The 57,671-nt window shown below is 57.3% G+C and carries 44 protein-coding genes and 4 pseudogenes (1 of these 48 cut by a window edge); 27 read left to right on the top strand and 21 right to left on the bottom strand.

Going from position 1 to position 57,671, the window contains the following annotated elements:
• Positions 1–828 precede the first annotated feature (828 nt).
• From I6F31_RS06180 to I6F31_RS06140, 8 genes and pseudogenes are all read left to right on the top strand, one after another.
• Positions 829–3,561 carry an AAA family ATPase gene (locus I6F31_RS06180; RefSeq protein ID WP_225185096.1) on the top strand — a complete coding sequence of 911 codons (2,733 nt, stop codon included), beginning with the start codon at positions 829–831 and terminating at the stop codon, positions 3,559–3,561.
• Positions 3,554–3,985, top strand: a complete 432-nt coding sequence (locus I6F31_RS06175) for a hypothetical protein (RefSeq protein ID WP_225185095.1) — start codon at positions 3,554–3,556, stop codon at positions 3,983–3,985. The genes I6F31_RS06180 and I6F31_RS06175 overlap by 8 nt, the downstream gene beginning before the upstream one ends.
• A gap of 1,043 nt (positions 3,986–5,028) precedes the next feature.
• Positions 5,029–5,598 (top strand): hypothetical protein, encoded by a 570-nt coding sequence (locus tag I6F31_RS06170; RefSeq protein ID WP_225185094.1) that lies wholly within the window; start codon positions 5,029–5,031, stop codon positions 5,596–5,598.
• A gap of 1,957 nt (positions 5,599–7,555) precedes the next feature.
• On the top strand, positions 7,556–8,452 hold the full coding sequence (locus I6F31_RS06160) for a TauD/TfdA family dioxygenase (protein WP_225185093.1): 897 nt from the start codon (positions 7,556–7,558) through the stop codon (positions 8,450–8,452).
• A gap of 829 nt (positions 8,453–9,281) precedes the next feature.
• Complete coding sequence (locus I6F31_RS06155; protein WP_225185092.1) at positions 9,282–10,139, top strand: MaoC/PaaZ C-terminal domain-containing protein; 858 nt, start codon at positions 9,282–9,284, stop codon at positions 10,137–10,139.
• 994 nt (positions 10,140–11,133) lie between these two features.
• On the top strand, positions 11,134–11,994 hold the full coding sequence (locus I6F31_RS06150; protein ID WP_225185091.1) for an acyl-CoA thioesterase II: 861 nt from the start codon (positions 11,134–11,136) through the stop codon (positions 11,992–11,994).
• A gap of 195 nt (positions 11,995–12,189) precedes the next feature.
• Positions 12,190–12,315, top strand: a pseudogene (locus I6F31_RS06145) (IS3 family transposase); the annotation flags it as partial.
• Positions 12,316–13,141: 826 nt separating this feature from the next.
• Entirely contained in the window at positions 13,142–14,305 is a 1,164-nt protein-coding gene (locus tag I6F31_RS06140; RefSeq protein WP_225185090.1) for a M20 aminoacylase family protein, read from the top strand.
• 823 nt (positions 14,306–15,128) lie between these two features.
• Here I6F31_RS06140 and I6F31_RS06135 read toward each other — a convergent pair.
• Together I6F31_RS06135 and I6F31_RS06130 are read right to left on the bottom strand one after the other, a co-directional pair.
• Entirely contained in the window at positions 15,129–16,154 is a 1,026-nt protein-coding gene (locus I6F31_RS06135; RefSeq protein ID WP_225185089.1) for a cupin-like domain-containing protein, read from the bottom strand.
• 51 nt (positions 16,155–16,205) lie between these two features.
• Positions 16,206–17,105: a LysR substrate-binding domain-containing protein gene (locus tag I6F31_RS06130; RefSeq protein WP_225185088.1), complete on the bottom strand. Its 900-nt coding sequence runs from the start codon at positions 17,103–17,105 to the stop codon at positions 16,206–16,208.
• A gap of 1,453 nt (positions 17,106–18,558) precedes the next feature.
• Here I6F31_RS06130 and I6F31_RS06125 point away from each other — a divergent pair.
• The gene (locus I6F31_RS06125; RefSeq protein ID WP_225185087.1) at positions 18,559–19,263 is read left to right on the top strand and encodes a hypothetical protein; all 705 of its coding nucleotides are present in this window, start codon (positions 18,559–18,561) and stop codon (positions 19,261–19,263) included.
• Positions 19,264–20,844: 1,581 nt separating this feature from the next.
• Here the strand turns inward: I6F31_RS06125 and I6F31_RS06120 are convergent.
• Both I6F31_RS06120 and I6F31_RS06115 read right to left on the bottom strand, forming a co-directional pair.
• Positions 20,845–21,783 (bottom strand): cyclase family protein, encoded by a 939-nt coding sequence (locus I6F31_RS06120; RefSeq protein WP_225185086.1) that lies wholly within the window; start codon positions 21,781–21,783, stop codon positions 20,845–20,847.
• A gap of 907 nt (positions 21,784–22,690) precedes the next feature.
• Positions 22,691–23,431, bottom strand: a complete 741-nt coding sequence (locus I6F31_RS06115; protein ID WP_225185085.1) for a class II aldolase/adducin family protein — start codon at positions 23,429–23,431, stop codon at positions 22,691–22,693.
• A gap of 1,193 nt (positions 23,432–24,624) precedes the next feature.
• Between I6F31_RS06115 and I6F31_RS06110 the strand changes: the two genes are divergently transcribed.
• On the top strand, positions 24,625–25,659 hold the full coding sequence (locus I6F31_RS06110; protein WP_225185084.1) for an alpha/beta hydrolase: 1,035 nt from the start codon (positions 24,625–24,627) through the stop codon (positions 25,657–25,659).
• Here the strand turns inward: I6F31_RS06110 and I6F31_RS06105 are convergent.
• Positions 25,654–26,136, bottom strand: a complete 483-nt coding sequence (locus tag I6F31_RS06105) for a MarR family transcriptional regulator (protein WP_225185083.1) — start codon at positions 26,134–26,136, stop codon at positions 25,654–25,656. The two genes, I6F31_RS06110 and I6F31_RS06105, sit on opposite strands and share 6 nt — an antisense overlap.
• 192 nt (positions 26,137–26,328) lie before the next feature.
• On the opposite strand from I6F31_RS06105, the gene I6F31_RS36485 reads away from it, so the two are divergent.
• The 3 genes from I6F31_RS36485 to I6F31_RS06095 all read left to right on the top strand — a co-directional run bounded on the left by I6F31_RS36485 (position 26,329) and on the right by I6F31_RS06095 (position 29,457).
• Positions 26,329–26,454 (top strand): hypothetical protein, encoded by a 126-nt coding sequence (locus I6F31_RS36485; protein ID WP_276573192.1) that lies wholly within the window; start codon positions 26,329–26,331, stop codon positions 26,452–26,454.
• A 162-nt stretch (positions 26,455–26,616) separates the two neighbouring features.
• Positions 26,617–28,134 carry a porin gene (locus I6F31_RS06100; RefSeq protein WP_225185082.1) on the top strand — a complete coding sequence of 506 codons (1,518 nt, stop codon included), beginning with the start codon at positions 26,617–26,619 and terminating at the stop codon, positions 28,132–28,134.
• 870 nt (positions 28,135–29,004) lie between these two features.
• On the top strand, positions 29,005–29,457 hold the full coding sequence (locus tag I6F31_RS06095; protein WP_225185081.1) for a nuclear transport factor 2 family protein: 453 nt from the start codon (positions 29,005–29,007) through the stop codon (positions 29,455–29,457).
• Positions 29,458–29,674: 217 nt separating this feature from the next.
• On the opposite strand, the gene I6F31_RS06090 is transcribed toward I6F31_RS06095, so the two are convergent.
• Complete coding sequence (locus I6F31_RS06090; protein ID WP_225185080.1) at positions 29,675–30,433, bottom strand: SDR family oxidoreductase; 759 nt, start codon at positions 30,431–30,433, stop codon at positions 29,675–29,677.
• Between the two features lie 207 nt (positions 30,434–30,640).
• Between I6F31_RS06090 and I6F31_RS06085 the strand changes: the two genes are divergently transcribed.
• Together I6F31_RS06085 and I6F31_RS06080 are read left to right on the top strand one after the other, a co-directional pair.
• A complete protein-coding gene (locus I6F31_RS06085; RefSeq protein ID WP_225185079.1) occupies positions 30,641–32,353 on the top strand; it encodes a thiamine pyrophosphate-binding protein in 1,713 nt (570 codons plus the stop codon).
• A gap of 206 nt (positions 32,354–32,559) precedes the next feature.
• Positions 32,560–33,285, top strand: a complete 726-nt coding sequence (locus I6F31_RS06080) for a GntR family transcriptional regulator (RefSeq protein WP_225185078.1) — start codon at positions 32,560–32,562, stop codon at positions 33,283–33,285.
• Between the two features lie 257 nt (positions 33,286–33,542).
• Here I6F31_RS06080 and I6F31_RS06075 read toward each other — a convergent pair whose 3' ends face one another.
• The gene (locus I6F31_RS06075) at positions 33,543–35,042 is read right to left on the bottom strand and encodes a CoA-acylating methylmalonate-semialdehyde dehydrogenase (RefSeq protein WP_225185077.1); all 1,500 of its coding nucleotides are present in this window, start codon (positions 35,040–35,042) and stop codon (positions 33,543–33,545) included.
• Between the two features lie 104 nt (positions 35,043–35,146).
• Between I6F31_RS06075 and I6F31_RS06070 the strand changes: the two genes are divergently transcribed.
• A complete protein-coding gene (locus I6F31_RS06070; RefSeq protein WP_225185076.1) occupies positions 35,147–36,034 on the top strand; it encodes a LysR family transcriptional regulator in 888 nt (295 codons plus the stop codon).
• A 33-nt stretch (positions 36,035–36,067) separates the two neighbouring features.
• Here the strand turns inward: I6F31_RS06070 and I6F31_RS06065 are convergent, their stop codons facing one another.
• The 4 genes from I6F31_RS06065 to I6F31_RS06050 form a co-directional block, all read right to left on the bottom strand.
• Positions 36,068–36,661: an aminodeoxychorismate/anthranilate synthase component II gene (locus I6F31_RS06065; RefSeq protein WP_225185075.1), complete on the bottom strand. Its 594-nt coding sequence runs from the start codon at positions 36,659–36,661 to the stop codon at positions 36,068–36,070.
• The gene (pabB, locus tag I6F31_RS06060; protein ID WP_225185074.1) at positions 36,658–38,052 is read right to left on the bottom strand and encodes an aminodeoxychorismate synthase component I; all 1,395 of its coding nucleotides are present in this window, start codon (positions 38,050–38,052) and stop codon (positions 36,658–36,660) included. The genes I6F31_RS06065 and pabB overlap by 4 nt, the downstream gene beginning before the upstream one ends.
• Before the next feature lie 166 nt (positions 38,053–38,218).
• Positions 38,219–38,515 (bottom strand): Dabb family protein, encoded by a 297-nt coding sequence (locus I6F31_RS06055; RefSeq protein WP_225185073.1) that lies wholly within the window; start codon positions 38,513–38,515, stop codon positions 38,219–38,221.
• A complete protein-coding gene (locus I6F31_RS06050; RefSeq protein WP_225185072.1) occupies positions 38,512–38,745 on the bottom strand; it encodes a hypothetical protein in 234 nt (77 codons plus the stop codon). The genes I6F31_RS06055 and I6F31_RS06050 overlap by 4 nt, the downstream gene beginning before the upstream one ends.
• Before the next feature lie 1,003 nt (positions 38,746–39,748).
• Between I6F31_RS06050 and panD the strand changes: the two genes are divergently transcribed.
• The gene (gene panD, locus I6F31_RS06045) at positions 39,749–40,102 is read left to right on the top strand and encodes an aspartate 1-decarboxylase (RefSeq protein ID WP_225185071.1); all 354 of its coding nucleotides are present in this window, start codon (positions 39,749–39,751) and stop codon (positions 40,100–40,102) included.
• A gap of 1,453 nt (positions 40,103–41,555) precedes the next feature.
• Here panD and I6F31_RS06040 read toward each other — a convergent pair.
• Both I6F31_RS06040 and I6F31_RS06035 read right to left on the bottom strand, forming a co-directional pair.
• Entirely contained in the window at positions 41,556–42,029 is a 474-nt protein-coding gene (locus I6F31_RS06040; protein WP_225185070.1) for a hypothetical protein, read from the bottom strand.
• Positions 42,030–42,338: 309 nt separating this feature from the next.
• Positions 42,339–42,566, bottom strand: coding sequence for a hypothetical protein (locus I6F31_RS06035; RefSeq protein WP_225185069.1), 228 nt, complete (start codon positions 42,564–42,566; stop codon positions 42,339–42,341).
• Position 42,567: 1 nt separating this feature from the next.
• Between I6F31_RS06035 and I6F31_RS06030 the strand changes: the two genes are divergently transcribed.
• Positions 42,568–42,738: a DUF1508 domain-containing protein gene (locus I6F31_RS06030; RefSeq protein ID WP_225185151.1), complete on the top strand. Its 171-nt coding sequence runs from the start codon at positions 42,568–42,570 to the stop codon at positions 42,736–42,738.
• 128 nt (positions 42,739–42,866) lie between these two features.
• On the top strand, positions 42,867–43,067 hold the full coding sequence (locus I6F31_RS06025; RefSeq protein WP_225185068.1) for a hypothetical protein: 201 nt from the start codon (positions 42,867–42,869) through the stop codon (positions 43,065–43,067).
• 230 nt (positions 43,068–43,297) lie between these two features.
• On the opposite strand, the gene I6F31_RS06020 is transcribed toward I6F31_RS06025, so the two are convergent.
• The gene (locus I6F31_RS06020) at positions 43,298–43,882 is read right to left on the bottom strand and encodes a hypothetical protein (protein ID WP_225185067.1); all 585 of its coding nucleotides are present in this window, start codon (positions 43,880–43,882) and stop codon (positions 43,298–43,300) included.
• Positions 43,883–43,960: 78 nt separating this feature from the next.
• Positions 43,961–44,504: pseudogene (locus tag I6F31_RS06015) on the bottom strand (IS5 family transposase); the annotation flags it as partial.
• A gap of 79 nt (positions 44,505–44,583) precedes the next feature.
• Between I6F31_RS06015 and I6F31_RS06010 the strand changes: the two are divergent.
• Positions 44,584–45,637, top strand: a pseudogene (locus I6F31_RS06010) (IS110 family transposase).
• 229 nt (positions 45,638–45,866) lie between these two features.
• Here the strand turns inward: I6F31_RS06010 and I6F31_RS06005 are convergent.
• Positions 45,867–46,072, bottom strand: a pseudogene (locus I6F31_RS06005) (transposase); the annotation flags it as partial.
• Positions 46,073–46,153: 81 nt separating this feature from the next.
• A complete protein-coding gene (locus I6F31_RS06000; protein WP_225185066.1) occupies positions 46,154–47,428 on the bottom strand; it encodes an alanine racemase in 1,275 nt (424 codons plus the stop codon).
• A gap of 242 nt (positions 47,429–47,670) precedes the next feature.
• Here I6F31_RS06000 and I6F31_RS05995 point away from each other — a divergent pair, with 242 nt between their 5' ends.
• From I6F31_RS05995 to I6F31_RS05985, 3 genes are all read left to right on the top strand, one after another.
• Positions 47,671–47,991 carry a hypothetical protein gene (locus I6F31_RS05995; protein ID WP_225185065.1) on the top strand — a complete coding sequence of 107 codons (321 nt, stop codon included), beginning with the start codon at positions 47,671–47,673 and terminating at the stop codon, positions 47,989–47,991.
• A 478-nt stretch (positions 47,992–48,469) separates the two neighbouring features.
• On the top strand, positions 48,470–48,679 hold the full coding sequence (locus I6F31_RS05990) for a hypothetical protein (RefSeq protein WP_225185064.1): 210 nt from the start codon (positions 48,470–48,472) through the stop codon (positions 48,677–48,679).
• 465 nt (positions 48,680–49,144) lie between these two features.
• Positions 49,145–49,363 (top strand): hypothetical protein, encoded by a 219-nt coding sequence (locus I6F31_RS05985; protein ID WP_225185063.1) that lies wholly within the window; start codon positions 49,145–49,147, stop codon positions 49,361–49,363.
• Positions 49,364–49,620: 257 nt separating this feature from the next.
• On the opposite strand, the gene I6F31_RS05980 is transcribed toward I6F31_RS05985, so the two are convergent.
• Complete coding sequence (locus I6F31_RS05980) at positions 49,621–49,770, bottom strand: hypothetical protein (protein WP_225185062.1); 150 nt, start codon at positions 49,768–49,770, stop codon at positions 49,621–49,623.
• Between the two features lie 277 nt (positions 49,771–50,047).
• On the opposite strand from I6F31_RS05980, the gene I6F31_RS05975 reads away from it, so the two are divergent.
• Entirely contained in the window at positions 50,048–50,245 is a 198-nt protein-coding gene (locus I6F31_RS05975; RefSeq protein WP_225185061.1) for a hypothetical protein, read from the top strand.
• A gap of 1,386 nt (positions 50,246–51,631) precedes the next feature.
• Here I6F31_RS05975 and I6F31_RS05970 read toward each other — a convergent pair.
• Positions 51,632–51,940, bottom strand: coding sequence for a hypothetical protein (locus tag I6F31_RS05970; RefSeq protein ID WP_225185060.1), 309 nt, complete (start codon positions 51,938–51,940; stop codon positions 51,632–51,634).
• A 212-nt stretch (positions 51,941–52,152) separates the two neighbouring features.
• Positions 52,153–52,305, bottom strand: a complete 153-nt coding sequence (locus I6F31_RS05965; RefSeq protein WP_225185059.1) for an Arm DNA-binding domain-containing protein — start codon at positions 52,303–52,305, stop codon at positions 52,153–52,155.
• A gap of 1,098 nt (positions 52,306–53,403) precedes the next feature.
• Here I6F31_RS05965 and I6F31_RS05960 point away from each other — a divergent pair.
• The 3 genes from I6F31_RS05960 (at position 53,404) to panC (ending at position 56,006) form a co-directional block, all read left to right on the top strand.
• Positions 53,404–53,595, top strand: coding sequence for a hypothetical protein (locus I6F31_RS05960; RefSeq protein WP_225185058.1), 192 nt, complete (start codon positions 53,404–53,406; stop codon positions 53,593–53,595).
• A 679-nt stretch (positions 53,596–54,274) separates the two neighbouring features.
• Complete coding sequence (gene panB, locus I6F31_RS05955) at positions 54,275–55,147, top strand: 3-methyl-2-oxobutanoate hydroxymethyltransferase (RefSeq protein WP_225185057.1); 873 nt, start codon at positions 54,275–54,277, stop codon at positions 55,145–55,147.
• 10 nt (positions 55,148–55,157) lie between these two features.
• A complete protein-coding gene (gene panC / locus I6F31_RS05950) occupies positions 55,158–56,006 on the top strand; it encodes a pantoate--beta-alanine ligase (protein ID WP_225185056.1) in 849 nt (282 codons plus the stop codon).
• A gap of 1,018 nt (positions 56,007–57,024) precedes the next feature.
• Here panC and I6F31_RS05945 read toward each other — a convergent pair.
• A protein-coding gene (locus tag I6F31_RS05945; protein WP_346656474.1) for a glycosyltransferase crosses the window boundary here: on the bottom strand, positions 57,025–57,671 show its 3' portion. 19 nt of this gene lie beyond the right edge of the window; 647 of the gene's 666 nt are visible here — the last part of the coding sequence; its start codon lies beyond the right edge, outside the window; it ends in the stop codon at positions 57,025–57,027.

The following is a 57,671-nucleotide window of genomic DNA, read 5'->3' as shown; positions in this document are numbered from 1 at the left end:
GTCCTGCGTCCCATATTCCAGAGCAATCAAGTAACTGCGGACCAAGCGGCGGTGAGATACGCCGGTCGGAGCGGGATATTCCTTGATAGTTCCAGACCAAAGTTCGAGAGCTCCGGATCCAGGCTGCAATAGTATCCTTCGCTCCCACGGTCTCTCCGTATGGGAAGCCTTGCGTGCCATCTGGGCGATCTGTTGGTCGTGCCGCTGAAGGACGACTGAACCGCGGCTTGGTCGAACGCTCCGTTCCTGAGTTTATGGGCGGCGGCATAGTCTTCGGGGTTCTTCCCCAGAAACGGACTCTCGCCAACCAGACGAGCCGGTCCTGGTGAAGTGAGCGACCGCCAATCACCGGGTCCATGGAAAACGGCAACGTCGGAGGGGGCGTGTTCGTCGCGTATCTGATTGGTCTGGATCGCGAGAAACGAATTCCTGGCGGGCGGATTCGGCCCGCTGTGATTGCCCTAACCTCGCGTCCTTTTTCTCGGGACGAAACTAGTGGATTCCCTAGGAGGAAATTGACCTCGGAGGGTGCCCAGTCATCCGAGGCAAGCGCAGCGGTTGCCGCGGCACGGACGGACGCCTCGCATGCACAAGAGCCGCCGGTTGCCCGCATGCGGCGGTTTCGGGCACGGAACCTACCGAAGAGATGCTCTCAGATGCTCGACGGTGGCCCTCAACTGGTCCGCCGAAGCGGCATGGCTGGCAAGCAGCGCCTTGTGCCAGATCGATAAGCCCGGCCCTTGAGGAAGGCCTCGCCGGTCCGTTGCGCAGCGTGGCCCCCCAGCAGATCGACCGAGCTTTTCGAAATAACGCGGCGGAGGAGAGCTGGTGCCGTCGCTCGCCGAGGTAGGGCCGAAGCAGCTGAGAAAGTCAATGCGGCTGCGAACAAAGCGCACCGCGCCGTCGTCGCGCGACATTGTCAAGAAGACTACGAAGGAACGGCCAGTGCAACCACGGCAACTCGCCCGTGCAGTCCGGGGAATTAGCGCGGGTGGTGGCCCTTATCTCAGCGGGCCTACTCGGCATGGTGCCGCTAATTTGCATGCACCGGCGGAGACGACAGGGAAGAAAAAGGGGCCCGTTGCAGCAGATCGTCTCAAATGGCCGAAAATCATCCTTCAGGGGCAGCGTCTCAAGTCCGTTGCAAACCTGGATTCCGGCTCAAAGTCTCGCGGAATGGCGATTGTGGTCGGAGGCCGCTCAACCGAATTGGGGGTGTCACGTCGGGAAAACCTAGGAGCGCCCCTAGTGGCCTTTTTGCAAACCAGCCGTTTCAGTGAGCAGTCGGTTCACATTGGAAACAGTCCGTCTATGAGCTCAACGTCAAGCGGCCTCGGCTACTACGATTTCTTCGCCAGGGGCAAACAAGCATCGTCGGATTGGGACAATCCGATCGGCCGTCCGCGCGCAGAGGACATGAGAAGCGGCAAGCTCGGCCAGCTTCACCGGGATGTCTTCGACCATCACCACCTTCCCGAATCGATACCGCACTACGTAGGTAAGCTAATCGTTCAGGAGCGGGATCATTCGCGCATCATCGCGTTGGACAATCTGACAGACTATTACCTGAACTCGGACCTTCCCGTTGACGCTCCGATACACGAATCGGCGGATCTAAATGCCGACGACGAGATCAGGGCGGGCGAAAACAAGATAACCAGCGATGAGTTCTTCAGCATCGTAACCGATATTCCATTCAGTGCCGAAGGGGTTCAGTATGGCAAGCTCGGAGGCAACAGAGTAACGTATCTATTCGGAAGCGTCGGTACCGGAAAGACGTTCCTTTGCGCCCGACTTATTGCGAAGCTGCAGCGTTCGCCGCAGGACGCCGACGGCTTCACCGTGGTTCCGATTCGCGTGTGCTTCGAATCATTATCTCGTTCGAAGATCTTCGATATCGGTGTGGACGAGGGGGAGGTGGGCAAGGGCTTCTATGCCCATCTTCTCGCTGAAATAGATAAGCACACGGCGCGGATTCATAAAGGGGCGATCGCGTCGCCCGAGATCTCCAAGCAATGGACAGAGCAGCAGGTCTATGCGGCGAAACAGAAGCATCTGGTCCGTCTCGCGGAACAGCGTCTACGGGTATTCCTCATCTTCGACAACATCGATGGATTTCACTATCGGTATTCACGCATCATATTCTTCGACGAGAAGTACCAGGCCTTTTTGAAGAAGCTGAACCGCAACATCGTGAAGCTGTGCAACTCTGTCACAGACGAAGCGCTGCTCGGAAATGCAGGCTTATGTTGCTTGGTCGTTGCCCGAGAAAACGTTGCCAGAGACTTCATACCAAGTCTCGCAGACCCGGATCGGCAGATATTCGAGGATCACAGGACGTTTTGGCTTGGGGAGGTCGACCCCAAGAAGATAATCGAATCTCGCTACAAGTTGCTTGACGTTGCCGCAAAGGCGATCGTTAGGCACGGCCTAACAATCTCCGGGACGGGCCCGCGCACTTTTGAGGACGCCCTGGTGATCATCCGGGAAAAGATTCTGAGCAGTGCGTCGGACGTAACCGAAGGTCTAGGTGTGATTTGGGGAATGTGTCACCACGGGCACCGATCGCTAGTGGACTTCCTCTCTAAGCTGAAGATCAACTATTACCTCCATCGTGAGATACATGAGCGGCTACTGGGGGACAGCCCTCACTATCTTGAGCGTCTTTACATTACGAACATGAAGCGAAGGTACGCGCAGAGCAAGAATCACTTTCCGAACCTATTTCTGTGCGATTCTTGGATAAATCCGGAGAACATAAGCGAGGGGGTTCAGTGCGATCACTATCATTCGTACTGGCTGAAATATCTTATCTTGAAATTCGTCTTGGACAAGGAAGTCCGGAATGTGCCGGTGACGGGCCAAGAGGTGATAAATTTCTTCGTCAACACCCTGGCCTACGAAGATAGGTTCGTCCGCATTTGTCTCGGGAGCCTCTGCATGGTCACCGAGTCGCGTTGCCTGGAGATGGATGGCCCTCGCGACGTCGCTCCGACCGACAGAAGGCTGATGTTGACGAGCCGGGGAAGAATCCTGATCGACGGAGCTCAGCGCAGAAACAGGAATCCGTACTGCTTCGAGTTGAGTTACTTGCAGCTAGTCACTGACGATTTCTGGTTAGCCTTACCGAAGCGGGCTCTTGACGAAATCTTCGTCGAGGCGAACCTATCGTACACGTTCGAGCTCGGAAAACGGTACCAAGCAGGCGTCTCCGAATACCTTTCGAAGAAGATATTCGCCGCGATAACCTTCCTGCGTGTGTTGGAGGCATCCTGGGATTATGAGGAAAAACGATGCGGTGATGATGCGTTGCTGAAACCGTTCAAGCCGGACTTCTGGACGATTTTCGACCAGCTCGAGAATCTTATCGTTGCCTTGATAACCAAGGGTTTTTCCGGAGCAATTAGACATGAAGGGCGCAGTATCGCGCCTGAAGATGTTCGATCCTTCGTCAACAAAGTGCGCAATGACAAGACTTATTCAGAATTTTTCGAGGCTGTATGGAAGTCCCGTTGCAAGGTGCTTAGTCCCGGAATGATTGGCGAGCACCACTATGGATAGATTCTGGTTTGCTGCGATCGGGGCCTTGATTGGATTCGTGTCGTCCCTGACGGTTCTTGTTTTCAAGGAGACGTTCGATCGGCGACGTCAGCGTCGTACCGCCATCAATACGTTGGTTCTTATGGTTTCAAGCCTAAGGAAGAATCTGGACGTCCAGCCGGATCGGGTGCCACATGTTCACCTTGATAAAATGATGTCCGTTCTTCACGATCTTGCTGCCCGCGAGGATCTTAGGCGAGCCTACGCAAACTATGACCAAGCTCTGCGCGAATATCGAGCCGCATGGCTCGACGGAAGTAAGCCCACCGCCGCAGCGCGCGAAAGCGTTGAGAAGTGCCTGACCGCTTCGGGAGCGATCCTTGAGAAGTATAAAGACGGCCAGGTCAGCAGGACCTTGGACCGGTTGGCCGGAGTAGCCGATTGAGAGGCGTTTCGATGCCGATGAACGTTTAAGATTGTTCGAGCGCCTTGCGATTGAATCCCGGTGCCCCGGGGAGGCGCTTGCCTATTGTCAAATGCTTGTTTCTAATCGTTAAGAGCTCGTTCGGGTTCATCAGCATTCCGCCTTGCCGCGGCGGCGCTCATTTCTCCTTTCGACCAGCGCCGCAATTGGGCAGAACTCCACGCCATCTACATCGACCCATGTGTCGCAATCACGCGGCTGCTCCGAACATCGATAAGCAAGCTGAAAAAAACCACGCGTTGCCGACCGGAAGGCAGGCTGCGTCCGCCCTTTAGCCCCGAGATAGACCCCCAATCCGTTGAGCAATAAAGGCCGGCGCTCTAGCCGCCGTGACCGACGGCGTCGCTGTCGATGCTGGTGTCGTTCTCAGGATGATAATCCGCTGTTGAGCGCGGCGATGCAGGGACAGGATTGAACGGCGGCGCAGGACGTGTTGTGCCAGTCGAAAGGACTATTCTATTTGGCATCTTCGTATGGAGTGACAGACATCAAGCTCGCGCCGGGACGAAAGGCAACATGGTTCTTCAGATTTGGTCTTTGACTGAGACCCTGCGCCTGAAGAGTGGAAGGCGTGCGGCCGGGTCCAGCTCCCGTCGTTACGCCGCGAGCCGAGTGCGGTCCGCAGCAGCACGGGACTGCCGACTCTGCAGCCAAGTTGCACAGCCGCGAGCCCGAGCGTGAGGTCGCGGAGCTTCAACAAAGTAGCAGATGCCTGAGCGATTCGCGTGGCGGCAAGCATAGAGGCTTTCATTTAGTGATGATGATCATCTGCGATCGGACCAAATCCGATCACGAGATGGAGGAGCGACGATGCGGGTTATTGCGTTATCGACGAATGAGTGAAGAAAAACTGCGCGAGATGGTGGATGGCAAGCGCGAAACACCGACATCGCGGGCCTTGGGCCTCTGCAACCGAAAATCTCTTGACCCTCCAACGGAATATGGTGATAAAAACGCGTCACTACCCTAGGTTAAGTTCTCGTTTTTTTATGGGGTGGTCGTTAGTGTATCCCTCGTTTGTTGCAGGTCGTGATCTGCGGATGCTTTCAATGAGAGCCGTACGAACCCTGGGATTCAAGCCTATTCTGGTCGCTCAAGACCATCCCCGCAGACAGTATGGGGAAATTGACGCAATTATTGTGCGCGAGCAGGTCTTTGCCTCGATGCGCAAGCATCGGGGCATTGTTGTTCTCTCAGTGGTCATCTCGACTTTGCTGTACATGCCCGATCAGATTGAGGAGCTCTACCGGATAGCCTCTGACGATAGGGGGCGGGTAACCATCAAGGAGTTGGTCGGCCTTGGTGTGATTGCGCTAGGGATCTGGGCGGCCGCATCTCAGCTTACCGCCGCAACCCTGCCTCATATCCCGCCCGATGCGGGCCACTTGGCCTTCTGTATTCAAGCTGCCGTTGAGCTCGGAGCTCTGCCGATCGTCGCCGTGACGGTCCGTCAACTCGCCTGGCGGCCGGCTGAAAAGATCAATGAGGTCGAGGAAGTCGAAGCGGCTTCCGCATTCAGGACCAAGCGCTCCCTTCGAGCGGACATGCTGTTCGTCCTTCGCTTGTCATGTTGATCCTGCTCACCTCGTTTGTCGGATTGCTTTTATCGAACGCTGTTTGAGCTGCTCAACCATCCGTCGGGCCTTGATCAGGAGTAGAGCCGTGATGTTCCTCGCTTCTGCTAACTCGGCCGAGAGCGGACATCTTCAGCCGCGAGCCCTGCTTGACGCCGAGAAGACCATAGAGGTATCGAACGACTTCTCCGAATGTGTCGGCCATTTTGCCATGACATTAGGGTGATGAATCGCGACAACGTTCATCGTATGCTTGCGATCTTAAGTGAAGTAGAAGGCCATTCTTTTCGTCAGCCACGGCGGTATTTATATCGTGAAACTCGCGCGTGCAGTGTGGTCATGGTACCGCTGGGAGGAGACCCTCTATGCTCGACTCGGAAACAACGGCCTGTCTCCGTCGAGTTCTGGATGAGGTCTGCAAGGGGCTGTCACGTCACGAGACCGGCACCCGAACGTATGTCGCCTCCAAACTTCTAGAAGCCGCCGCTCGAGGCGAGACGTCCGTCGAAGTTCTCCGGCAGGTCGGACAAAAAGCGCTAACCAGCGCTCCGTCAATGTGGCTTCAGCAAGGTCCTCGTCGACGTGCACCCGAAAACAGTGGTGCCGGTGAACCCGCCGATAGCTCAACCAAACAGGATTAAGCACGCCGATTTGGATGTCCATCACCAAGCTCCGGGGAGCTGGAGGCATTCAGGGGACGCGCCGCCGCGGAAGCTGATCTGAACGGCTAAGCGCGCGAGACCCAGCATGGGCCGCTGTAAACCGCCTTTACATTCAGGGTCCGGCCAGCGGGTCACGGCAAGCGGGATCACAGTGGGATCCGGCGATTGACCAAGCAATAAGGAACCTGGGCCGGTTGGTGCGCAAAGACGGCGACCAGCGAAAGTTCGAGTAAACTATTCTAGCTGAATAAGATGACACGGAAGGGCGCCGGAGGCTCGATGGCCCAGGCCTAACCGTGTCATGTCGACGGATTAGAACCGTTGAGCAATCTGTCGCGAACGCTGTAGGCGATGCGCTGTAGTGACTTCGGATCGGGTCGCGCTGCAAGCAGCCGACGCTTCGCCCGTCTTCTCGTCCTCTCCGTTCCGTGATCCGGGTTGAGTCATCGCAGAGCCTGCTGGCCGGCGGCGATCAAGTAGAGACTTCGCTCTCATCCTGTTTGTCGCATAGCCTGCGGCCTCCTGCAGCTTTAACGAACAAGACGGTTGTCTCGTCCGTCGCTTCCATACAACCGGCTCTGCGAGTGCAGATTTCGTAAATCGAGGGATTGAGTCCGTTGTTAAGCTGCAGCCGCGGTTGCAGCGTTTGGATTTTGCGCGGCTTTCCTGCTCGGCAAAAGAACAACCGAATAGACCGGCCGACGAGTCGACGGCGAGCATTGAACATCTTAGTCGCGAAGAAATGATTGGCGCACCCGTACAAATAGTTCTATTACCAATATACGATCTAAGGTAGCATAAGTGGCTTACGCAAGCGGGGCATTGTGCCCTAGCCGTTTCGTGGGCGCAGGCCCTGAGCCAGTTGGTTCTTCGTGGCGCGGATGAAGCCAAGTGGGTCGCGTGAGGTGACGACGCAACCGTTATTCGAGGATTTTCCAAAGACGAGTTCGGCGACGAGGCGAACGTTACTCAAGATCGAAAAGAAAGCTGCTTTCGTTTCATGGACGGGACATGGGCTGCATCTATAATTTGCACTACTGATCAGACTGCAAATCGACCTGGTGGCGTATACGCGAGTGTTCTTCGATTCGAACCGCACTGCCTGTGTCCGCACGCAGAGGGAGTTAGATCCTAAGATGATGGTGATCGTATCAAGCTTCAACCGATTCACTGTCCGATGTGGGTCACCCTCAGACAATTCGGATGCGTGTCATCAAGACGAACGTGTTGCGTTCGTCGCCACGCGTCACCACCCACGGAGCTTTGTTTAGGCATCCATAGAGAGAGGCCCCGTCATGACTGGCACTACGACCTTTGATAACGTCATTCCGCGAGCAGACATCGTCAAGCATGCGGACCGGCTTGGTGCCGAAATCAAGAACATTACGCTGTTGGACGATGTCTCTGACGAGATCGTCATAGCCATTCACCAGCTGCTGCTAGAGCATAAGGTCATCTTCTTCCGTGATCAGGGACATCTCGATGATGTCCAGCGACTGCGTTTTGTGCTCCGGCTCGGCTCGCTGATACCGAATCCCACAGTGCCGGACCCAAGGGGCGGCTTAACAATCCGCAAGACGCTCGGTGACCGCGCCTGCAGCCATGTCGACCAGACGAACGATGACGAGGTCTTCAGTGCTCGCCCAACAATATCAGTGCTGCGGGGGCCAGCGACCCCGCCTTTTGGTGCGGACATGGCTTGGTCGAGCACGACGGCCGCTTATCTTGACCTTCCCGATCCCCTGCGGATGCTTGCCGATAATCTTTGGGCTGTGCGCGGCGCCACATTCGATCACACTCCGATGGAGGGTGCCACCGAGGCCGACAAGCGGGCGTCGGACGACGCGTCCACCGGAACGATCTATGATACGACACATCCAATCGTTCGCGTTCATCCCGAGACCGGCGAACGCATGCTCTCGCTTGGTCGTTCAGTGCAGAACTTTATCGGCCTGCAGCGATATCCCAGCCAAAGACTATTCGAGCTGCTGAAGTCGTATCTTACCGCGCCGGAGAACACCCTGTGCTGGAAGTGGAAAACAGGCGACGTCGCAATCTGGGACAATCGCGCGACCGAGCGGTACACCATCGATAAAACTGGCAGTCCTCATAGGGCCATGAACCGGCTTCCGGTTGACGCCGGCTTACCCCACACAAAAAGGCTAAAATCACGGGCCGCTGTGGCTGCCTAGCAACGTCAGCAGTCCGGTTTCGCAAGATGCAGGCGGTCCAAGGCTAAGTTGCCGCCCGCAACGTCGAACGGGGGGCGTCCCGCCCCGGGCGGTTGAAACCGGCGCAGGGGATCTGCTTCTTTTCTGTCCATAATAATTGCTGAGATGCGCGAGCAGGCGGCGCCATTCTCGTCTTAGAGCCCCCGGCGCAGTGCGAGCCGATTGTTGCATCCTATCTATCCTGCCGAGAAGGCGGAGCGGATCGAGAGCGGCGAAGGTTGAGGGGCGCTATTCAGTTTAGAATTGGCCTCGCGACTGAAATACCGCTAATGGCTGCGATTTAGTTGGCTAAAGCACCGCTATGGGCGAGTAACAGTGCGGCCTCTCCTATTACTCTCACGATAGTCCTCACCACACTAGGTAGGGTACCGATCCTCTGTCGATGCTATATTGTACCATGAGCAGTTCCAAAGTAAGGCGTGAAAGGGAGCATCGCATTGTCAGGTTGCATTCCGATGAGAAACAGAATTTGCGATGCGTCGTCAACCAGCGTCTCAGCGGTATCGAGAAGATACATCATGCCTCATTACACGGGAAAGATAGAGATATTGGACTCAAGACGCGATGGCCGCCCGTATATGCGAAACAACAAGGCGCCCGATGAAATTGGAAAGAACTTCTCTCGACCGAACGGAGCGGCCGCTTGTCGGCCAGATAATCTGCCCGAACGATGAGATCTGCAGGCACTCCAGCGCACAAACTTGGCGCGAGTGCCGTGCGCTCCCGCCCCACGAAGCGCGTAAAGCTTGATCGTCGGCCGCACACCTCGTCTCAACCTAGAAAGGCTCAGATGCCGATCGATTATCCCGCTGCCCTGAACTTGAGAACCTGTGGAGTTCCCTATTCCTGGACTGACCGGGAGGTAATGCTCTATGCCATTGGGGTCGGCATGGGTTCAGATCCTTTGAAGGAAGAGGAGCTACAATTTGTCAACGAAGCATATGCAACTTCAAAACCATTAAAGGTGGTCCCGACGTTCGCGTCCGTCTGCGTTTGGGGGGCGCGCCCTGGAGTCATCGACCTCAATCGGCTCCTGGTCGTTGACGGCGAACGTGACATCACGTTTCACAAGCGGATGCCTGTCGCAGCAAACGTGACGGCGGACGCGCGCGTGAGGGGAATCTATGACAAGGGGAAGGAGAAAGGTGCGATCGTCCAAAATGAAGTGGTGGTCAGACAGGGCGGCGACAAGATCGTCACCATTGTTTCGTCGACCTTCGCGAGAGGCGACGGCGGCTTTGGCGGGCCATCTGCCGGAATGCCCGAACCGCACCAGGTGCCCCGCCGGGCACCAGACCGATCGGTCGATATCCCGACCCGACCTGATCAAGCCCTGATCTATCGTCTTTCCGGTGACCGAAATCCATTGCACAGTGATCCGGAGTTCGCCTGCCGAGCCGGTTTTTCACGACCAATCCTGCATGGAATGTGCACGTATGCGTTAACCTGCAGAGCCGTCCTGCAGAGCTACGCCGATTACGATCCGTCCGCTTTTCATCGTCACCGCGCCCGCTTTTCCGCGCCGGTATTCCCGGGAGAAGTTGTTACTGTCAATCTTTGGAGGGACGGCAATTCGATTTCATTCGAAGCCTGCGTACGAGAACGTCGGGTCACGGTCGTGAAGAATGGGCAGACGGTGCTACACTGAGCACGGTTCGGACCTTCCTTGTACCTATGCACGTGCGCGTCTGTATGAGATGGGCCGCGTGGGGCTGATTCAACGAATCTCAAGTGCGAGAGGCTCTTCAACTGCGGCCTTCAAGGCGCCATTTCGAATGATCGCTCCCTTTTTGGACTTCAAGAGGCAGAGCGGCGCGTGTTTCGACGCCACGACGTTGGCGGATCGAAGGCGACATATGCAGTCAGCTGACAGGGCAAAAGCCTAGCTACGTGTTCGGCGTGCGTGATTTTGCAGATTTTCCGGGTGGACGCCTGTCCACATTAAAGGCTGGTGCGAACTCACGCATCTGAATGGCAAAAACAAAGACCGCGCTGTCGCTTATGTCAGCATTGAGCTAGCAACGTCATCTGCTCTCTTTCGCGCCAACTATGTTCGAAGCACGATTGTCCATCGTGTCTTGGCAAGCGGCGTGCCGTAGGAGATGCGGGCGTCTAGAGCGCCAATAAATACGATCCTTGCTCTGTCAGGAATGCGCGCCTGCAGTTTTGGAGCGTTCTTAGTGGCGAAATGGTCGCATTCAGCATACCCGCCCCCCCCTTCAACCGCAGCCCGGTCTGCTGTTCTGGGAACAAGTTCGAAGAATGTGTCGCATAGCATTTTACGCTGGATCATATCCAGCTGTTCGATTCTCGACATGTGTCCGGAACCGAACGCCACAGTGCAACGAGTGTCGCGCGCACAAGAACCCCTCATTATGTATCCTCGCTGGAGTCGGCAGGGGAGCGGGGCGGCACACCGATTGCTTGAGCCTTGACGATCGTCACAGCCGCTGAATCCTCGAAAGATGCGCGGCGTGGATTGTCGAAGATATGCGGGTGCTTGTTAGCCCGGAAGAAGTTCGATTTCGGAATACAGAACCACGGTTTCTTCGTGCCGAGAATGCTTCATCTCGATCTTCAAGACGCTGGGCTCATGATCGTACCCTTCCAGCGATGACACTGAATTAGCTTAGAGCTCTTGAATGCAAAAAAGTCGGATCGACCTTGCAGCCATCCTCGACGTCGACTTCATCGGCAGCGACCTATTTCGCGGCAACAGTCCGAACGTCTCCAACGAACGGGTCTTCGGCGGCCAAGTCGTCGGACAGGCGATGTTGGCCGCATGTCGCACAGTAGAAGCCCGGCTGCCGCATTCGCTCCATTGCTACTTCATCCACACCGGCGATCCTCAGGTACCTTTGATATACAAGGTAGAGCGCCTGCGAGACGGTAAAAGCTATTCGACCCGGCGTGTGACGGCAATGCAGCATAGCAACCCAATATCCTCGATTATGGCGTCCTTTCATAAGCGTGAGGAAGGCACGTTCGACCACCAGGATAAAATGCCGGAGGTGCCGGGGCCTGAGCATTTCACAGCCAAAGAGTTGTCAAAGAAAGCAGTATATCCCCACCTACCCGAAATTGTTCGGCGCTACTATGAACCCGATCGTCCGGTCGAGCTTCGCCCAGTCGAGATCGACCGCTATGTTGGCCAAAAGATCGAGGACGGAAAGCTTCATATGTGGATGAAGGCTGCGACAAAGCTGCCCGATGATCCGGCGCTGCACATATGCGCGCTAGCCTATGCCTCCGATCTATCGCTGCTGGATGCCGTGATGGGACGCTATGGGCGCACGCTGTTCGATGGACGCATCTTGTCCGGAAGCCTTGACCATGCAATGTGGTTTCACCGCCCGTTCCGTGCCGACGATTGGCTACTCTATGCCAAGGAATCGCCGAGCGCGCAGAGCGGACGTGGCTTTACCCGTGGCCTGATCTTTCGGCGCGACGGCACGCTTGTGGCTTCGGTCGCCCAAGAGGGCTCGGTGCGCGAGCGACGCTGAGCTTACGCAGCACGGGCAACTTGTGGCTTGGGTGAGTCAGCGGCAGACAGCCCGTCCAGCTTGCTTTGCATGCCGCGGTGCTAGTACTCCAGTTGTTTTATAGACCGTCCGCTCGGTCAACCCACTCTCAGCAGCTAGTTCCCGGCATGCCTCTACGCGTCCCCTCATCGTACGGAAGCGCCGTCGCGGTGGCTCACCAGCGACCCGTTCACCGGCGTGCTCCGGATCTCCATGCACGGACGCGGCCGCTGAATGGACAAGGTCTTCATCGAACGTGTCTGGCGATCGCTCAAGTCCGAGGACATCTACCTGAAGGGATACGCCGACGGCTGCGAGGACAAGGACGGAATCGCAGCTGGATTGCCTTCTACAACGAGCATCGCCTTCGACAGGCGCTCGGCTATCGCAGGCCGATCGCGTATGGCGCGTGGCAAGTGGGACGCCCCGTGTGGAGACGATGGACAAGGCCGCCGGGTTGCCCACATGCCTATAGCGGCAACAGACGATAACCTTTACGGCCTCTAGTAGGAGAAGGAGCGGTCAGCTTCTACCCAAGAAACCGTTCAAGCGGTCCGCTGTGCGGGTTTTCTACTACTAAACCCAGCAGTTGATATGTCCGTCACGGAACGCTTCAGTATTCGCTGCACGGAGCTTGAGCGGCCGGGGCACAGACTGGCTTTGTCAGATCGCTGAGCTTTTGACGAGAACGCGTGCTCGCCACACGAAAGCGCAGGCGCGGCATCGCCACAAAGATGGAGATTTCAACATATGCTCACAACGGTGGGTTCGGAGATCCCTCGGGCGTGGCTTCCACTTCCAAAGTCGGAGTAGGATGCCAGCAGCAGAAGGTGCTGGAGGCGGTCGCGCGCGCCCGAACTTAATGCAAGCTTGGTACCGCTCCCGGCACCCGAGCTATCTTACCGGCTATCCTCGATTTGGTGGGGAGGGGCTCATTCCGGTCGATTCTAGCACCGGGGCGTGCGCGAGCAATCTGTTACTCTCTTAGTCGGTGATCGAACGAAGATGCCGCCCGACGCTTCACGCATCCAAGAGGTTGAAGCCCAGGATGATTGAATGGGTGGTGTGAGGCGCGGTTACGCTGCAGGGCTGGTCCGTAGCGCCGTGCTCGATAATAGGTGGGATCCACATGAATGGCGTTGAAGCGTTTCGAAATCTGCAGGCCGAGGCAGCTGCTTGGCGTCACTATCTTCATGAAAATCCCGAGCTGGACTACCGGCTTTACAATACGGCTAGATTTTTAGCCGAGAAGCTAGAGTCTTTCGGTGTTGATCATGTCGAAATGGGGATAGCCGAAACTGGTATCGTCGGCTTGATCAGCGGCAAATGCGGAGGCGGGCCAACGATCGCACTGCGTGCGGATATGGATGCGCTGCCGATACTTGAACAGTCAGAGAAGCTCTGGTCATCGAAAGTATCGGGCAAGATGCATGCATGTGGGCATGATGGTCACATGGCCATGCTGTTGGGCGCCGCGAAATACCTCGCGGCTACCCGGCGCTTCAGGGGGGCCGTCGCCCTGATCTTCCAGCCCGCTGAAGAAGATGGAGTGGGCGGCAAAAGGATGGTCCAGGCAGGCATCATGGACCGTTTCTCAATAACCAAGGTGTTCGGATTGCACAATGTGCCAGGAATTGAAGTTGGCAAGTTCGGTATCTGCCATGGGCCAATCATGGCCGCTCTGGACGAGTTCGACCTCATCGTAAAGGGGAGGGGCGGCCATGCCGCGAAACCACACGAGGCAATTGATCCAGTTGTCATTGCAGCACAGATCATCGTCGGCCTGCAAACCTTGGTTTCTCGCTACACGAATCCAATCGAGGCGCTGGTGATCTCCGTCACCAAACTCAGTGCAGCTCGGGCTTACAACGTCATTCCTGACCAAGTAGAAATGGCAGGCAGTGTCAGGACTCTTGCTCCCGACCTGCGCGACTTCGCGGAACGGCAGATTCTGTCGTCCGCTCGAGGCATTGCGCGCGGATTTGGCGCAGACGTCGAATTCAGGTACTGCCGATCCGGCCCGGTCACCATCAATCATTCGGAGGAAACAGATCTGGCGATCAAGGCAGCACGTAATCTTGTCGGACCGACTTCAGTAGATGACAAGATCTTGCCGCGGATGGGATCCGAGGATTTCGCTTACATGCTTGAGGCACGGCCGGGTGCGATCATCTTTCTTGGCAACGGATCGACGGCTAGTTTGCACCACCCGGCATATGATTTCAATGACGACATCTTGCCATATGGCATCGGCTATTGGGTGAACCTGGTCGAGACGGTGCTGGCCGTCTGAACGTTCGACTTCGCTGGCAATGCCACGTCTCCATCCTCTGAACGGAGTCTACAGCGATAGTACGCTTGGAAATGCGCCTGCAACGACGTCCTGAGGCCATCCTCAAAATCTTGGAAGGCGAGTGCGCGTGACCGCCGGACATCAAGCTGGGGCCGTCTTGATGCTCAGCGGTTAGGACCATCTTTCGATATAGAAAGCCCGCGCAAGGTTTACAATATTGGTTAGAAGAATCATCGAGGGGGGTGGCTTGCGAGCACTCGGGCGCTCCAAGAGAGGCCGGCTCGAGACCCGCTGGTCACCATCCATTGTGCCGCACGTCTGTGCGTACGACGATGGAAGGGGCGTCCGAGAAGCGTCACGTTCGGGCGATCAAGCTCGAGATTCCGATCGACGAACCCAGCCGCGCGAATGTCGTCTGCGAAGCGGCGAAAGCAGCAGAGGCACGATAGCTCATAGACCTATCCCCGCCATGCGAGCATTGCAGCCGGATTTCAGTCAGACCCGTCAGATGCGGCCGCTGGGTGCAATGACCTCTGCTCCATGAACAAGCGCAGAAACTTCGCGCCGAATACACCGCTGTTTCCCATACACACATCGTGCCAGGAATAGGCATGAGAGTGTTCAGGCGGGGTGAGCGTAGTTCCCCGGCAGTATTCTACCAGCCGAGCACGCCACAGCATCTTACGTCGGCGGGATGCAATCTAGGGCGGAAGTTTTGTTGCCCGAAATACGCGCCTCACGTATCGCTTCGCCTCAGCTCGTCCGACCTGAAAACCCGCGTTCTTCAAGGCCGAGGTGACGCTCTTGCCCGCAACTCGCCTCGTCAACTTACATAGCTCAAATAGGGCCGGTACAATGGAAACGTGATGGCTTCGGGTATCTTGGCGATGACGGCCAATGCTGTGATCGCATTGTAGTATTTGACTTCTGTCGGGATTTCGTCGGGGGGCTGCGCTAATGCGTTCAATACGCTCCGCTCATTGTGCCAATCGATGTTGAAGGAAATCGAGGCCGATAAGCTACGGACGTGGTGGAGGGTACCAGGTGGCATATAGAGCATATCGCCGGCACTTACGGTGATTACGGCGGGCGTTGCATCCCGGTACTGCGGAAAGCGCACGTAGTCCGGTTGCTCCGGGTCCACATCAAACCATCTCCAACCGCGGCGTCCACACAGATCGGCTTGGGTCGAAGGTATGATTGTGAACGTCTTCGTGCCGTAGATCTGGAAGAAGAGGTTGTGACTAAGTAGGCTGTCGAAATGAAGCGGCGTAATCGTGCCTGCTGGGCCCATGAAGAACTGCGAATACCGCCACCAATGCTGACGATACCAGGGACTAAGAAGCTCTGCGGGAAAGGGCTGACAATCTGCCGCCAGCGTTTCCACTAAGCCCAGCAATGGAATGTCGTGGCAATACGGAATTGCCCCCGCAACCGACGAGACTCCATCCGCGCGCGGCGGCTGCTCCATTAAGAATCGCACGTATTCTGCGAGGCGCCAAGACGAGACTTTGATGTCGCCACTGTTCAGCGTCTTGACGGGCACAGTAAGCGATCCGGCGACCTGATCAAAATACTGAGGGGACCAGCGCCGGCACGCCGTCCAAGTCGCGCAACCGCCACGTAGGAGAACTGGCCGCATTGCATCCCGGTAATTCGTCGCAAAGTCCGACTCAGTAAGCTGCGCTAAAATAGCAACCGATGTTGAGCCCGAGGCTCCTAACACCGACGAAGATCGATCCGGTGACGCTTGAGTTGATGCTTCTTTCATGTTCACCACTTTTCTATGCGCCTCATCATGATCAGAGTGAACCGCAACCTTCAGCTGAAGGTAGCTAATCTCGCTCATCGATAAAAATCAAAAGCACTTATGGGAACATACGTCTCGCTAATGGCCAAGCTATTCGGCCGCCGCCCCCGCCGTCTGCAAGGTTTCAGACGACGGTGTCGACCTCCTTAACGATAAGCGAATGTGCTCCGCGAGCATTGCTGCGGGACGAGGCTGATGGCCTGGAGCGCGATACAGAACAAGGTCAATAGTAGGGAGTGATGGGAGCCCCTCCGCCTTCATAAGCTGGCGCACACCGGCTGGAACGACAGACTCCTCCGCCACCGAGACAGCCACCCCGACCGACACTGCAGTGACAATGGGAGCCATGGTGCCGCTCGACAAGACAATTTTAAACCTTCGGTCGGCCTCCTTGAGTGCCCGCAGAGTGATCTCACGACGAAGGCAACCACTAGAAAAGAGCGCTAGCGGCAATACATCGTACCTGTGCGGCGAGTTTTGCTTCGACGTAATCCAATGGAGTTTCTCTCGTCGGAGCAGCTCGCCGTCACTGGTCTCCGAATGCCGGACCACTAAGGCGAGGTCCACTCTTCCCTCCCGAACTTCCCGAACCAAATTGAGTCGATTCTCGACAACGATATCCAGTTGTACATTTGGACAAAACTTATTGAACAACAGCAATACGTGGGGCAAAAGAATGCGAGCGCAGTCGTCCGATGCGCCGATGCGCACTACGTCGTCCGACGGAGAAACGGAGAGCTTGGCGAGGGCTTCGTCATTTAGAAGCAGTATCCGGCGGGCGTAATGGATCAGCAGCTCGCCCGCGGTGGTGAGCTGAGTGCCGCATGGACCTCGCACAAAGAGCGGCTTTCCGATGCGCTCTTCTAGTCGCTTGATCTGCATGCTGATCGCCGCCTGGGTGCGGAACAGCCGTTCGCTCGCTTTCGTGAAGCTGCTGGTCTCTGCGACCATGACGAAGGCCCGCAGAAGGCCCGGGTCTAAATGCTGCACTTGCGTTTCCAGGCTAACAAAGAGAGGACAAGCCTCAGGAAATAAGAGTATATCGTGCACGTCGGCGGCTGCCGACGCCCAGCTTGGGGAAGGTGACAAAGTGTTCCGTCTCATGATTTGCGAACCCGACGGCGCGGATCAAATGCTGCGGCTCGTCAGATCTTTTACAAAGGCTTGAAGGCCGTGCATGGAATAACTCGCGCGGCAGGAGTGCGGATCGGCGCGATCACAGACCTCCGGCGCATGAGGCCACTGATCATTGTCGGGTTTCCGACACAAATACATGGCGCCAGGGTACAAGATCACCGGTCGATGCTTTTGCGTACCAGCTCTTTTCCAGCAAGAAAGAAAGTTCAAGGCGGTTGACCGGTTCGCGTCTGCTGCTGCTGCTGCTGCTGAGCAGCAACAACATTGGGCAGAGTGGGGGCTCCAATGCCTTGAACTGTTCCGCGGCTTTCTCACAAGCAGGGCTGTCCCAATGCTCGGCTCAAGAGCTACGGGCTCGGGCAAAGCGTGAGAGCCTGTGACGGCTCCCAAGATCGATAACTCGCGGGCAGCTTACGTTGGTTGCACATTCAGTGTTGAAGCTCGGGCTCTGAGAGCCGCTCAGCGAAACGCACCGCTCATCGAAACACCGAGAGGGTCTCCAGATGATGGCGGGAAGCGGAGGTGCTGCCGGATTCCTGGACTATCAGCCCTAGTAGCTTCGTTGTTCTGTTTTCTCGGGTAAGTAGGCGGAGCCATTCCGGCAGGTGCGTGTCCCAACATAAATTCGCCCCGAAATGAACCCTGCCAAACGGGCACTCCCCTGGTGCTACCTGCGAATGAGAGTGCCCTTAGAGGAGTTCTAGAATGAATAGATGCATTCGCATCTTATGTCTAACGTTCGTAGCGTTGGGGGCATGACGAACTCGATCGTGCCACCAGCACCTTAAACAATGCACAACTGGAGCAAGCAACTGGTGGTCGCCCAAGCATCTAAAGCGCAAGCCATCTCGCCTCTTGGGTCAGGGAGCGAACCGGCTCGTTAAGCACCGCGGAGATCATCTCAGTCGTACAACGTGTGATCACCAGCCTGCGCACCAGGCCAAGATTTCAGTATCGAGAGCTTAGGAGATCAATGCGCTGTTCGTGATCCCGGTCTCAAGAAGCCCAAAGATGGCGTTTCTGGACAATCTGGCGGCACATCTCACCAGAGGAGGGCCCGGGCATCTATTACGCAGATGCGCAAAATGCGTCACCATTTGTCGATGCTATTTTTGGCAACCTGGTTGATCCGGTCTGCGGATTGAGGCTGACGCGTTGAAGCGCTCGCGGGCTTCACTATGTTTGTTGCATTCAGCTGGTCCGGTGCACTTTCAGGCTCATGTTTGGCGTGTTCTCTGTTGCTCTGGTATGTGATTGAGCTCGGTGGAACACTATCATCATAGACCTACGCCCTTCGGAGACTTTAGTGGCGCAGACCCAACGCTTTCTCGGGGTCCTAAAACTCGAAATCGGACTGACGCGGGGGGCCACCCCGCCGGTCCCGCGGCCGGGTTCGCTGCTGCATCCGACCACCTTCGACTTCCCAGTCATCACGGAAACTGTCGCGGGAGCTTGGGCGGATGCTGTCATCCACGGCGATCCATCGCTCGAGCAGGCTTACATCGCAGCCGCCCAGCGCCTGATCGGACGAGGCGCTGTCGCAATAAGCTCAAACTGCGGTTTCTCTATTCGGCATCAGGGGGCAGTTGCCGCGTCGGTGAATGTCCCTGTGGTGATGTCGAGCCTGCTGCTTGTGCCGGCATTGCTCCGGCAACTGCCGCCCGCCGCAAAGCTCGCGGTGCTGACCGCTGACTCGAGGCATTGCGGCGAAGATCTGCTGGGGATCAGTGACCCGGGCGAGCGGATGAGGGTGGTTGTCGGAGGCGTCGAAGGTGGCAAGTTGTGGCAGAACGAGATGAAACGCCCGCCATCGCCGACCGATGTCACCGATATTCAGGCGGATGTCGCTGCCTGCATTGCGCGACTTCGTGCTGCGCATCCCGAGATCGCAGTTCTCCTTTTTGAATGTACAGCGTTTCCGTTAGTAACGGCAGCAACCCGCCATATCACAAAGCTACCCATTTACGACATCATAACTCTCTGCCGGATGACGATGGCGTCCGTCGCCTGAGGCGTTTTACGTGTCACCCAAACAACGCGATACGTTGGCGCGTTATGGCCCCATACCGTTCGCCAGAGGCGTGATGTTGGGAAGGTTGGATGTGGCCAGTGACGCGCGCTTCACGAAACTCACAACTAGTCCTCTTCTCGTTGACGGCCTGGGTCGGAGCTGTCGGACGGCGGACGCACGGCTCAGGCGACTTATGCATCATCCTGAGTTAAGCCGCGGTTGCGGCAACCTTAATGCCATCGTCCGAGAGTGGGCGGGCGAGCTTGCGCGCAAGCGCCGTCTCAACTCTGGCAGGTTCCGAATCGAAATTGCCGCTTAGAATGTGACTGCGATCAAATCGAGTGGCAATCCAAGGTTTTAGCGTGCCGGCAAGCCGACGGCCGCGGCTGCGACTCACGGCCGACGAGGTCCATACGACCGGATGGTGGTCGTGAGCATCGAAATCCACTGAGCTGCGCTTGGGCATGGACAAACTGTCCACCTGGACAGACCCACTAATGGGCATGCCGATGTTCGGGCTTCGGTTCAGAGGAATCCATCATGATGCGCGCTGCTCGGAAGTAGTGGAGCACGGAGGCTCGCTTGTCAGCGGCTTTGCACCAACTCGGCGAACTGAGGGGGCCGACCATAAGACGCCTGCTGCATGGGACTGAACAACGGTGTCCTGCCGCCCAACACAGAGCGCAAGACAGTGATGGATTTGCCATTTTCTCAAGAGTGGCAGGCCATAAAGTCATCGATCTTACACATCGGGTAGGCCGATGCTCTGCCGTTCCGCAAGCGTTTGTGGGGTGGGGAGCTCTGAAGTCCATAGAGGATCGGCAGCAGGTGGATCGGCGAGGTAGAGCGGATCCAATCAGCTTCGGCCGCACCACGGTCTCTGACTTTGGGCTGGCCGACCACGGTCGCGCCGATGCCCGGAGCAATCTTACGCGCAGGGCCAAAGCCGTGCCGCACCACCTGGGCACGGCCATCCGGCAGCTTCAGCTCTGCTCGTCTCCAGAAATGCCTGCAGCTCGATCTCGAACGCCCGAGCAAGCAGCTCACCGGCTCCGTTCCATAGAATTTCTGTCAGTCGATCGTCAATTGTAGACGGCTGACGGAAGGCGAGGAAGTTGGTAGACTTGTTCGTTGGGAGTCTTCCCATGGCGTTTCGCTTTCCGTGAGAGGTTCTGGCAGACTCGACACCCGGCTCGATACGCCGCGTCGCCCGCCTAGCTCAGCTTGCGTCCGTGTCTATGCCACTTCCCTGATCACAGCTAGTTTCCGGCAAAATCCGTAAGAAGAGCGATCTCTCTCATCACCGAAATGCAATCGGCCAATCTTTGACGGCCATTTCTCGTTGCGGGTGTTTCCTACCAGAGATTCCGACGCGCGACGAGGCCGAGGTTCTCGCTGCACATTTCGGCAAGACATCCGGTTGGCATCTTCAGGGCCTTGCGCGAGCTGCGAGAGGGTCCCTGCTAATTCTGGACCCACGTGGGCCTGCGGAAAGGGGCACGACTAAGCGCCGGGTCGAACGTGAACCTTCTGAGCGTCGACTTCGAAAGGCCTGCCAGCCCGTCGGATCTTACGTGCAGCCTATTTCAACGCCTGCGGGTTGACGGGCGAACCAAAGCCACCAGTCACCTCCAGAGGTGGAGCTGCGAGCAGGAAGCTGTAGCGGCCGTCGGCAGCGCAGTCGGCAGCGAGCGCCTCAAGATTGAACATCTCGCCCAACGGCAAGCCCATGTCTCTTAGCGCCAGCATGTGGAAAGGAAGGGGCATTTCCGAACGCGTGCTCTCGGCGTCTAATATCTCCACCGCCATGTTATCGGCAGCTACGGCTGCTAGCGATTTCTCATAAGCCCATTCGGCGCAAGTATAGCTGAGGCCCGGCTGCATGCCCATAAAGCTCTCCCGGTCCCCGTCGGCGGTGAACCGAAGCATGTGGCCGGTATGTACCAACAGAATGTCGCCCGTGCCCACGCTTGCGCCTTGTTTCTCGCATGCGGCGTTCAAATCATCAACTGTGATCGCGTAGTCAAGCGGCAACCGCTCAACCCCCTTTAGCCGCGCGACGTCGACGAGTACGCCTCGCGAAACAATACCAGGTGCTGCCAAATGGTTGATGCCCATCTTTAGCGCACCATTTTCCGTGAGACATTCGCGAGCGTTGCACCCATTGTAGAGCTGGCCGTCATAGTGGACGTGACCGAGGGCGTCCCATTGTGTGGAACACTGCAGCGGCATGTGGATGACGTCGTCGGAGAAACAGACACCTGGCGCTGCTCCGGGGCCCATCGGTGTAAAAAGGTCTGTTGCGTAGACCATCGGGTTGAACCGCTTGCGTCCCAATTGGGGTCCATTGCGATCGAACCGCAGGCCGAGGTTGAAGAGTTTGCCGTGGCGCACCTCGGCGGCTGCGTTCCTCAACGTTTCGGGTCCGATGTGATTAAGTGCACCCCGCTGGTCCGCTTCGCCCCATCGCCCCCAGTTGCGCAGCTTATCGGCGAGATGATCGAAATTGACCGGCCGCATTGAGAAGCTCCTGTTCTGGTCATCAACTTGGGAAGCGTCAGATGATCTGGCAAAATGCCCATCTCAACAAGAGCTCGTTCATCGAAGGCCCGCTGCGAACAAACCACTTCCCATGCAGACATGCTCTGCTCAAAGCACGCTATCCGTTACCGAGGCACCGAGCTGTTCAAATCGATGATGCTAACAAGAAAAATCTGCGCCAAAGCAGGGGACGTGCAGTATTTCATCCAAGCGCGCGGCATCGAAACGTAAGCGAGCTCTCAGCGATCGAGGAGGATAAATCAGGCGCTCCAAGGAAGTAAGGTTGGAAATAGCAGTTCCGTGAAAGCCACCGGCGGAGATCCATCCGCGCACGCTCTTTCGGTACGCGCTGAGCTCTACGACCCCAGAAGTTCGCCCGCATCGCCCCATGCTCCTTTTCGCTTGTAGGATCGCCGGCGTCCGTTTCATCGTACAATCCGAGTCGAGCCCTATCGCTGTAGAGCTTACAGAAAGGGAGACGGCTGTTAGCTCGTTACCAGTGTAGGGTCCCAGAAATGAACACGCCGGCTCCGAACGGCTTCGCGGTGCGAGCGTGCAAAACGAACAGCAGCGGCGCGAATGATGCAACCGGTCGAGGGAGAAGGACGTTTGGCGGAATAGCAAAACCAGCTCCGCTCTCGAAGTTCGAGTCCTCGAGCTTGATCCGAGCACTTACGTTGAATGCCCTCCGGTCCCCTGGGTGGCGCCTCAGCAAACCACCTTGGAAGTACGATTGTATGCATCGCTCGCGGAACTCCACTGGTGCCACGACAAGCGAGACGATTGCCAGATGATAGAGAAGCTCCCAGCTGTTTGGCCGCCGTCACCTGGAACAGCGCGCAACGACCGAGCAGTCGGGCCGGAGGATTGTCCATGATGGGAATAATCAGCTTGCGTAGTCCGGGCTGATCCGATTGAGCCGGCGCTTGAGTGCTGCCCAGGGGCGCACGCTTCTGTTATATCCGTGTTCGTGGAACTGCGATGCCGCGTGAGCGGCGACACCTTCGGAGGGTAGGACGATTTGTTGACCGCCCTGTGTAGCCGCGATCTGAATGCGGCAAGATTGCTCCAAGAGGTACATGTTTAGGAACGCCTCGGAGACGGTCCGCCCGATCGTGAGCAAGCCGTGGTGCTTGAGGATCATTACATCCTTCTTTCCGAGATCGCGGACAAGGCGATCGCGCTCGCTAAGATCCAGCGCAACGCCCTCATATTCGTGATAGGCGACCCCGCCGAAAAAGCACATTGATTTCTGGTTCAATGGTAGCAGCCCTTGTCCCTGTGCTGCCACGGCCATGCCGGCGAGCGTGTGTGTGTGAATGACACAGTGAGCGTCATCACGATTCATATGCACGGCCGAATGAATCGTGAAACCGGCGTTGTTAATCTTGGACTCGTCCTCCCTCTCGATCGCATGCCCTTCCGGATCGACGGCGACCAGGCTCGAAGCCGTGATCTCATCAAACATTAGGCCGTAGGGATTAAGCAAGAAGCGAGGTTCTGCGCCCGGCAAGCGCGCCGACAGATGAGTCGAAATCAAATCGTCCATGCCGAAATGGGAAATCAGTCGGTAGGCCGCAGCCAGATCACAGCGGATCTCCCATTCCTGGGGCGTGAAATTGTGCATGTTCATCTCCTTTTGAAATAAGCCCGTCACTGTACAAGGGGTGTTTCCTGGCAGGATGCGGCCTCCGACTCAGAACTCGCAACTTGCCTGTTTCTGCCTTTGACAAGGGACCTCAGCTGGAAAGTCCGACTGCTATGCGCCTGGCGGCAACGAAGGCGCCGGAGCCGCGATCACTAGCGCCGCGCGCTCGAACAGATGATTGTGAGCTCAGAACGGTTCGAGCGCGAGCCCACCAGGCAAATTCCGCCTTGATCGGACCATTACAGAAGTGCCGCAGCACGTTTCAGCCATCGTTGAAAACCTAGCCCCCTTCAATGTCGCCGATCACCATCGTTCGCTTCTGACGCCCCGAGTTTGCCAGGGGCTAGCCATAGGCGGAGCGGCACTGGTGACATCGACATGTTTACTGATGCCGCAATCGCCACTGACGTCGGCTTGAGAACCCACACGCCGAACTGATCCGCAACCGCTCCTGCTTCGCCTACTCGTCAGCGCGTCGACAGCTAAGGTGCCACGTGCCGCATCGCCGCGACCGGCCTCATGTGCCTGCGCGCTGAGCCGTCGCGATCGTTGCGTCGTCACAGCTTAGGGCGGCTTCAGGCGGGATTCCCCGAATATCCTTACTGGTGTAGCCGAAAATCTGCACACCCCTACGAAGACTTGCAGTTTTTAAGATCAAGCTCTTTTTGCAGGCGAAGGGGCGATTTCATCGGGCGACGAATGTGGCAACGTCGCAGGTTCATTTGAGAACCTCGACGGCCGATAGCTCAATCTGACCAGCGCATCTTGCACGATACCGGCCAGAACGATCGGGTTGGCAGTGGGGACACAAGACTTTCCTACACGCTCTTGCGCCATCAGCGGGGAGGCTCAAAGCCACAGACATAAGACGCGGGTTTGCGAAACGCAGGACGCGCCTCGGCACTTGACGTGTTGTCGATGGATCGAGCGTGCGACGCGATTCGAACTCGAAAAAATGCGCGTTTCGCGAAAATGAAGCGGAATTTCGGCGGCAAATGGCCGCACATCGGCGATCCTCAGCTCGGAGGAATCGTATCATCGAAAAATAAGCATAGCGGAACCCGCCGGCCGGTCAGGCACCGTGGATTGATTGGCCTTATACGAAGCTCCCGTTGGGGTTGTCTAGAGCAATCCTAGCGGTTTTGAGGACTCGCGCTGAAGGGATGAAACGGATGTTGCGCGCTGCTTGGCCTGAACTGACAGGCAATCTTGCGTCCACGCGGCAAAGTGCTGTCGTCTTCCTTGATGGTGTCGATCAGGAAAGCGACATTGCAAGCCGGAGAAACTGTGCTGCAAAATGGACAAGTATAGGAGACGCTCATTGCCTCTTCGCCAATCTTAGCGTCCAAAGAGGTACTCATGATGAAGCTGCCCATGCCTGGCTTTGCGCGCTGACCGCATTTGAAGTTGCCAGGCGGCTATCCGATGAAGACGACCCGCAAAGGGTGGACGTTGTGGCCAAGCTGGAGGCCAGCCTGGAGGGCTTCGGATCCTTAGATCAGAGGGTGGAGCGTGTCGAAATCACACTCTATGATCAAGGCGAGTTGTCTGCCTATTACGTGCCCGCCGGTACTTCCACTTCGTGCGTACCCGCAGTTGTTTGCATCAGCCGGGAAGAAGAAACGGCAGGGATCCTGCTTGGTAGACTCTTGCCGCTTATAACTGGTCGGAACATGGCGGTTCTCGTCGTCTCTTACGATGACGTCTCAAGTCATTGGCTTGGACCGTCAGAAATATTGCTTTCTTGTTGCTTGGATCATTTGTCGGGTCTGCCGCAGATTGATGCGTCTCGAATGGCAATCTACGGAGAAGGCCTTTCAGCCGCGCTTGCGACCAATTTTGCTGCGACTGACCGCCGCGTGTCTGCGGCGATTTGCGACGGGGGGCTTTGGAGCTGGACCCGGACCAGGTCATCTATTGAGTGGATGACTAGGACTGCTGAGGCTCCGGACGCGGGGCTGTCCACGACGCAACGATCGCGTTTGGCGAGGAAGTTAAGATGTCCCATTCTCGTCGTTGCTGGCGAGCGCAGTATTTTCAACGCGTCTGAGGCAATCAAATTGGAGGCTGATTGCGCCTGGGCGAGCATTGACCTCGAATTGTTAATGCCACGGACCCCAGAGGGGGCATTCGAGAACTTCATAGCATGCGATGAGGCCGTCTTCGAATGGCTCAAGCGCAAGCTCGATCGCGCTCCAACTTCATAGCAGCCCGAGGCTTAATTTCTGAGATGCCAATCTGCTGTTCCTGGCAATCGCGTTTAGCCGCTTATTGAGATACGCAAGCGACTCCTCATCCAAGCCATTTAGAATCGTCGAATTGACGGCTTGTCTCTTGTCCGACAGCTTAGCAATTTCCGTCCGCACCTTTGGGGTCAACGAGATCTGCAAGAATCTTGCATCATCAGGCGACGTTGCGCGGATTAGAAATTCCAGCTGTTCAAGTTTCTTCGTCTGAGTCGTGATGAATGCGGGGTGAAACCCCAATTTGTTGGCGACTGCAACGCCGGAAACACCGCTGCCATCGTCGAGTTCATCGATCGCCATCAGCATCAGCCATTGAGGTTCGCTTATACCGATTAATTCAGCCCAACTCTTATCGATCTCTTCCAGTTGAGTGCGAATTTCGACGATGTTCCAGATCAGGTCCCTTACAGCCCTGTCAAATTGCTGTTGCGTGGCCATTTTCATTCTTTGTGCCAGTTCTGATTGTCCGCGGCGGCGAGCGTCAGCGGAGTCCGCGGCATCCTATCCAATCTCGGGAAGTCTGAAATAGCCCACTCAGGGCATGCCTGCCATCTAATTTATCAATTGACTAGTATAATTGATTTATGATATCGATATCGCGATCGTTGAGACTCGCAAGAGGTCTTCTCAATGAAAATCTCCAAGAAAGCCCTCGGGATGCCCCCCGAGGGCTTTGTTTTTGCGATGAATCTGGCCTTTGCCGCGTTGAATGATGCGCATGTTGCCGATCGGCAACGGTGTGGCGCAAAGATGTGATTTTTAAAATTAATTGATTGTAGCAATTGATGATCGAAAGTATGTCTCGTCAGGACAGCGAGGGGATCCTCGAAGTCGTTCCGTCAAGCGGTCCGCCTGGGGTGGAGCTGGTAGCGGATCTTTGAAGGACGGAAACGCGGTTTCCAACTTGGAGGTTCATCGATGAAGGTCATGAAGAGTATTATTCTTGGATCTGCGGCAATGTTCGTGGGGGCTGGGGCGCAGGCCGCCGATCTGCCGGTCAAGGCCAAGGCGATCGAGTACGTGAAGATCTGCTCGCTGTATGGTGCTGGATTCTACTACATCCCAGGCACTGAGACGTGCATCAAGCTCGGCGGGTATCTGCGCGTGGATACCATGCTGGCGACCAATGCTGACTTCGACGCTGCCGTTGGTGGTGTGGCTGGCGCACACAACCGGCTCAGCAACTACTACACGGCGCGGGCTCGCCAAGATCTGCAGATTGATACCCGCACGGCCACCGAGTATGGTGTCGTTCGCACCTTCGCTGAACTGACGTTCACGTGGACAAGCGGCACCTACTCTGGCGCCGGCACGTCCGCTGTCAATGGGGCGACAAGCTATACCAGCTCGCTCGGTTCCCAGATTGCTACAGGTGGAGTCGGTCTCTACTACGCATTCATTCAGTTCGCCGGGTTCACGTTCGGTAAGGCGGAGTCCCAGTTTAGGACCCCCTGGGCCGAATATCCGGCGAACAATTTCGAACTGCCGGGAAGCGCCGGTTGGGATCCTGTCAACCAGATCACGTACACGGCAGACTTCGGCCAGGGCATTACGGCGTCCTTCTCGGCCCAGGATCAGGTTCAGGCTTACACGACTAACATCTGGAACGTCACCGGTGCGACAGCCGCGGGTCTTGCAGTGGGGGCCTACGGTGCTAACGACATTGGCGGGACCCGAGCTCCTGACCTCGTTGCGAGGGTTCGTGTTGATCAAGCCTGGGGCCTTTTCCAAGCTTCTGTCGCCGCCCACGACAACCATGCTGCCTACTACGGGGCGTCCGAGCCCACGGGTCATCCCAACGACAAGTGGGGTTGGGCTGGACAGCTCGCGTTGTCAATCAAGAACCTCCCGACCGGCCCGGGTGACACAATCAACCTGACGGGCGTGTATACGCATGGCGCGAGCAGCTACAACTTCCATGACTACATGTCGCGGTCATATGCGATGTATGGCGGCACCGGATTGCCGGGTGCTTACCAGAGCTTGGGTATCGCGGGGGTTTCGGATTCGGTGTTTGTCGCTGGCGCTGGTCAGGAGCTGACCACGACCTATGGTTTTAATGGCGGATACACCCATAATTGGGACCCGTATTGGAATAGTTCGATCTTCGGAGCGTGGGCGGCTGTGAGGTATAACAACACGGCTAAGGGCTACATCTGTGGCGCGATGGTCACCACTCTCGCCCTATCGAGCGGCGCGGCCGGGTGTAATCCAGATTTCAACTATGCGGTGGTCGGCACAAAGACGTCATGGACCCCCGTCAAGGGCCTGACCTTTACCGGTGAGCTTGCGTATATGATGCTCGACCAGAAGCATGCGAGCGGAAGCACGGTGACCCTTCCGCTTCAGTCGGGCGTCGCAAAGCCGGCTGCCGTGTATGAGCTGAAGGACCAGAACAGCTTGGTGCTGCTGCTCCGCGCTCAGCGCAATTTCTAGATCGTCGCTGTATAGGAAAGGAGCAAACAACAGGCTCTTGAGTTAACCTCCAAGAAGGCCTCCGGCATGCCCGCCGGAGGCCTTTCTCGTTAGAAGCAGGCCGTGGAACGTTCTGTTTGATTACAGCCATGAAGAGCGATCCAATAGGTGTGAGGATGATGCAGTATCCAGTTTACCCGGTAAAACGACAGAGCGTGCGTACACGATTCGATGCGGTAAGGCTTGGCGTGAGCAGAAAGAAATTCGGTTGCTCTTGCGAGCCATTGTAGCCGCGGATGTCGCTCAACCGCTGCTCGCTAGCGTGGACCATGTGCCCCGGACCGTCTCTCCGGAAATCCCGGCGTACCAGCCGCATAATTTCCATACCTTGGTCTTGTTTTTCGCAGCTATTCGGCCTCACGCCCGTCTATATTCTCCGCTCGCGAGCAGACAAAATAAGTTGTGAGGAGCGGCGATGCATGCGCGGGCTGTCACGCGGCGGACTCTAGACGGCAACTTGGCCTCTTTGCTAAATCCCGGCTAGATCCAGATGGAAATGGTCAGCGGGTAGGCTTCCTACATCTCGTCCGAAGAGTTGCGCGCGAGGGCGCATCGAGCGAAACGCAGAACTGACGCCGGCCACCATAGCGGCGTTTTTCCGGATTACAGTGGTGTGAGGATCCGCTGGTAAGTGTTTCACGTCGAGCTCGATTCCGATAACCGATCCATCATAACGCGCCAAAAAATCCAATTCTCTTATCCGGCCGCCAGCTTTGCTACACGCACAATTCACGCGCCCCGAATCAATGAAATCAGGTGATGTTTGAGTTCCTCCGACGACGCCAACGCAGCTGCTTCTCTTCTCAAGTCGGATCTGCAGGAAGTAGCCGCATGACAGAACATTGTTATTGGCGTTTCTCGCGGGCCTTGCATCGCGCCATCAACGATCAATCTTTTGCGGAAATAGAGGGGCTGCTTGACGAAAATGTCGAGTGGGCGCTCTATGGGCCCGTTGACATGTTTCCGTTTCTCGGCAGCCGGCACGGCAAACATACCGTGCTGGAAGTCATCCGTCATGTCGCCGGCACTATCCAGGTGCGGCGTTTCGACCGCGAGACGACTATACTCGGGTTGAATTCTGCGGCCTCCATTTTGCGATGTTCGCTGCTAACGCGTGCTTCCAAAAAACCAATTGCGTTGCGCCTTGCCCAGTTCGCCCAGTTCGAGGCGGGCCGGCTCATCAATATGCGTGCGCTCATCGACACGTTTGACCTCGTTGAGCAGGCCCTCGGCCGCTCAATTCATCTGCCGAACATCGGTAGCTGCGTGGCGGAAACGCGTTAGACAGGATTTCTCCGTACACCAACTCTCCGGACGGCAAAGCCGGTTCACGCGGCTTTGCTGTCAGTGACCAGCTATCTTGCGCGGCTGGGTCGGATGTTGGGTACGGTGATCCGGCTTCGTGCAGCTATTTTAGGGTCGGCTATTGGTCATTCGAGCCAATCCAAAGCAGAACGATCTTCAATGATGTCGTAAGCTTCAGAATTGAATCGGGCCGCAGCTACAGTGTTAGACCGCCATCTATGACGATGGTCTGTCCTGTGATCATGGGCGCTGCAAAGCCTAGATAGACGATGGTTTCGGCAATATCCTCGGGAATGCATCTGCGCCGCAGGGGAGTTCGCTCAATAGAACTTTGCCGTTGCGCTTCGGTCCATTCGATCTGCCAGGTGCTGTCAACCGCGCCCGGAGCCACCGCGTTGATCCGGATCTCCGGAGCGAGACCCTGCGCAAGATGACGCGTGATCGCAATGATACCGGCCTTGCTTGCCGCATAGGCCAAACTGGATCCTCTCGAGGTCAATGCTGACACTGACGCCAAGCTTACGATAGCACCTCTGGAATGTCGCAACGATGGTGCAGCCGCGCGCGTGCATCGGAAAAGCCCGATGAGGTTCGTGTCCAACACCGTCGACCACAGCTCGTCAGTAATGAGGTCGAGATCAGAAGACGAAATGGATTTGCGTGCTCCCGGCGTGCCAGCATTGTTAACGAGAAGGTCGAGACCGCCCATCTTGTTGACGGCGGCGTTTACCAGCTCTGCTTCCTTTCCATCACCGATCGCGCCCGGTACGCCGAAGACATCGTAACCGTCCGCGCGAAGCTGTTTTACTTCTTCAGGCCCCCTTGGATCATCGGGAAGGTGGTTCAACACAACACTGCACCCCGACTCTGCCAACCGCTTCAAAGTCGCCAAGCCGATGCCTGAGGCGGCACCGGTGACGAGCGCTCTTTTTCCCGACAGGTCGTAGCGGATCATGGTCTCTCCTTTGGTTTCTCTCATAAGCGAGCCGCGCGGGCGCAGCTCAGCGCCCCCACGGGCACCGCCCCCGAATTGACAGACTTTTTATATCATATAAAAAGCTCGTGCAAAGCGAGATGATGCGCGACGGCCGGTCGTCAGGAAAGGCTAAATGCCGGCCTGAGCCTATGTTTTAGCGCTAAACCGACAGAGAGATAGGACACTATGAGCAATTTTAAGTTGTCTATGGCTGAGCCGGCCCGCCGCATGACCGGAGGTCGCTTCATTGCCGAGACCATCAAGGCGAAGGGTATCTCGCACGTCTTCTTCATGGATGCCGTTCTGCGACGCGCGCTCACCGAGATGGAAGACCTTGGAATCAAGCGAATTCTCGGGCACTCCGAGAAGGGAATCGCATACATGGCGGACGGCTATGCGCGTGCATTGCGACGGCCTGCCGTTTGCATGGCGCAATCGGTGGGAGCCGCCAATCTTGCCGCGGCCCTCCAGGAATCCTGGTTTGCCTACGCACCGGTCGTCGCGTTGACGGGGCGCCACGCGGCCAACTACCAGTATCGAAACGCGTACCAGGAGCTTCCGCACGAGCCGCTTTACGCCTCGGTCACGAAGTTTAGAGGTCGAGTCGATGAGGTAGCGCAGTTGCCCCATCTCCTTCGTCAAGCATTCAGAGAGGCGACCACCGGTACCTCCCGCCCTGTCCATCTCGACATCACCGGCTATACGGGCGACATCGTTGGTGCTGCCGAATTCACAGCTAGCATCTTTCCCGAAGAGACCTACGCAAAGGTACCAGCTTTCCGTCCTTCTCCGGACGCCGAATCGGTCAGCCGTGCCGCGGCCGCAATCGCTGCTTCAGAGCGCCCTGTGATCCTTGCAGGCGCCGGCTTGATGATGTCAGGCGCCGAGGGCGCCCTGAAGGCATTCGTCGAACATCACCAGATTCCAGTTGTGATGTCGCTTGACGCAAAACACGCTCTTCCGGAGTTTCACCCGCAAAATGGGGGGGTGGCCGGGACCTACTCGCGCAGCTGTGCAAACAAGATCCTGAACGATGCGGATCTTGTCATGTTCGTCGGCAGCGACACCGGGGACATGATTACGAACCACTGGAAGCTGCCAAGGCCCGAAACGCAGATTGTACAGATCGACATCGATCCGGCGGAGCTTGGTCGCAACTTCCCCGAAGCCATTGGTGTACACGGCGACCCGAAAGCGGCTCTCGATCGTCTTGGCTCGGAACTGCCATCCCGTTCGAGACCCGGTTGGCAGCGGAAGGTTGCTGATTATGTCGTCGAATGGCGGGCGGAAGCTGAGATCGCGCGATCCTCTGAGGCGACACCGATCAGGCCGGAGCGTCTGTGCCGGGAGATCTCGGACTGGCTTCCGAAGAACGCAATGCTGGTGGCCGATACCGGATACGCATCGCATTGGAGCGGGACGCTCGTCTATCTGACCGACCCGGCTCAAGGCTACCTGCGAGCCGCAGGGTCGTTGGGCTGGGCTTTTCCTGCATCGCTCGGCGTTCAATGCGCGATGCCGGATCGTCCCATCGTCTGCTTAACCGGAGATGGTGGTTTTATGTATCATCTGCCCGAGCTGGAAACGGCCAGGCGGTATGGCCTCAACGTGATCACGATCGTGAACAACAATCATTGCCTTGGACAGGGCAGAAGAAACATCGACATGGCCTACGAAGGAAGGAAGGGCAATAAGGAGGAGATCTTTGCCTACCGAGATACGGATTTTGCGCAAATCGCGCGCGATTTTGACTGCTTCGGTGTGCGCGTCGAGAAGCCAAGTGACTTGGCTAAGGCATTCGACGATGCGCGCCGGTCCGGTAAGCCCGCAGTCATCGACGTGGTGACGGAGTTTGAGGCGCTTGCTCCATTGCCGTGGAGCGCGCCGTCCGGAAGCTAGGCCGGTACTCCTGGCCCCAGACATAGCCTAAAAGGGGCCCACGCGGCCCCTTTTGCCTATTGTGGCTCTCCACTGTCATGGTACACGGAATTGCTATGAGGAGCAGGTCTATTAGAAGTCGCGCGGGTAGAGACGGGAACGAACAGACAATGAGGAAGGTAGCCTCTCGAGACGCAGAGCCCCTTGCTTCCTCATCCACGCTGCCGATGCCCACCGAACTTGATTGGCTGCACGTCGGGCGCGACAACTTACACGCGCGAACATATTTGATGCTTCGCAAAGCTCTTATGGCTGGTCGGTTTCGGCCGGGGCAGCGGCTGCTTCTGAAGCCGTTGGCCGAAGAGCTTGGAGTTAGTGTAACTCCTGTGAGGGAGGCGCTTTTGCGCCTCGCCTCCGAGCGCGGACTTGTTCCGCATCAGTCGCGCACGATGATGGTTCCAGTCTTGAGCGTGGCCCGGTTCAGGGAAATTCGCGACATTCGAATTGAGTTGGAGGGGCGTGCGGCAGAAGCTGCGGGTAAGAACGTCACATCGAGTGACATCTTCGCGCTGGAGAAAATGCAGGAGCAGCTGATGGTCGCAAGACGGCAGCGCGACGTGCAGACGGTCCTCGCCTTCAACGAAGAATTTCATTTCAGAATCTACAGATCGTCAGACTTGCCTGTGGTCTGCGGACTGATCGAAAACCTGTGGGTTCAGATCGGCCCGCTTCTGACGCTGAATGATTTCAGTGCATCCGCAACAGCGAGGGATCATCCACACCGATCGATCCTGGCCAGCCTGGCGGCAGGTGATGGTGCAGGCGCACGGCTAGCTCTGGCAAACGATATCATGTGGGCAAGCAGATATCTTGAGAAAGCTGTCGTCAGGCTCAACGAGCCGGTTGAAGACAAAAAAAAGCGAAATTCGATTGCATCCGTCGGCGCGAACTGACGACCAGCTCGATCAACTGACCGCCGTTTGACGGCACTTTGGCAAGGTGCGCGCGCATCAAACCGATCGAGCTGGATCTCGTAGGTGAGATGGTCATCTCAGGTGCCGTCACAGCAAATCTGCTGTCGCGCGTATTTGCCCGGTCCAAGAGACACTGGATAACCGTTCTGGGCTCTCTTCGGTCAGCGTTACAGGGGCCTGCTTCTCCGCTGTGTTCGCGCGACAACGCTGCACTTTGTGTTCTCTAACGAAAGGGATTATCCCATCGTCGGCATCACGAATTCGGCTCCCGCTCGAATACCCGTTGGCCATCTCGTCGTGATTGTCTTCAACTTGGTATAGAATCGAATGCCTTCCGGGCCATGCATGTGATGGTCGCCGAACAGAGATGCCTTCCAGCCGCCGAACGAATGAAATGCCATCGGAACCGGAATCGGCACATTGATGCCGACCATGCCGACCTGAATCTGATGAGCGAATTCCCGGGCCGCATCGCCGTCCCTGGTGAAGATCGCTGTGCCATTGCCAAATTCGTGTTGGTTGATCATGTCCGCTGCATCATCATAGGAGTTTGCGCGAGCGACCGCTAGAACCGGACCGAAGATCTCGTCTCGATAGATTTTCATCTTCGTCGTGACGCGGTCGAACAGCGTGCCCCCGATGAAATAGCCGTCTTCATAGCCCTGACGCTTAAAGTCGCGACCGTCGACCACGAGCTCCGCTCCCTCGGCAACACCCGCATCGATGTAGGCGCGAACTTTCTCGAGATGCTGCTTCGTCACCAAGGGCCCCATCTCGGCATCGGGATCGGTGCCGGGCCCGATGTTCAACGCCCGCACCTTCGGGGCGAGCTTTTGGATCAGGCGCTGGGCAGTCGTCTCGCCGATCGGGACAGCGACCGAGATGGCCATGCAACGCTCGCCGGCCGAGCCATAAGCGGCCCCCATTAGCGCATCGACCGCCTGATCCAGGTCGGCGTCCGGCATGACAATCATATGGTTCTTGGCACCGCCGAGCGCCTGGCACCGCTTGCCGTGCCGGGTCGCGGTCTCGTAAATGTAGCGGGCGATTGGCGTCGAACCCACGAAACTCACGGCTGCAACATCAGGATGGGTAAGAAGCGCGTCAACCGCTTCCTTGTCGCCCTGCACGACGTTGAAGACGCCACGAGGCAGGCCTGCTTCCTCGAGCCATTTCGCCAGGATAAGCGAAACGGACGGATCGCGCTCGGATGGTTTGAGAATGAAGGCGTTGCCGCAGACGAGCGCGACGGGAAACATCCACATTGGGACCATGGCCGGAAAGTTGAAGGGCGTGATGCCGGCCACAACACCCAAGGGCTGCCGCAGCGAATGGCTGTCAACCCGCGAACCGACGTTCTCGGTAATTTCGCCCTTCAAGAGCTGCGGTGCGCCCGTGGCGAACTCCACTACTTCCATTCCGCGCTGAACTTCACCCCTGGCATCTGAAACCACCTTGCCATGTTCGGCTGTGATGGCGTGGGCGAGTTCGTCAGTACGCTCTTCCAAAATGCGCAGGAATCGGTTGAGAATCCTCGCTCGCCGGAGGGGCGGCGTAGCGGCCCAGGCCGGGAAGGCGGCACGCGCCGCACCCACAGCAGTTCTCACGTCATCTGCCGAAGCCAACCCGAGCGTCCCGGAGTGTTGGCCAGTTGCAGGATTGAAAACCGGCGAAGTCCTGCCGCTCCGTCCTTGCACCAGTTCGCCATTGATGAAGTTCCGAATGGTTTGGGACACGGCAGTGCTCCTCTGTAAACCGCTTGATCGCGTTTGATAATGGATGCATAGATTTGCGCATCAACGACCAAATTCGCGACTCCGTTGTGCAGAAAGTGTAGTCGATGGATTGGGAAAGCGTTCGGATCTTTCTTGAAGTCGCGCGTGCCGGGCAATTCTTGAAAGCGGCAAAGCATTTGCGGCTGAATCATGCGACGGTTGCTCGCCAGGTCACGGCGTTGGAAAGGAGTCTCAAGGTTAAGCTGCTTGAACGCCATACTTCTGGCTGCGTGTTGACAGCGGAGGGAGACGCCCTCGTGGTGGCGGCGGAACGGGCCGAAAGCGAGTTGCTCAAGGTGGGCGCCAGTGTCGGAGGCGCCGCTGAAGCGATCACTGGCACTGTGCGCGTTGGGGCGCCGGACGGACTAGGCAACTACTTTCTGGCAGATCAGCTGGGGGCACTCGCGGCCCGACATCCCGGTCTGATCATTCAGCTCGTGCCGCTTCCACGCACCTTTTCATTGTCCCGCCGAGAAGCTGACATTGCAATAACTCTCGATCGGCCGAAGCAGGGGCGATTGATCCTGTCGAAATTGACCGATTACACGCTCAGCGTTTATGCCGCTAAGAGCTATCTCGCGCGCGAAGGCCAAATCGAGAAACAGTCCGATCTGACGGGCCGGTTGTTCGTCACGCATGTTGAGGATTTCGCTTACAGCAGGGCGCTGGACTACGCCTCAGCACTCGGTCGGCTGATGTCGCGCCGTTACGAGTGTGGCAGCGTGGTTGCTCAAATGGAAGCGGTGAGAAGCGGCCATGGCGTTGGCATCCTGCACGACTATGCTGCCCGCCGCTATCCGGAGCTTCAGCGTCTGCTCCCTGATGTCGGGTTCGTTCGAAGCTACTGGCTCACCTCGCATCCCGATACCCACGACGTGCGGCGGATTCAAGAAGTTCATCGCTTCATAGTGGCTTCTGTAAAATCGTATCGCCCCAGCTTTGATGCGCACTAACCGGTTGCGTCAGCCTTGGTAGCTCCACCTGGTCTACAATCCTCTCGCGCCGAAGTTCATACTTAGCCGGAGGAAGTTTTTGAGGATTTCCTCCCCCTGTTGGGTCAGAATAGATTCGGGGTGAAACTGTATGCCATAGGTTGGATGGTCGCGATGGGTAAGCGCCATGATCTCGCCTTCCTCGGAGCGCGCCGGCACGACGAGCTTTGGCGCGCAAGAATCGTCCAGATCGACAATCAGCGAGTGGTACCGGCCGACGTTAAGTGGAGAAGGGAGTCCATCGAACAGTCCTTGACCGTCATGCGCCAGAGATGAGGACCGGCCGTGCATTGGCCGACTTGCACGTCTCACATTTCCGCCGAAAGCACTCCCGATGCATTGATGTCCGAGGCAGATCCCGAGAATTGGAACGACGCCGGAGAGCTCGCGGACAACGGCAGTTGATATCCCGGCCTCCATAGGTGTGCATGGTCCTGGCGATATCACCACGGCGCCTGGCGTGAGGCGAGCGAGATCGCCGACACCAATAGCGTCATTCCGGATCACCTCGGTGGCTTCGCCAAGCTTCTGGAAGTAACGAGCAATGTTGAAAACAAACGAATCATAGTTATCGATAATGACAATCATGAAGCACCATGATTGTTATCGTCAAATGCATCGAAGACGCGCTGTGCTTTCGCGATCGTCTCGTCATATTCGGCCTCGGGATCTGATAGCGCCGTTATGCCGCTTCCTGCGTGGAACACAGCCATGTCGTCCCGGATCGTGACGGTGCGGATTGCGATATTCGTATCCATGTGCCCGTCAAAACCAATAAAGCCAATCGACCCGCAATAGATTTCCCGCGCGACATGCTCGATCTCACAGATGACTTCCATCGATCGCACCTTGGGCGCCCCTGTAATGGATCCCCCGGGAAAGCACGCCTTGAGGAGCGTTATGGCATGTTGTCCCTGCGCAAGCTCGGCGGTAACGACCGACACGAGATGGTGTACTGAGGCGTAAGACTCCAGACCGCACAGCACTGGAACCGCCACCGAATCCGCGGTGCAGACGCGCGACAGGTCGTTGCGCAAGAGGTCGACGATCATGATGTTTTCGGCGCGGTCCTTTTCGGAGTTCCGAAGGAGCTCGGCCCGGCGTTGGTCTTCCTTGGCATCGCCGGAGCGCGCGATCGTGCCTTTGATCGGCCGCGTCTCGACCGTCCGCCCATCGAGCTTGAGAAAACGTTCCGGTGAGCTCGATGCAATGGTGAGCTTGCCGTAGCGCAAGAGTGCTGCAAAAGGAGCAGGGTTCATTGACCGGAGGCGACCGTAGAAGGCGAGTGGATCGAACGAGCCCGACAGGCGAGCCGTGAAGCGCTGCGCAATATTGGCCTGGAAGAGGTCGCCTGCCAGAATCAATTCGATCACCCGCTCGACTGCGGCGATATAGTCTCCGCGCGAAAAATTGGATTCCCATGCGACTACTGGTTCGGCGACGGGCGGCAGCTTTGGAGTTCGGGCGGCAAGCAGCGCTGCTAGCTCATCGGCTCTGGCGTGCGCTCGCTCGGCGCGAGCTGCGGGATCCTGCTCGGGCCAGCCCGTCGACACGATGAAGCATCTCTGAGACCTTTGATCGAAGCTGACGATCACATCATAAAAATGCAAGATCGCTTCAGGGAAGCGCTGTCCCGAAGTAGCCGGCGGGGCCAAGCGCTCCAGAGTTCTGTTCAAATCATAACCAAAGAATCCGGCCGCGCCACCTTGAAACGGCGGGAGTTCAGGACGATGCTTCTGCGGGTATTCGGCCAGCAGACCACGCAGAACGTCCCAGGGATCGCCTTCGATAAGCTGGCCTTTCCAGCTCGCCTGAGCATTCGCGACAATAAACGTGCCGAACGGGTCGCAAGCCAGATACGAATAGCGCCCAAGCGCTTCGTGTCCAGCAGCGCTGTCGAGAAATGTCAGATTTGCCATGCCCGCGAGCCGTTGCATCGCGTGGATGGGCTCGATCCACTGGAATTCGCTAATATGCATCGGGAATCAGCAATGTCGGAGGCCGGCGCGCAGCGTAGCTCGATCGCGGCACCCAGGCAGACGCATTCGTCTTGTCGATCGTGTCCTCAGGGTCCGTACACTCGTCTCGAATACAGGCTTATGAAGTCGCGTGTGGACCGAATGGGATCCCGACCGTTGGGCCGACCTAGGTATCTGTTGGTACGTCATAGTCGGCCGCAAACCGCAGCTCCCGCAAGGGTCGTACGCGCCTGATCGCTTCCTGATATCGATCGTGAGCTTTATACGCCGCGAGTTCCGTCTCGTTCTCGAACTCTCCATAGACGATGACGTCGATATCGTTGCCGATCTGATCGCTCTTGCGGTTGCGAGCAATCTCGAGCCGATTTGCATGCGGGATCTGGGTGAGAACGGAAAGGCCGGCGATGATCTGGCCGATATTGGCGTCATCTTTGGCGCTGAACAAGACGATGTGACGTATCATGGTGTCTGGGCGGATTTCATAAGAATGGTCAAATCCTGAGCTTCGATAGTGCTCGCTGCAGCAAGGGGCGATCTGCCGCGTCCCAGCGTCTCGTCACTGTGCAATGGGCCTACAAGGTTGGTTTCGCGTTCAGAGAGGGAAAGCGAAAACCATTCGATCGCCTGAATCTGACGGAAGAGCAGATTGCAAGCCCGATCGACGTCGTGCGCACGCAAAGCATGGAGAATCATTTGGTCATCCTGATGCGATCGTGGTCGTCAGCCGGCACTTCGTGCCGTCGCGAAAAACAGTCGCGAGTTCGCAAACCGCAATTCATTAAGACTCTCAAGAAGCCGCGGCAGGCCGCAACGCGCAACTAGCGCTTGGTGGAATGCTCGGTTGGGCGTCTCATACCCTTGATGCTGCGAGCTTGTCCATCAGTAAGTGCCAGCTCTATCGCTCCTAAGCCGTGAGTCTTGCGGCCGAATTGCGCAAGGCAACCACCTCAAGCGCTGCGCGATGTAGGCGATCTCCTTCGCCGATTGGGTAATCAAGTGGACGCCAACACCTTGGCGCGGGGCAGCGACAATAAGGGCTCCGAGTTGCCCAAAAGCCGGTGGAGCGCGGCTTGAACCAGCTTCCCGCGCAATATGATCCTGATGGAGCGGCCCCTCGGGCCGCAGTGCCCCGCTGATGATCCATTCTCCGATCGCGTTGGTGATGCGCTCAGCGATTGTGGTATTCTCACCATTCACCAAGATCATCTATCACGTGGTGGCACAACGCCGTAAGAGCCGGACACGCTCGTCGGCGCAGGATTTCTGCAATTGCTGCTCGGCTTTCGCGGTGTTTTCGCATCGCCCCAGCGTTAGAGTGGCGCGATCATTAGCTTGCGGGGCCGAACAAAGGCATTCGGCGGCACGTTTGCCAAGGGCTGTTTTCGACGTCTCACACCCCATCCATCAGGTCCGAGAATGTCGATCATCCCGAATATGCGTCTGTCGTGGATGAAGCGAGACTTATGAACGTTCGTGTATCGGTGGGAGCGACGGCGGCCGGGGACAGCCGGTCCTTCCGCAGCGATTGGACGCGCGTAGAGGCCGAAGTCCTGTATGGCTTGCCTTCCCCCGATCTGATGTTCAAAGCACAGAGCGACGCAAAACCACATACCTATTGGGCAGGCTCGGCATCACCTCCGACTTGTTCCGGTGACGTCAGCAATCGGTCGTGTGCAAAGGTCCTTGTAGGTCGAACATGCACGTTACGTTGATGAAGGGAAAGATCCATCGCGCGTCGGTCACTGAGGCCGATCTGCACCCTGAAGGTGCGATCTCGATTGATCGTAACCTGCTCACCGCAGCGGGGTTCTTGGCCAACGAGCACGTGGAAATCTATAATGTCGAGACCGGCGCACGGTTTGCCACTTACGTCATCGAGGCACCCGCGGGGTCAGGAATAGTCGGGCTGAATGGCGCAGCTGCACGGCTGGCCATTCCAGGAGACAAGCTCATCATCGTGGCATACGCCTCCTTCAACGACAACGAGGCACGAACGTTTAGTCCGCGCGTCGTCAGAGTTGATCGGGACAACCGGATTTTGTCGGATTGAGGGAAGATCGCGTCGATCGGTTTCGTAGAACCTACCCAAGGGGTTCCAAGCGCTCGCATGAAGCCGGATTGTGTTTCCAACGAGAGTAGCTACTCCGCGGACTTGGGGAGTCCAGCACGCGACCGCAAGCTGTGAGTTCTCAAGCCGCGCGCAGGTATCGATTTCACCTGGGCTACATTCCGGCCGGCCTATGCGCCGCGCCTTAAGAGGGCTGTCGCTGCGTTGGAGCCGAGGACCAAGTCGCGGGATCGCCGCTCGTGTGGGTTCCTGCTGGTCGGTGAGGCCCACGCAACCGGCGTCTACAGCGAGCATGGCAGAGGGGTCGCTTCAACATTGAAGGACGTGGAATCTCCTGGTCGTGCTGCGCCTTTCCCGTTCATTTACGCGGCAGCCGTCACCATTGATAGCGTGGCCATGCGGAAGGCGCTTTTCGGGTGATTAAACAAGAGCCGCGGCACCAAACGCCTTCGGCGAAGAGTGTCTGCGAAACGGCGCAACCCTAGCGGATGGGGAAGCTGGGCAACCGAGCAGTTCGGGTGGGACGTCAATCGCGTCAGCAGAGAATGGCAGTTTCGCGTACAAGGCATCGAATCCCTCTACCTGGGAAACCAGGTCCTCAAGCCGCATCGCCGCCTGAGCGCATCTCCTCCTGCTCGGGCTCTCCGCGGCCGTTCAACAGAGGTGGTGCCGGTGGCAGGCGTCGCAAAGCTGGTGCCGGAGCTACGGGGCGCAGCGCGTTCGTCAGTGCAGTCGTCAAAGTATGGATCTGGTCGTCGGCAACTTCGGCGTCCAGCACAATCAACTTGATGCGGGAGGCTGCGCTTGGCTTCCCAGACTAAAGGGGCGAAGCGCACGTTGAGACGTGGGCACGCTGTATCCATAGGTTGCGAGTTCCAGCAAGCAGAAGTTTTTTGTTCCGTTTATCCCTGACTCTCTGGTTCTGTTTTTGTTCTCTCTGAACAATTGGCGGGCCTGTTTCTGGGGCCCATTTCGAGCGGAACGAACGCTGACAAAGCATATCCGCGATTCAGTTGTTCCACGGTATTAAGATGCCTTCGTGTGGCTTTACACAGAACCTGATTACCCCCTGGGAAAGGGGGCGGTGAATTGCGGAATTAAGCGCCGCTTGCTTCGTGGGGAACTTTGCAGGTGCCTGCAATTGATTGCGATGGTCACTGTGGAACCGTACATTGCGGTAGTTCGTACAGTTTTGATGGTTCTGCGCGTAATTCGGCTGATTTGCGTGTTGTTAGGATTGCTTCGGCTTTGTTTTTTAAGTTTCTTGAAACTGTCGATGAGCGATGTTAGTTATGTGTACGGTCGCTGATAGCGGTGAAAAACAGCGGCTCCGCCTCCTCGGGAGGCTCCACGGTTCGTGGACGTAAGGTGAGCATTTCGCACAGAGGGTTCTTTTCGCACCAATTTCTGCCCTCGGAAATAGCCCCTGCGGGGGCTATTTTCTTTTCTGAGCCACCACATTCCGTGGTGGAGGTCGTTTCAGATCCCTTCCCTTGATGCGATAGTCCACCACCGTAACAAAGCTGACGGCTGGCAATTTATCGGGCAGCTTCGGCCTTAGGTGGGCGCTGGTTACGAACATTGCCCCATCATAGCCGTCCGCCTTTTTGGCCTTCTCGACATCGAAAAACGCGACATACGGCGCGTTCTCCTGGTCCGGCATTTCAACGATCAGGAAATTTCCTTTATCGCCGAAATAGGCCCTCCCGGCAGCAGCGTAGCGGATCATATCCGCTAGTTCTTTCGAGAGCTTATAGCGATGATGGCAGAAACAACGCTTCTCCTTACCATGCACCATATGGAGGTCTGGGCTATCTTCCGGGGTGATTTCTCGGGTGAAGCAGTGAAATCCAAAGCTGACACGGACAATGTATGGCGGAGCATCCTCCTCCTTGGCCTTCACTTCCATCGTGAACGGATCCAAGTGGTCTAGATCGTAGTCGATCCCTGCAATTCTCTTTTTCCCAAAACCCGACAAGAAGACACCCCTGAAACTAGCAGGCCGCGCACATCACTATCTTTGGGAAAGAATGGAGCGAGTCTATTAACTGTTCGTTAGAACTTGAGGCCGCCCCAGATCGGCGCCGGAAGTTCAGGGTAATCCAAGGCGGCGAAATCTGATTCGAACGTCTGCAAGCTAAAATTGTATAGATCGAACAGGTTTATTTTCTAAATGCACAACGCCGGGTCTCTTGTAGCCCGGTGTTCGTCCACCAAGTCAAATCCCCAAGGCAGCCCGGAATCGGGAAAGAGCCCGAACAATCGGGCCTGGGACCACGGGGATTTTTCCAATGATTTCTCCTTTGTACTGCGCCCAGCTTATCGCCTTAAGGCGCTCGCGCGCCTCTGCTGGATTCGCAGCAATGATTTCGATCCCCCACTCTGCGTTGCCGAATTTGTACTCGAACAAGTATCGCTGAAAACCACCTTCATTGGAGACTGACATGATGTTTTTCTACCTCTATAAGGATGCTGCAAGTCAGTGGCGTTGGACGCTCTACGCGGCGAACAACAGGAAGATCGCCAATTCCGGCGAGGGCTATCACAACAAGATTGATGCCATTGCAGCCATCAATCTCGTGAAAAGCACGAATAGCGCCACTCCCGTCCGCGAATGACGCTGCGGCTGACATGGTTAATGGTGCGTTAAGGGGCCCGGCCATTGCGCCGGGCTTTTCGCAAAGTGGCCTATTCTGATTTTCAGAGTGGCTCATTCAGGTCAGTACCGGCAAAATCCCAGTTCGCCATGCCCACCCTCGAATATCTCCGCTCGGAAATCGAGCACATGCGGCGCCAGATCGGCCGCCAGCAGAAGGAAATCCAGTCCCTCAAGCGTGCAGGGCTGTCCACGGCCTCGGCGGAAAACCTGTTGAGTCGGATACAGGCCAAGGTGGACGGGCTGTGCGACCAGCGGGACCAGCTGAGGAAGGCCGAACCGGTGCGGTGAGGGGGAGGGGCTGGAGGGCCGCAAGTGGTGAGCCCCGGCACCATCGTCGGTAGCGAGCCCGGTACCGCCGCCCGGGTGCGGCTGGTTCTTGAGGGCTTCGCGGGCTGCAGCACATTTCCCGCGTTGCGGAGCTGCTGACAGGTCGGATTCTGGTTGCAAACCATGTTTTGGCATTGGCTCGGCTAACGGGCCTCTGCCGTGGTTGCGATACGTCATCGATGGAGCGCTAGTCACCTATCCTTTCGTCGAGTCAATCCTTCTGCCGAGACTCCCTTGCCACCTAGGTATTTCGCTACATGTTCGCGGAATAGATCGATTCTTGCCAAGTCTTCTGCCGTCCATGCGAGTTCGGCTTCTCGGCCTTCCTTTTGCGCCGCGCTTTTCATCATCTCGGCTAAGAGGCCGCGCAACACGGTCTCCCAATACAAGGCTCGCTTAATGAAGTCTCGCAAGAACTCGGGCCCTTCCTGACGGCGATCTGGCGTGCCGCGAATGTTTGCACGAAACGTGCGGAAATAGTCGTGCGCTAGAAGATTGCGATCATCGTAGAATGAAATGAGTTCGGGCGTCTGGATAAGGAAAGCCTCTCCGAATGTCGTGACTAGTTGCCCCAGGGTGGCCTTAAGCTCGCTAGCATCTCCTCGGAGAAATTTTTCTGGTGTCAGGTCGCGAAAGCGTCGCTCCTTCTTAGCTGTAGGGGTGTGAGCTGCGTGGGCAGCGAGTCCGTAAAGGGTGAATTCCACGCGCTGCGAGGCATAAAGTGCCAATCCCAGCAACTGGAACTCGTTTTCGTCTTGATCATCCGTCATTGTCATTATTGGTAAGACTCCAGAGATCCCGGCCTCCGGCTTTGACGTTTCTGATGAATGTCAAATGGTGCCTAGGGTCCAGACTCAATTGAGCCAATATGCGACGAGAGCGACGAGATGAACAGCGGCCAGGAAATTCCGAGCGAGCTTATCGTATCTGGTGGCGATGCGTCGGAAGTCCTTGAGCCTGCAGAAGCTGCGCTCGATGACATTTCGGCCTTTGTAGGGGCGCGTTTGTTGAAGCGATGGATGACGATGCGGTTGGATTTGTTGGGGATTGCGGGTTTGGCGCCGCTACTAACGATCTCGGCGCGAAAGCCATCGCCATCGTAGCCCTCGTGGCGATGAGTGAGCGCATGGGTGGGGCGAGCGCCAGAACATCGGGTGCAGCAGTGATATCGGCATCCTGCCCGGGGTCAGATGAAGGACGACCGGCCGGCAGAGTGGATCGCTCAGCGCATGGATTTTGTCGTGCGACCGCCGCGCGAGCGGCCGATCGCCTGCTCCCCCTTTTTCCGCCGGAGGCACAACGATGAGCTTTGACCGGGGTCGAGTCGAGCGACAGCGCGACGAAATCTTTGCCGAGCTTGGCAAGCGCTTCAAAAATTGCGCACCATCGTCCGCGCTTGATGCTGTGGACGGCTCCTCCACGGGCACGAGAGTGAGTGGGCGCCGTTTGAAGCTCCCACCATTCGGAGGATCAAGCTATGCAGTCAATTTCAACAATCGGTCTGGATATCGCGAAATCGGTATTTCAAGTGCATGGCGTTGATACAGCCGGCCAGGTGGTCATACGCCGTCAGCTGAAGCGTCGGCACCTGCCGGCGTTCTTCCAGAAGCTGCCGCCATGCCTCGTCGGGATTGAGGCTTGCGCCTCATCGCACTATTGCTCTCGTGAGCTGGAGACGTTGGGGCATACGGTGCGGTTGATGCCTCCGGCCTACGTGAAGCCCTACGTCAAGCGGCAGAAGAACGACAGCACCGACGCGGAGGCGATTTGCGAGGCGGTCACGAGACCGAACATGAGGTTCGTGCCGGCCAAGACGGTCGAGCAACAGAGCTGTCTGATGCTTCATCGCGCGCGCCATCTCTTCATCCGCCAGCAGACTGCATTGATCGATTTAATCCGCGCCTATTTTGCCGAATTCCGGATCGTCGCCCCTGTTGGGCGCAGGGGTGCTGCTGGAAGTCGTTGCCGATACCGCCGACCGCCGGCTCCCGGAAGTGGCCCGTGCATGTCTTGCTGCTCTCGGCAGTCACTTGCGAGCGCTGAAGGCTCAGACACTGGAGTTCGACAGACGCATCATCGCCTGGCATCGATCAAATGCGACGGGCAAACGGCTTGATGCGATCCTCGGCGTCGGGCCAGTGTTGGCAACAGCCTTGGTCGCCAGCATTGCCGATCCCAAGGCTTTCCGATCGAGACGGGACTTCTCGGCCTGGGTAGGGCTCGTGCCAAAGCAGAACTCGAGTGGGGGCAAGGACAAGCTCGGCAGTATAAGCAAACAAGGGGAGCGCTATTTGCGTAGCCTGTTCACGGCTGGCGCGCTCACAGTGATCCGCTATGCCAAGATCCATGGCCCCGGTCGTCGGCCCTGGCTCACTCGGCTGTTGGCTCGGCGCCCCACCAAGGTTGCAGCTATCGCGCCCGCCAACAAACTCGCGAGGATGGCGTGGGCTATGATGGCTAGGGTGAGTGCTACAGGGAGCCCCTCGCGCTCGCGGGGTGATCTATCGCGCCGGACGTCCGGCGTGACGTAACGGTTGGGAGGACGAACAGCAGTAATGCAGTGCCGGTCGATCCGGCGATCAGGACAGCCCACATGGGCCACAGCATCATCGAATGCGCGCTTTTGCCGGGACCTGATCCGCGGAGGGCATTATGGCCAACGGCGATGGGTACCGCGCGAATAGGCCGAACACATGGCTGCTCCGACCAATGCTGCAAAATGAAGATTCTCCTTGCCAACCCGGAGCCGTCCACACATGGGAAACGATCGAAGCGATTGTAGACGGTCGTGTAAGGGCCATATTCAAGCGGACAATCGCGCCATCGCGCACCCGATTGCAGTATGTGAACGGTGCCGCTGATGATGCGCCGATCGTCGTCCCGCTCCGGCCCCGTCAGCCCGTCGGCAGATCAGGTTCGATGCGCGCCCATTGCTTGTCATTCAGCCAAAATAGACCCTCACGCATTCTCTCGCCCCGAATCAATTACACAGGCCAGAGAATCACGTGATGCTAATCAGGTACCGACCCTAGTATGTTCATGAACAACTACTGAATGGCGGCGGGCAACATGGTAAGTTCATCCTGCCCTACGGCCACGATCTTATCAACCGAAAACCCGTTGAATCGCGCCATATCCGTGTAGGCGCCCACATTCTGGAATTCAATCCAATCGCCTTCGCTCAAATCGCGTGGCAGTGAATACGAAAATCCAAGCCTGTCCATGCTGTCGCAAGTTGGGCCAAAGATGATGAAGTCCTGCCACTCCTCAGTCTGGATCGGCTCTCCCCCACGCCAAGCGCGGGCGGGGAGCAGAAAACATTGTCGGGCGGGTGAGAGCCCGCTGTAGATGCCCGCGCCGCAGTAGAGCGCCTCACCTTTTCTTAAGATCACGCGGCAAAACAAAGAGATGCTATCATGAACCAGTGCTCGTCCGGGCTCACACGACAGTTCAACATGCTTTAGTGCATCCGTTCCGCGCACCAGTTTCGTGATCTCGGAGAGCATGCGCAAGGGAGAGTGATAGGGGACGTTCAGATAATGGCCGGGAAAGCCGCCACCGATATCGAGCGCTGTGGGGGCCGGAGAAGCAGCTTCTATAATGTCGATGGCCGCCCGAATGCCATGCAGATAGGGATCGACAACGATCGTTTGGGAACCTGGGTGAAAGGACAACCCCGTGGTCCAGCGCGATTGCGCGTTGACGAGATCCAGCAGACGGCTCGCTTCGGCGGGCGAGGCACCAAACTTGCCGTTTAAGTCTAAGATGGCGCACGTCCTGCTACACTTTAACCGCACGTAGATTCGTATTTCCGGATCATGCGACGGCAAGACTTCGAGGAGCTTCCGCAGCTCGGCTTCGCAATCGATGACATAGTCGCGAACCCCCAGATCGCGGAACGTCCGTTCAATATCGCGACGAGATTTCACGGGATTCATGAACCATGAACGGGCCCCGGGAATAGTGGAATGGACAAGGTGGGCTTCGGCCAGCGACGCCACGTCGAATCCGGCCACTCCGGCGCGAGAGACCGCGTGAAGAATTTTGGGCAACGGATTCGCCTTCACCGCATACAGCACGCGTCCTGAGAAATGCTCGCTGAATTCGCGCGTAACGGATGCGAGACGCCCCTCATTGAGCGTATAGAAGGCGTCAACTTCCGCCCTTTCCAATGACCTTACCAAGCTCATATTGGACCATTCCTCTCGCCAGACGCGGAGTAGCCAGCGCCGTTGTGCCTGCTGCGAGAGCAATGACCATGCCAGCGCTCCTCGCGCATTAAACCGCCTGGTTACGCTTTGAAACAGTTCGCCATGCGCCACGGCGCGCGATGTCTTGGATCTTACAGCTTTTGTACACGGCTGTGAAAAACCAGACAAAGATTGGGGGCGACGCATCCGGATCGCGCATCACGGTCTTAATCTCTGGTTGAAATTCGCTCTGGCCTACGACAAGGACCAGGCTATAAACCGGGGCAGCGGCCATTAGTTTGAAGGCCAAACTAGACCAGGGTCGGACTCAATTGACCCACTAAGTGAGGGCGGCTGTCGGTGCGGAGAGCAGAATGGATACCCAAGATGTGCCTCTGACGCCGAAAGGTCGAGAGGCAATGGTGCCGAGCGTGAGCGAAGGCGGCTCTTGCCCTTGGTGCGGACTCGATATGGCGCGCAGGGCCCGCGGACATCATCTGGGGTCGAAAGATAACACCGATTCACGAGCTCGAGCGGTCGATGTGCTGCCGGCATTCTCTGAGGTACAACGCTATCCTTTCAAGCGCAGCCATCTGGTTGCGCTGCGCGCCAACAAAATACCGATCACCCAGACCCGATCCACGACGCCGAGCGCGATCGCTGGCGTTGTCCGCGGGGCTTCACGGACACGATAAAGATTGTAATGGGCCCACGTACAGGTTCACGGCTGCGCCGTAGTGATCCAGCTTTTGAGATGGTGGGTCGCGCGAACCCGCTTCTGGCTCATGCGGAGCACAAGGTGCTTCACATAGTTGATGGAGATGTTCAGTAATTATCGGGGCGATCTTGGAGTATAGGAACAATGTGGCAAAGGCGGGTGCATTTACCACATCGAGCGGGAATGCGGCTACGTGGACGCAGTACGCCTCCATCGCGGCGAGTCAAAATAGGGCTATTAAGGATGCTGCTTGGACCGCCGAAAAGATTCTGAAGGACCTAGCCGCTCAAAACAAGTTGGCCGTATAAGACAGTTGTCCGGCGGACGCAATGGCGTTCCGTCCAATCATGCGGCGAGATCACTTCGCTCAATACAAAGATATCGGCCGATGTGGCTGCGATTAACGGTACTTTGGGGTCTGTCGCTCACTTTAAGTCTCCGCAAGCGGGGCCGTAATGTTAGCGCTGATTACAGCGCCCGCGAAGAGCATTCCTTGCGACTCGATGCTCGCATTGCAACCGCAGAACGTACGGGCGCGACTGGCGCAGACCGACGCTGGTTCTGCCGATGCTATTGCGATCGGCGAAATGCAGGTTTTGACGATTGGTTTCGCGCAGGAATGGCTGGGCTTGGCACGATCGTCGGCGAGAGGTTTTGGAGGCTGAACGCCACAGTCGACAAGTCTTCTGGACACGCTTGGCCGCTTTGGCCGGCGACCGTCGCCGCGACAAGCGCAGCGATCGGCTGGGCTTGGACGATCTTCCACAAATAACCTTCGCATGCACATGAACTAGATTTTCGACCCACCAACTGGGACTTGCTGTCCGGGCCTGTCGGACGTCGAAATCTCTGATCTTCCGTTCCAATCACGTCCTAGCGCCCCCCATTAGCGCACGTAAGACGAGTCTACAACACAGTCGTTCACGGAGAGCAGGTTCTGCGTTCCGCGTTTATCGAGACCAAGCGCGGCACCCAAAGGCCGGCGCGTGGACCGTCGTTCCCCAGCCCGCAGCGCATCTCGCCCGAACCTCAAGCCGGTATAGCAGAAATACGGCCGATCACGACGATCAACGCTGCAGATCGTCGTGCTTGCAATGTTACCGTACATCGCTGATAGGCTGGGGAGCAATATGGTCACCGCACTTCGCAACACGGTCATGGCTGTCGCCTTTATCGCAGTCGCCACCGTCAGCATTCTGTGGGATTTAAACAGCTACGTCGCCTGTGGTCTGGCGCTGGTCGCCTCGTTCGCTTCCGGCTATTGCGTCGAGCGCGCCTTCATCAATCGGTCCCATTGCGACATGATCCGCCTTAAGGGCGCGGACTGGCGTTCGGCGGAGGATCCGTGAGACCTGACGCTGCCATGCTTCACGCTCGTTCGTTAGGGTTGATCGGGGCACGCTGCGGGGAGGGGCCAGTCGGCGCCTGGCTTGCGGCCGCGCGTGATATCGCGCTCAATGGTTCGAAGCGGCTTGCCGCTTTTGGCGGCTGTGTCTAATGTGAAACGGTCAGATTTCTCAACTTGAGAACTCTTTCCACGGCCGCACGGTCACGACGTGCTTCGTCTCCGGATGGAACGCTTTATTAGCCGCTTTTCGCTTGACGATCAGTTCGCGCGTTGCGGCGGCGTCAGGTCGCGGCGGATGAAAACGGCTTCCGCCCACGGTTCTTCGAGCATGCCCCCGAAGGGTGCCACCGTCAGCGCGCAATACATTCTGGCCGTTGGGTGGCGCAGCGGAAGCGCTAGATCGTCCATCAGGTCCTTCCAAGATGTTCAGCCGCGCTGCTTCTGCGGTGAGGTAGTCACCAACCGGACGCTAGCGGCTCCGCGTCAAGAACCGCTCACAGGCCAATCGTTCGCATGAAAGTTACCGCAGAATGTCCATCCGCCCATCGGGCAGCAGCGGCCCTCCGAACTAAACTGCTAAAGATGGGCTCCCATGTTGAAACCTGACCTTGGCTCTTTCGGCAGGCGGATCGAATGAAAAGGCGGCCGGATCGCGTGGGGCCGCCACCTTGCCGTCACGAAGAAGATGACGGCGCGCGAAATCGCGCTCGACATCGGACTGGCGGCAAATCAAGCGCCGCGCATTTTCGAACTGTGCAAGCGCTGCGATATTCAGCTGGCGGGGCGGGCGGCCGCGACAGGAAGCCGCCGGCGCCCGCATCTTTCGCGTCTGAGTGCAGAACGCGGACTTTCTGAGGCGGCTTGCGGCGCGACACTTGCTTGAACCCAGGGAGCGCCGCCGAACTGATCCTGAACGCTGCGATCGATGCGGCGACACCTTTTGCGAAAACCTTGTGAATTTGGCTGATGCCGGACGAAGCGAGTTAAGCCGGCCGGAACGCTCCCGGCGAACCGTGCCTAGTCCCGGCAACCCGGACGATCTGCGAAATATGCCGGCGGTAGTGAAGCGGAATTGCACCGAGCTTCCGGCTCGCAAGTGGGGCCTTCAAGCATCTATTTTTTTCTTGCACTCGCCGGCGACGACCCGCGCGATCTGCCGCGGCATCAGCGGAAGTCAAAATTGGAGAAGCTTTTGGCGCCCCCACCGGACAGCATCACCGTCGCGCCGTTTGAGCGCGGCGAGATCGGCCGTGAGCTAGTCCGGCCCGCCTGTCGCATGGCCTTGAGGGGCTGGTCTCAAGCATCGCGATCGGCCGTCAGAAGCACTGGATCAAGGTAAAGAACCGCAGCCACCCGGCGATGGAACGGAGCTACAGCAGCGTGGCTGTTCCAGAATTAACCCCCCCACTGCGACATCAAGCTTAATTCCAGACTGCGATTGCGGCGAAGCTACGGAGCGTTAGCTTCTCACGGCCGGACATTGCCCTTGGTCCGGGTCCCCAAGTGGCGAAGCCGTCGCGCCAATATACTCGTCGCGGCGGCTTCGTTTGGACTGTAGGGCTCTCGCGCGAGTTTTCATTTGAAAAGGCAGTCAGACCGCAAAACTCTCGATCTCATGGAGATGCGTCGGCAACTCACTGCCCTGCGCTCGCAACACTCCGACAATCTTGCAATTGCGTTGCTATTGAACCGTTTCCTCGTGAAGGTCGCATTCCTCTCGGAGCCGAAAGACCGCGACCACGAACAATATCTCCGATCTGAGTTTGCAGAGACGCTGAAGAAGGTAGAGGCGATCACCTCGCGCAAACGAGCAGCGATGCGGCCGGCTACCACTAAGCCATCCAAGTAACACTAACGATCGTATCTCATTGCGCTTGCCGGCGGCGGCGCCGATGCTAAACGCAGTCGCGAAGTCGTCGTTGTTTCGCGTACTGGCGCCTTCGCGGCGAGGGGTCGCCGACCCTAGCCCGGCGGCCCCGCCCATGGGATGTTCAGGGCCTGCGCTTTATTCGATGCGCCGCTCCTAGCCTCGCGGGCCGATGTGGCGCCGATACTTGGGTCGCGGCGTGAATGCCGTACCGATCGAAGAAAGCGCGGACAGCTGGGGTATATCGACCGCCCATAAGGCTGTCGATCTTCGTGGCCTCCAAAAGTGCCGTGATCTGCTTCCAGCGCCTCGCCTGGCCGGGGCCCATAAGTGCAGCCGCGATATGTTCTTCTCGCGAACAGCGGAAGCGCATGGAGCGGGCGAAAGCGCTTTGTCATCCGATCAGTGCGAAATGTGGATGTCGCCCGCATCGCGCGGCAGCGGGCGCTCGCCATCGAAGTCGAGATCCGACAGCACGGCGCCGATCCCGAATAACAACATGCCGCCGATCCAGATTAGGGTCGTGGCTGCAAGATATGCCGACGTTCCTACCCCTATAGATCCGGTCAAGCCCATCAAGGCTCCAGCGTTGAACAGCAGTCCGACAGTGCCCCAGAGCCAAAACAGGACAGAAAGAAAGCCGCGGCCGACGCCTTGATGGCTTCGCAACCTAAATGTCCGTTCCCACTTCTCGCCCGAAAAAATCCCCATAACTCCCCCCACATGCCCGGAATTCAACCGCAGCATGTGGACGAAAGCAACAGCGGTTCATCGATACTTCGAGATGATTGGCGCCGCCATCAGGGTGGAGGAGTGTTTCGTGCTCAACCGCATCCATGCTGCGTCTTCGGACGCACGGCTGAGATCGCCTCTGCTCGGGCGATTAGCTTCCTGGCGCGGCGCATCGGTCAGGTCACGGCCGACTAGATTTTTTGATCGAACCGGTAGGCGACGCGCCACAACCGCGCACCATGCGTTGCGACAGCCAGATAAAGGCCGCCGCCGTCGGTGAGTTTGTACGTCTTGTCCTCCGGCTTGGCGCTTATTTGCATGTCGGTCAAAGGCACCCCGATCATCCGCTGCTGCGTGTCCTCCTACCAACACCGGTCCCCGGTCGTACCAACGGCCCTACCAACAGAACACGCGGAAGGTAGCGAAGAGACGCGATGCCAAGGGAGGAGAAAACCTTATGTTTCAGCGGCTTCTGTTGCTGAAGCGTGGAGTAACGGAGGAAGAAGAATAGTCAAAGGGTGCCGACTGAGGGGATTAAACCTCTGACCTTCGGTTTACAAAACCGTCAGTCGGGGATCATTACAGCGACAGCTGAAAACCCGCCACCGCGGTTGTTTCAACGAGCATTGGTCCTGAACTTTAGCGCCCCTTCACAGGCGGGGATCTGCTGCTGTGCCCGCTAGGAAACACGATCTACGTGATTTCGCCCTTTTTGCGCGACAGCGGCAGATCTGGGCGAGGTCTACGACAGCCTCAGGGAGGCTGCTGTTTCGCTGACCTGACGAAATTCGCTCAAATCTCGATGGCCAAAGAGAATCTGCGAACGAACATGTTACTCGGACGAGGGACGGCCCGGCGCGTTTACATACGCCAAACCCGTCAAGTGGACCTAAATCCATTGGTGATGCGCCAAAAAGCGCAGGATTTGTTCGTATCCAACCCCATTATTGCATCAATCGGGAGTCATCGGAGGGTAAAATTGTTCAAGTCCGCTGCAGCGTTGCCTCTGAGACATCGAGCTGCGCAGGGAACGAGGTGATGCGGGCCTAATGGGCTGTACACGCTGGCCCAACTTCGTTGCAGCCGTCTCGAACCAACACGGGCGATCAACCAAGTTGAAAGTTTGTAAAGCATAGCTTCGACAGGAGGCGAGAATGCGCAACGACTTCGATAATTCCCGCCACGGTTCAGCTCGATGCTGCGCGATCTGCGGAGGAAGATTTGGACTAATCCGTTATTACTGTTGGCGAACCGCTCTTTGCTCTAGAAAATGCGCCGATCGCCTTAGGGCGCGGCAGCAGGCCGACCGCAAGTGGCTACCTTGGTCGCGAGTTAGCTTAGCGTTGTTGCACTTACAAGCGCGTGACGTGATCAAAAGCTAAAAGCAGAGCGGGTCTTGACTGCGTCGGACCAATGAGAAGGGGAGGCGCCAGGTTAGAGAGATGTCAGCGACGATCATTGATTTCAAGGCTTTCAAGGCCAATCGGCATGCGGCGGCAAAAACGAGAGGCGAAGGGACTTCCCCAATGGCGCTCGAAGGCTTGCTTGCGCCTCTCTTCTTCTTTCCGCTTTTCCTGGCTTGGATTCCGTTTTGCCTGATGGCGTTGCCTGCGGCGGATCGAGAGACGACCTGATAAGTTCCTTGGCTTTCGATCCAGAAGCGTAAGACCGCATCCCCTATCTTGCCGCGCCAGCTCACAACTTAGTCAACTCTGCAAAGCCTGAACGGGTTACCGAAAAGGTACAGTCGACGGTCCTGTTTTGTGCGATGTGAGCTCCGGCGTAGCCAGGCGGATGCCTCCGTCGATGTATGATTTGGTAGGGCTGGTTCGTAGCTGTCGCATTCGCCGGGCCAATCGCGAGGCTGAGGCGCCGCGGAGCTTGAACGCGATCCAACCGTGTACTCCGATTGGGGAGAATTTGAGGTCTGAGACGATGCGTGGTCGATTTCTGGTTTACGATATCCTCGTAAAACGTTATGGGCGAGGATGGCGTTGGACCATCTGCACGACTAACGGTGCATTGGTCATGACGGGATCAAGGAGAAGCCGACCCGCTGCGAGCTATGACGCAAATAGAGCTCTCTTTCTATTGTTGCAGAGCGCTCTTCATAATTCGCACACATCCTGGGGCACGAAGGACTTCCCGACAAAATAACAGTCGGGCCGACCACGCGCCGCTTGCCGAAATCATTCGGCAGCCTGCATTGTCTGCAGTTGGGAAGCCTCCCTTTGGCCCTTTTGGATGTGTTCTGTCGCTCCTCGTGCGGCCGCTCAGTCCAGCGCGGCGAGCGAAAGACAGGATTTGCAAAGAATGAGTCACGTTCCGCAGCCGAGGACAGAGAAAGTCACGATTCCACTTCTGCGGCGCTGGAAGCAGGAAGGTCGTCGCATCGTGATGACCACCGCTTACGACGCAGTGTCGGCCCGCATCGCCGACGCGCTCGTTGATATCTTGCTAGTGGGAGATAGCGTTGGGAACGTCTGTCTTGGGTTCGACAACACGCTGCCGGTCAGCATGGCCATGATGAACCACCATCTGGAGGCGGTTGCTCGGACGCGGCCGCGTGCGCTGGTCGTGGCGGATATGCCATATCTCAGCTTTCACCTCAGCCCAGAGGAGACGATCCGAAATGCTGGTGGCTTCCTGCAGCGGGGCGCCGACGCTGTGAAGCTCGAAGGTGGTGCGAGGCGCCTCGAAATGGTCCGCGCCCTTGTGGATTGCGAAATTCCCGTAATGGGCCATCTCGGTCTAACTCCGCAAAGCGTCAATGTCATGGGCGGTTTCAAGGTGCAGGCAAGAACTGCTGATGACGCGTTGCGCTTGCTGGAGGACGCCCACAGTTTGCAGGAAGCCGGATGCTTCGCTCTCGTCCTCGAGGGCATTCCAGCCGAGCTCGCCGCGCGGGCAACCGAAACTCTCCGGATTCCAACGGTTGGAATCGGCGCGGGTCGCTGCTGTTCCGGCCAGGTGCTGGTATTCCACGATGTGTTGGGGCTTACCGCAGGTCACCGTGCCAAATTCGTTCGGACCTATGCAGACGGGTTTGGGCTGTTGCAAGACGCGCTGTCGCGCTGGGCCAGCGATGTTCGAGACGGTTCATTTCCGAGCCCGGAAGAATCCTATCCGCTGCCCGAGGGTCTTGGCGACGTCATCGCACAATGGACACCCTTCAGTCAGACGTGAGAGCATTCAAATGCAAACTATCAAGACAGTCGCGGAGCTTCGGCGGGCGCTTATTGAAATTCGTAAGGCCGGCAAGCGGGTCGGCTTCGTCCCGACCATGGGCTATCTGCACGACGGGCACCTCGCCCTCATCGAAGCAAGCAAGGCGCAGAGTGATGTCAGTGTCGTGAGCATCTTTGTCAACCCTACTCAGTTTGGTCCAAACGAAGATCTCGGCACCTATCCACGCGATTTCCTGCGCGATGAAAAATTGTGCCGAGATGCCGGGATTTCCATCCTCTTTGCTCCGGATGCAAAGGAAATCTATCCGGCCCAATTTCAAACTTTTGTTGAGCCAAGCGAGCTCGCAAAACCACTCTGCGGCGCATTCAGACCAGGACATTTCCGTGGTGTTGCGACTGTCGTCTGCAAGCTGTTCAACATGGTACAGCCAGATGTTGCCTTTTTCGGGCAAAAGGACTTCCAGCAGTGCGCGGTCGTTCGCCGCATGTCAGTTGACCTCAATCTTCCGATAGAGATCATCATCGTACCAACCGTGCGGGAAGCTGACGGGTTGGCCATGAGTAGCCGCAATCGTTATCTGAACCAGCAGGAGCGTGAGCGGGCTCTCGCCATCAGTCGCGGCCTATTCGCCGCGGCGGAGCAGTTTAACTCAGGAGAACGAGATGTGGAGCGGCTGCTGGCGACCGTAAAGCAGCGTTTGGCGGCCGTCGACCGGCTTGAGTACCTTGATCTGGTTGATTCCGTTAACCTGAAACCTGCCGGGAATCCTTTGAGGACCACCGCGGCACTTTGTGTAGCTGCCTACGTCGGCTCAACTCGGCTGATCGACAATATGGTATTGTCGCTGCCGGCGTGAGCTCCAAAAAAGCCGTCCCCAGCGATTGTGCGCCAGAGATGATGTCGGGTATTGCCCTACAACAGTGACTGGAACTGTTCCTCAGTTGTTGGGGCGCTTGCCGTGATAACCCGGCAAGCTAATCTCTCTGAACTTGAGGCCCAAACAGGCGTTTGTAAGAGCGCTCCATTGGCCTGTGAAAAAGGCTATTGCCAAGAGGTCCATACCGCCTAACGCGACTGTTAGGCTCGTGACTAGCCCTTCAGCCGGGACCGCTGACTTGCTCACCGAGATCTTTTCCCGTTGCGCCATGTCGCAGCTTCTGTGAAGTCGCAGATCGTAAGTAGGAGCCGATTCGTGCCACGGGGCAAGCCGCGCCATAGGCTCCCGCGCGGAATTGATAGGGTTATGATCGCTTAAGCTTCGAGGCTGCACTTCTGGATTTGACCGGGAGCGGCGAAACACCAAGGATTGACGTCACGCGAATTCCTCAATGAATGTTCTGGCAGGCGCTCATCAACCGTCCACTTCGGCCTAAAATCAGTCGTCGTGCAGCGTCCGATTATCCTCGCGGCTAGCTTGCCATGACAGTCCAAAACCGGTCTTGCCGATCAAGCTCTCAGCGCCACTGTCGCGGCGACGCAGAACTTCGAATAGCCATTTCGGCTCAAAAACCGAGCTCGACGGGAAATCGGTCGCAGAGCTGAAGAATTTCGACGGGCAATTATCTCCTTAGGGGCTTTGTCGATCTCGTGCAGAAGGAGGGAGCTGGCTGCGGCCCGGCTTCAAATTCGACTTCGTCAAGAGCAAGGAAAACCTCCTACAGAAGATCTATGCGAGCCCGAGCCTTGTCGAGTTCGCCAAGCCACCCTCGATTGAGCGCGGCAGTGGTAGCCAACAGTAGGCGATCCGGAGATCGCCGGGGCTGACCAGAAGTGCCTTAGGATCAGATGTGGGATCCCGGCAGGAGTCAGCTCCTCGCTAGCAAAGAAGTATGCTGGCCGAAAATGAGCCGCTTAGCGCGATAGAGCGCCCACCATCAATGATGCTGCAATTTACCGCGCCGAGAGACCGCGATAGTGCGCAAGTAATCGCGTGGCATTCGCTCCGCCGTGAAGCGCTCTTCGAAACGCGCGCGGTCGCGCCTACGATCGATTGGCTCAAGCTGCGCCACAGCGTCAGCTGCTTCGTTCTCGTTTTCGGCGATGAACCCGGTCACGCCTTCCTCTATGACCTCGGGTACCGAGCCGGACCCGTAGGCTATGACCGGCGTTCCGCAGGCCATCGCCTCGATCATCACCAGTCCAAACGGTTCAGGCCACCTAATCGGGAAGAGCAAAGCAGCGGCCCCTGCAAGGAACGGCTGTTTCGAGTCGCAATCTACCTCGCCGACGAGCTGGACTTGCTTGCCATCGATTTGGGGGTCTATCTTCTCTCTGAAATACCCGCTTTCGGCGCGAGGGACTTTGGCAGCAATCCGAAGCGGCATTTTTGCCGCGAGCGCAATGCGAATTGCATCTTCGGGACCTTTTTCGGCGGTCAATCGCCCAAGAAAAGCCAGGTATGATCCGGGAGCGAATGAGGCGCGGAACTGCTCAATGGGCAGCCCATGATACACCGTCCTAGACCAGTTTGCGCTTGCGAGCGGGAGGCGCTGATTATCTGAGATGGATACGAAGCAAGCCT

It is taken from the genome of Bradyrhizobium sp. NBAIM01, from assembly GCF_020194115.1.
GTDB classification, from domain to species: domain Bacteria; phylum Pseudomonadota; class Alphaproteobacteria; order Rhizobiales; family Xanthobacteraceae; genus Bradyrhizobium; species Bradyrhizobium yuanmingense.
The sequence above is the reverse complement of the archived record's forward strand: the minus strand, read 5'-3'. Positions and strand labels throughout refer to the sequence as shown.

Excerpts from the sequence above, each read along its gene's own strand:
- I6F31_RS06150 (WP_225185091.1), top strand. The coding sequence starts at position 11,134 with ATGCAAAAAAGTCGGATCGACCTTGCAGCCATCCTCGACGTCGACTTC.
- I6F31_RS06100 (WP_225185082.1), top strand. The coding sequence starts at position 26,617 with ATGAAGGTCATGAAGAGTATTATTCTTGGATCTGCGGCAATGTTCGTG.
- panD (WP_225185071.1), top strand. The coding sequence starts at position 39,749 with ATGCACGTTACGTTGATGAAGGGAAAGATCCATCGCGCGTCGGTCACT.
- I6F31_RS06080 (WP_225185078.1), top strand. The coding sequence starts at position 32,560 with ATGCCCACCGAACTTGATTGGCTGCACGTCGGGCGCGACAACTTACAC.
- I6F31_RS36485 (WP_276573192.1), top strand. The coding sequence starts at position 26,329 with ATGAAAATCTCCAAGAAAGCCCTCGGGATGCCCCCCGAGGGCTTTGTT.
- I6F31_RS06085 (WP_225185079.1), top strand. The coding sequence starts at position 30,641 with ATGAGCAATTTTAAGTTGTCTATGGCTGAGCCGGCCCGCCGCATGACC.
- I6F31_RS05970 (WP_225185060.1), bottom strand. The coding sequence starts at position 51,940 with ATGGGGATTTTTTCGGGCGAGAAGTGGGAACGGACATTTAGGTTGCGA.
- I6F31_RS06040 (WP_225185070.1), bottom strand. The coding sequence starts at position 42,029 with ATGGAAGTGAAGGCCAAGGAGGAGGATGCTCCGCCATACATTGTCCGT.
- I6F31_RS05965 (WP_225185059.1), bottom strand. The coding sequence starts at position 52,305 with ATGATCGGGGTGCCTTTGACCGACATGCAAATAAGCGCCAAGCCGGAG.
- I6F31_RS06120 (WP_225185086.1), bottom strand. The coding sequence starts at position 21,783 with ATGCGGCCGGTCAATTTCGATCATCTCGCCGATAAGCTGCGCAACTGG.
- I6F31_RS06110 (WP_225185084.1), top strand. The coding sequence starts at position 24,625 with ATGTTGCGCGCTGCTTGGCCTGAACTGACAGGCAATCTTGCGTCCACG.
- I6F31_RS06055 (WP_225185073.1), bottom strand. The coding sequence starts at position 38,515 with ATGATACGTCACATCGTCTTGTTCAGCGCCAAAGATGACGCCAATATC.
- I6F31_RS06030 (WP_225185151.1), top strand. The coding sequence starts at position 42,568 with ATGTTTTTCTACCTCTATAAGGATGCTGCAAGTCAGTGGCGTTGGACG.
- I6F31_RS06175 (WP_225185095.1), top strand. The coding sequence starts at position 3,554 with ATGGATAGATTCTGGTTTGCTGCGATCGGGGCCTTGATTGGATTCGTG.
- I6F31_RS06035 (WP_225185069.1), bottom strand. The coding sequence starts at position 42,566 with ATGTCAGTCTCCAATGAAGGTGGTTTTCAGCGATACTTGTTCGAGTAC.
- I6F31_RS05960 (WP_225185058.1), top strand. The coding sequence starts at position 53,404 with ATGTCAGCGACGATCATTGATTTCAAGGCTTTCAAGGCCAATCGGCAT.
- I6F31_RS06115 (WP_225185085.1), bottom strand. The coding sequence starts at position 23,431 with ATGCACAATTTCACGCCCCAGGAATGGGAGATCCGCTGTGATCTGGCT.
- I6F31_RS05980 (WP_225185062.1), bottom strand. The coding sequence starts at position 49,770 with ATGGACGATCTAGCGCTTCCGCTGCGCCACCCAACGGCCAGAATGTAT.
- panC (WP_225185056.1), top strand. The coding sequence starts at position 55,158 with ATGCAAACTATCAAGACAGTCGCGGAGCTTCGGCGGGCGCTTATTGAA.
- I6F31_RS06140 (WP_225185090.1), top strand. The coding sequence starts at position 13,142 with ATGAATGGCGTTGAAGCGTTTCGAAATCTGCAGGCCGAGGCAGCTGCT.
- I6F31_RS05975 (WP_225185061.1), top strand. The coding sequence starts at position 50,048 with ATGACGGCGCGCGAAATCGCGCTCGACATCGGACTGGCGGCAAATCAA.
- I6F31_RS06155 (WP_225185092.1), top strand. The coding sequence starts at position 9,282 with ATGCCGATCGATTATCCCGCTGCCCTGAACTTGAGAACCTGTGGAGTT.
- I6F31_RS05985 (WP_225185063.1), top strand. The coding sequence starts at position 49,145 with ATGGTCACCGCACTTCGCAACACGGTCATGGCTGTCGCCTTTATCGCA.
- pabB (WP_225185074.1), bottom strand. The coding sequence starts at position 38,052 with ATGCATATTAGCGAATTCCAGTGGATCGAGCCCATCCACGCGATGCAA.
- I6F31_RS05995 (WP_225185065.1), top strand. The coding sequence starts at position 47,671 with ATGGATACCCAAGATGTGCCTCTGACGCCGAAAGGTCGAGAGGCAATG.
- I6F31_RS06105 (WP_225185083.1), bottom strand. The coding sequence starts at position 26,136 with ATGGCCACGCAACAGCAATTTGACAGGGCTGTAAGGGACCTGATCTGG.
- I6F31_RS06160 (WP_225185093.1), top strand. The coding sequence starts at position 7,556 with ATGACTGGCACTACGACCTTTGATAACGTCATTCCGCGAGCAGACATC.
- I6F31_RS06025 (WP_225185068.1), top strand. The coding sequence starts at position 42,867 with ATGCCCACCCTCGAATATCTCCGCTCGGAAATCGAGCACATGCGGCGC.
- panB (WP_225185057.1), top strand. The coding sequence starts at position 54,275 with ATGAGTCACGTTCCGCAGCCGAGGACAGAGAAAGTCACGATTCCACTT.
- I6F31_RS05990 (WP_225185064.1), top strand. The coding sequence starts at position 48,470 with ATGTTAGCGCTGATTACAGCGCCCGCGAAGAGCATTCCTTGCGACTCG.
- I6F31_RS06070 (WP_225185076.1), top strand. The coding sequence starts at position 35,147 with ATGGATTGGGAAAGCGTTCGGATCTTTCTTGAAGTCGCGCGTGCCGGG.
- I6F31_RS06065 (WP_225185075.1), bottom strand. The coding sequence starts at position 36,661 with ATGATTGTCATTATCGATAACTATGATTCGTTTGTTTTCAACATTGCT.
- I6F31_RS06090 (WP_225185080.1), bottom strand. The coding sequence starts at position 30,433 with ATGATCCGCTACGACCTGTCGGGAAAAAGAGCGCTCGTCACCGGTGCC.
- I6F31_RS06050 (WP_225185072.1), bottom strand. The coding sequence starts at position 38,745 with ATGATTCTCCATGCTTTGCGTGCGCACGACGTCGATCGGGCTTGCAAT.
- I6F31_RS06020 (WP_225185067.1), bottom strand. The coding sequence starts at position 43,882 with ATGACAATGACGGATGATCAAGACGAAAACGAGTTCCAGTTGCTGGGA.
- I6F31_RS06095 (WP_225185081.1), top strand. The coding sequence starts at position 29,005 with ATGACAGAACATTGTTATTGGCGTTTCTCGCGGGCCTTGCATCGCGCC.
- I6F31_RS06135 (WP_225185089.1), bottom strand. The coding sequence starts at position 16,154 with ATGAGCGAGATTAGCTACCTTCAGCTGAAGGTTGCGGTTCACTCTGAT.